We start from the raw sequence: 47,754 nt of genomic DNA, 5'->3' as shown, positions 1-47,754 counted from the left end.
CGCCAGCACGGTGGCGGGGTAGAAGTTCCCCGGGCGCTCCAGGGGCTTGCCGCCCAACAACAGCCGCGTGCCGGCCTTCACGCTCTCCTCCACCTGCGCGTGCAGGCCCTTGAGGATGCCCTCGGTGGCCAGGGGCCCCAGGTCCGTCTTCGGGTCCATGGGGTCGCCCACGGTGATGCGCTTCATGCGCTCCACGAAGCGGCGCTCGAAGTCCGCGGCGATGCTCTCCGCGACGATGAAGCGCTTGGCGGCGATGCAGGACTGGCCGTTGTTGATGAGCCGCGCCGTCACCGCCGTCTCCACCGCCTTCTCCAGGTCCGCGCTGGGCATGACGATGAACGGGTCGCTGCCGCCCAGCTCCAGCACCACCTTCTTGATGGCCTTGCCCGCCGCCGCGCCCACCGCCCGGCCCGCGCCCTCGCTGCCGGTGAGCGTCACCGCGCGCACGCGCCGGTCCTCGATGACGCGGTTCACCTCGGACGTCTCGATCATCAGCGCCTGGAAGGCGCCGCGCGGGAAGCCCGCCTGGAGGAACAATTCCTCCAGCGCCAGCGCGCACTGCGGGACGTTGTGCGCGTGCTTGAGCAGGCCCACGTTGCCCGCCATCAGCGCCGGGGCGGCGAAGCGCACCACCTGCCAGAAGGGGAAGTTCCACGGCATGATGGCCAGCACCGGGCCCAGCGGCTGGTAGCGCACGTAGGCGCGGTCCCCGCCGACCTCAATCGGCTGGTCGCGCAGCAGGCCCTCGGCCTTGGACACGTAGTAGCGGCAGGCGCTGGCGCACTTGCGGGCCTCGGCCTTGGCGGCCTCCAGCGGCTTGCCCATCTCCTCCGTCATGATGCGGCCGTAGCGGGGGGCCTCGGCCTCCAGCAGCTCCGCGGCGCGGCGCATCCAGGTGGCGCGCTCGGCGAAGGAGGTGTGGCGGTAGGTGCGGAACGTGTCCTCGGCGAGCTGGAGCTTCGCCTCCAGCTCCTCCGCGGTGTGCGTGGGGAAGGTGCGCAGCGTCTTGCCCGTGGTCGGGTCGATGGTGGCGATGGCCATGGAAGTCCTCCTGGAATCCCGTGATAGCAGCCGGACGGGGGGAGACAACGCCGCTCGTGAGCCGAGCGTCCAGCCGGACACGTCGTTTTCGTCCTTTCGTCCCCCCTCTTATAGGCGGGGAGAGGAAGGGAGATGTCCATGACCACCGCCACCGTCATCCAAGAGCGCCGCTTCAGTGCCGTCATCGCGGGGCTGCTGTCCTTCTTCTTCCCCGGCCTGGGGCAGCTCTACAAGGGGCAGCTGTTCCGGGCGGTGCTGTGGTTCCTCATGGTGGGCGCCGGGTACTGGTTCTTCGTCTTCCCGGGCATCATCCTGCACTTCTTCTGCGTCCTCGGCGCGGCGTTCGGCAGCGCGGGGAAGGACCGCATCCGCCTGCCCCGGTAGCGTGGGGCCCGCCCCGTGACGGAACCATGACGGAATGCGGGACGGGCGTCCGCCAACGCCCCTCCGCGTCCGTGTTCCCCTGACGCTGTCCCTTCCAACAAGGAGCAGCCGCGCATGGGAATGTCCGCCGGTGGTGGTCGGGGTGGCGTCAAGAGCGACATCAACGTCACCCCGCTCGTCGATGTGGTGCTCGTCCTCCTCATCATCTTCATGGTCGTCACGCCCATGATGCAGCAGGGGAAGGAGGTGGAGCTGCCCAAGGCGGCCCGGGTGGAGTCGGAGGAGCAGAAGGACCCGCTCATCCTCTCCGTGACGGCCGACCGCAAGGTGTTCGTGGCGAGCGACGCATACCCGGACGAGGCCGCGCTCCAGGCGCGGCTCCAGACGGAGCTGCGAAAGAATCCGGAGCGGCGGTTCCTGCTCAAGGCGGACCAGGCGCTCTCGTGCGGGGACGTGCGCAAGGTCATCAAGCTGGCGCGCGCGGCCGGGGTGGAGCGGGTGTCGTTCGGCGTGGAATCGCTCGAGGCTCGGTGAGCGGGGAAATGGCCATGCACACCGCCCGGAAGCACTTCGTGAAGGCCCCCGCCGTGCAGTCGGAAATCAACGTCACGCCGCTGGTGGACGTGGTGTTGGTGCTGCTCATCATCTTCATGGTCGTCACCCCGCTGCTGAACCGGCACATCGCCGTGCAGCTCCCGGCGACGTCCGACAGTCCCCCGTCGGAGCCCCCGCCGCCCCAGTGGGTGGTGGGCCTCACGCCGGAAGGACGGCTGACGCTGAATGACACGCCCGTGGAGGACGCGGACTACGTGCCGCGACTCCGGAAGGTCCTGGACGCTCGGCCCCGGGGACAGCGGCACGTGTTCTTCAAGGTGGACGACCGCGCGGGCTACGGCCGGTGGGTGATGGCCCTGGATGGGGCGAGGGCCGCGGGCGCGGAGGAGCTGGGCGTCCTCACCGAGTAGCCCCCCTGGGCAGCAGCCGACACTTCGTGCACTCCGGAGTCCCAGATGACGCCGGGGTGCATAGTGTCACGAACATGTGGCGCAGGCTCTGGGAGCGGATGACGAGGCTGGACGTCGCGGTGACGCGACTGTTGGGCATGTTGCTGTTGCTATTCATGTGCCTGCTGGGATTCATCGCCCTGTCCGACGAGGTGTCCGAGGGCGAGACGCAGGATTTCGACGAGCGCGCGCTGCGCATACTGCGCGACCCGAAGGACCCGTCCCAGGCGCGCGGCCCCTGGTGGCTGGCGGTGTCGGCGGAGGAGGTGACGGCGCTCGGCGGGGTGACGGTGTTGTTCCTCGTCACGCTGGCGGTGTGCGGATTCCTGCTGCTGGCGCGGCGTTACCGGACGCTGCTGCTGGTGCTGGCGGCCACGGGGGGCGGCGCGCTGTTGAACACGCTGCTCAAGCAGCTCTTCTCCCGGCCACGGCCCTCGGTGGTGCCGCACCTGACGGAGGTGATGACCCAGAGCTTCCCGAGCGGGCACGCGATGCTGTCGGCCACGGTGTACCTGACGCTCGGCGGGCTGATGGCGCAGCTCGCGCAGCGGCGGCGGCTCAAGGCGTACATCATCGGGGTGTCGCTGCTGTTGTGTCTGATGGTGGGGCTGACGCGGGTGTACCTGGGCGTGCACTACCCCACGGACGTGCTCGCGGGCTGGGTGGCCGGGCTGGCGTGGGCGCTGCTCACGGCGCTGGTGGCGCGGGGCCTGCACCGCCGCAGCCCGGCGCTGCGAGCGGAGGCACAGCGTCCGGTGGAGTGAGCGCGGCGGGCCCGGACCGGGGCCGGGCTTCGGTTGGGTGAGAAGCCCTGGCGGCCCGTTCGCCGCACGGTGGTGCCCGTTCACCGCATGCCCGTCGCCACCGGCTGAACACTCTCCCCCTGAGGTGCTCGCGTGGGGATGGTGCCTTCCGCAACCCCGTTGCTCCGGAAGGCTCCATGCCGCGCAAGTTGCTCGTGTCGTCGTTCCTGTTCCTGGGTCTGACGTTCGCCCCCGCCAGCTCCGCCGCGGGGGGAGGCGGCACCGTTACCCCCCTGGCCTCACGGCCCGAGGTCGTCCGAGCGAGGGCCGCGGCCACCCTGCCCAGGGACCGGCACAAGCAGGTGGACGCCCTCTTCGCGCCGTGGAGCGGCAAGAGCACGCCCGGCTGCGCCGTGGGCATCTCTCGCGACGGCGTGCTGGACTACGCGCGCGGCTACGGCATGTCGGACCTGGAGCACGACGTCCCCATCACGCCGCGGACCCTCTTCCACATCGCGTCCATCTCCAAGCAGTTCACCGCGTTCTCCATCGGGCTGCTGGCGCAAGAGGGCAAGCTGTCGCTGGATGACGACATCCGCGAATACCTGCCGGAGATGCCCGACTCCGGGAAGACCATCACCATCGCGCACCTGCTCCACCACACCAACGGCCTGCGCGAACAAGGCCAGTTGTTGAACCTGGCCGGCTGGCGCGGCGACGACCTGTACACCGAAGCGGACATCCTCTGGGCGCTGACGCGGCAACGCGGCGTGAACTTCGCTCCGGGCACTGAGATTGTGTACGGCAATGCCGCGTACACCCTGCTGGCGGTCATCGTGCGGCGCGTGTCCGGCAAGTCCCTGAAGGCGTTCGCCGACGAGCGCATCTTCAAGCCGCTCGGCATGAGCGACACCCGATTCCGTGACGACCACGCCGAGCTCGTTCCCCGGCGCGCATCGGCCTACGGCACCCGCGAAGGCGGCGGCTGGAAGCTCAGCATCCCCAATACCGACCATTACGGCTCCACCAGCCTGCTCACCACGGTCGGCGACCTGTTGAAGTGGAAGCAGAACCTGCTCGACGCGCGCGTCGGCGGGCAGGCGCTGGTCGCGTCGATGCTGACCTCCGGTAGGTTGAACGACGGCACCGTCACCGGCTATGGCGGCGGCCTGCATCTGGGTGATTACCGCGGCCTGCGCACGGTGAGCCACGACGGCATGGAGGGCGGCTACCGCACGGAAGCCGTCCTCTTCCCGGACCCGCGGCTGGCCATCGTCGCGTTGTGCAACGGCTCCACGATTTCGCCCACGGACCTCACGCGGAAGGTGGCCGAGGTGTATCTGGGCGAGCGCATGAAAGACGTGATGCCGCCCGCCGTCGCGCTGCCGGGGACGGAGCTGTCGGCGCTGGCCGGCAACTACTGGAGTCCCCTGACGGACGAAGTGGTGCGGCTGGAGGTCAAGGACGGAGCGCTGCGCCAGGTTGGCGTGCCCACGGCCTTCGTGCCCATTGGCAATGGCGCGTTCCGTCCGGGCGAGTCGATGCACGTGTGGCGCTTCTCGGAGCCGGCGGCCGATGCCCCGCGCGAGTTGAGCATCCAGGATGCCTGGCCGACGACGCGGCCCTTCATCCGTGTGACGTCGCCCATGCCCGCGGACTCGGCACTGGCATCCTTCGCCGGGCAGTACCGCAGCGACGAGGTGGACATGACCTACACGGTGCGCGTCGCGGACGGCAAGCTGGCGATACGCTGGCCACGGCGGGACGAGGTCGTGCTGGATGCCGTCGGCGGGGACCGCTTCGTCGGCTCACTCGGCACCGTCACCTTCACACGGGCGGCATCCGGTGGAATCGACGGGTTGACCATCAGCAATCGTCGCCTGCGGCGTCTGCGCGCGGAGAGGCTCGAGGGTGGCGTGCGGGTGAGGTGAGCCCGTCGCGGACTCAATCGGGAGAGAAGGAGACGTCGGAGACGCGGCCGTTCTCGAAGCGGACGATGCCCCAGTCGGAGTTCGCCCAGCCCTCGTTGGTGTGGCGGTAGACGATGCTGCCCGCCAGCGCGAGCTCGCCTCGTGGAGTCGAGGTGGAGGCATGCGTGGCGCCGCTCGCGGCATCGACGACGGTGCCGGTGGGTGACAGGGGATGGGCGGGCCAACCCGTGCCGTGGAGGTAGCGACCCATGATGGCCTCGACCTCGGCCTGGGTCATCCCGGGTTTCACGGAGTAGAGGTCGCGCAGGAAGGGCTTGCGCGAGTTCCACTCGGCGGCGCGGATGGCGCCGATTCCCACGACGAAGCCCAGGAGCAGCCCGACGCGCACCTTTCGCGGTGCCGCGCGGGTGCCGAAAAACCCCAGCAAGAGGCCCGTGCCCAGGACGCCGGCCAGCCAGGGCGTCGACAGCGAGGCGGCCATCAGCAGGTCGTACACCAGGAAGAAGTTGAGGAGCGCGACCAGCAACAGCGTGGCGTGAAGCGGGAGTTTCATGGGCGCCTCTCGTGCGGAGCAGACAATCTATGGACCTCGCCCGGGTCGAGGCGAGTCCCACCACGCTACGTCACCTGTCAGATACTCCTGAGTCTCCTGAACTTCTGCTGAGCTGCGCGAGACGTTCGGGAGTGACATGTGTTCTTCAGGGCTTGTGTGGCCGCCGCGTTGTGCTCATTCGGGTGTTCTGGCGTGTCAGAGCGGGCATCCGACTCCGAGGCCTACGGCTTCGAACCCGGGAGCAGGACGGTATGGGTGCGAGGTCCCTGGGCCGAGGTCGAACCTTCCCGGGATGTCGACGCGGTCATCGACCAGCTCTGTCCGGCAGTGCTGAAGCTGCCGCGAGCTCGGGAGCGCGACTATGGGCAGGAGTACTGCGGGCTCATCTACTCACTGGGTGATGGCATCTACCAGGCCAGTGAGGGCTCTCCCCTCGGAGAGACACAGTTGGTCGGCGCATCCAGGCGCAAGTCCTGCTTCTCCCCGCGCCGCGTCGTGGATGGGCGAGGGCGGGCCGTGCCCATCGCTGACTTCCACAGTCACCCCTGGGCTCCTTCGCCGATGTCCCCCAAGGACCTCAAGGCGAGCAACCAGCGATGGCTCGTGCGCATCCAGTTCGATACGTCATGCCGCATCCAGAAGCTGATTCCCTACGTGGGAGAGACGAGGCCGGGTGAAGTCTACGAGCGGGAGGGGCATCGCTGGCGGCTCGTAGGGCTCATCAGGCCCGAGGACAAGGAACTCGGCCGCATCACGACCGTGGATGGCGAAGGCGGCTAGGCAGCCCATCATTCGTCGCGCTGGTGGCAGGATGGTGGCATCCGACGCTGCCGTGGGATGGAGGTGCCATGGGACACAAGCTGTTGCTGTCGCTCTGTCTGCTGCTTCCGGGCTGCGCGCTGTTCCGTCCCCCCGTGCGGCCGGCCAAGGCCCCCGTGGAAGAGGCTTCACGGTACAGCTTCCCCATCGTCCTACCCACGGAAGGGCAGCATCTTCTTCCAGGTCCCATCGCCGCGGCTGTCGCGCTCGCCATGGAGGATTTCCTCCCACTGGGCACGAAGCCCCCTCGGAATGCGGCTCCCACGGAGGTCTGTGCCTTCCAGCGCGAGACCTACGACGTCACGGCGGTGCCCGGCAGCGAGGACGTTGTCTTCGTCCGCTTCGTCGCCAGGGCCGACGCCTGTCGCGAGCTGCAAGGACCCCCACTCTCGGACGTCCCCATCATCTACGCGGTGGATTCCCGCAGGTGGATCATCCTCTCCGTGCAGAAGTAGCGCGGGGCCGTCCGGCCCCGTGCAAAAAAGCCCCCGCGACGCCGCTGCCTGCGCGAAGCTTGCCTTCGCCGTGCACCATCTCCGCTCCGCTCCCGCGTCCCATCCGCTCCCCGTCAGGCCCCTCGTGAGGTGGCTCGCATGAGCCCGCTGCACTGGCTGACGCGGTGGCTACCGGAACTCGGCGGCGCCTCGGTCCCCATCTTCTACGACGAGTCCTACCGGCTGCCCCTCACCGGCATCGAGACCACCGTGGGCATCGAGCCACGCGGCGTGGACTTCACCACCTGGTACCTCCTCGAGAAGGGCATCGTGCGCCCCGAGGACGTGCACCGCCCGCTGCCGGTCAGCTACAAGGAAATGGCCCGCGTCCACGACGCCGCGTACCTCGAATCCCTCGGCCAGCCGGAGACGCTCGCGCGCATCTTCGCCACCGACCCGTCCGAGGTCCCCGTGGACACGCTCCTGTCCAACGTGCGCCTCGTCTGTGGCGGCACCATGGCCGCAGCCCGGCTCGCCCTGGCCCGCCGTGGCCCCGTGGTGAACATGGCCGGCGGCTTCCACCACGCCGCCCCCGGCCGAGGCGGCGGCTTCTGCGCCGTCAACGACATCGCCGTCGCCCTCGCCGCCCTCCACGCCGACGGCTTCGACGGACAGGCCGTGGTGCTCGACCTGGACGCCCACCCGCCCGACGGCACCGCGGAGTGTCTCGCCGGCCAGGAGAAGGCCTGGATTGGCTCGCTGTCCGGCAGCGACTGGGGCGCGCTCCCGCTCGAGGTCGACGAGACGCGCGTCCCCGAGGGCTCCAGCGACGCGGACTACCTCGCGCTGCTCAATGGCCTGCTGTCGCGCATGCCCCGGCCGGACGTGGCCTTCGTCATCGCCGGCGGCGACGTGCTGGCCGGGGACCGCTTCGGCCGCGTGGGACTCACGCTGGACGGCGCGAGGCGGAGGGACAGGGCCCTGGCGCACGCGCTGCGCGGGGTGCCCAGCGTGTGGCTGCCCGGCGGCGGCTACCACGCGGAGTCCTGGAAGATCTTCGCCGGCACCGTGCTGGTGCTCGCGGGCAAGGGCTCGCGGCGCATCACCGCGCGCTATGACCCGCTGAGCGCGCGCTACCAGCGCATCTCCCGGCTGCTCTCGCAGGAGAGCGGGTCGGACGACATCACGCTGACGCTGGAGGACCTGGAGGGCTCGCTGGGGCTGGGCGCCGCGATTCAGCCGAAGGTGCTGGGCTACTACACGGCGCAGTCGCTGGAGTACGCGCTGTTCCGCTACGGCCTGCTGGCACACGTGGAGCGGCTGGGCTACAGCCGGCTGCGCGTGGAGGTGGGCTCCACGGGCGCGGGAGACCGCCTCAAGGTGCTGGGCCGCGCCGCCGGGCAGGAGCACCTGCTGGTGGACTGCGTCGTCGAGCGGCGGCCCGTGCTCGGCGAGCCCTTCCTCTTCGTCAACTGGCTCAGCCTGCGCCACCCCCGCGCGCGCTTCAGCGAGCGGCGGCCGCAGCTCCCCGGACAGGACGTGCCGGGACTGGGCCTCGCCCGCGAGGCCACGGAGATGCTGCTGCTGATGGCGAAGCGGCTCGCGCTGTCCGGCGTGGCCTTCCGGCCCATGTGGTTCCACCTGGCCGCGCTGGCGCGCTTCCGCTTCCGCTTCGCCGACCCCGTGCGGCAGGGCCGCTTCGAGGCCATGGTGCGGGACTTCGCGGACCCATCGGTGCTGGAGACCACGCGCGCCGTGGTGGACGGCCGCGTGTTCCTCAACGGCGAGCCCTACCGCTGGGAGCCGGACGACATGGTGTCCCGCGTGGAGCCGACGGCGGCGGACATGGAGGTCATCGCCGCCGAGCGCGAGCGCTGCCACTTCACGCTGGAGGACGCGGCTCCGGGCGCGTCCTAGTTGCAGCAGTACCGGTGCGACGGGCACACGGTGCCGTCATCGCAGACCGGGACGCAAATGCCCTGCTCGTAGTCGCACACGAAGGGCGAGCTCCGGACGCAGGGGGAGGGGTCCTCCCAGCTGCACGCGATGATGTATGCCTGCTCGACCTGACCCAGGTGCTCGGCCTCCACGGGGGCCTCCACCCCGCCACAGCCCGCGAGTCCCAGCGCCAGCATCCCGGCAAGCCCCATGCTCCGAATCCACGTCTTCATCATGATGTGCACTCCAGCGGAGGACCCCGCCTGATTGAAGGAACTCCTGGAATAGCACGAAGTTTGAACCCAAAAGAAGCGGGGCTCCGGGGTCATCCGCTGGCCGTGTCCGTGAGCGGATAGAGCACCCGCAGGCCGTGCACCTGGGCGAACGGCGTGAGCCGGTGCGGCTCCGCGCGGGTGGCGCTCTTCAGGTGTTGCACCACCACGCCGCGCGCCCAGAGCGCATCGGCCACCAGCGAGCGGTGGCAGCGCCACCGCAGCGCCTCCGCGCACATCACCGCCACTGGCCCCTCGCGTGACAGCACCCGCAACTCCTCCAAGCCCTCCGCGAAGTCCTCCGTCAGCATGTAGTCCGCGTAGCCGCGGAAGCTGAGGTTGCGCCACGCCGCGTTGGGCGAGTCCTTCCGGGGACGCCGCAGCCCGCCAAGCCGAGCCAGATGCTGGTGGTGGATGCCCACCCGCGCCAGCGTCTTCGGAAAGGCATCCAGGTTGAACTGCGGGTTGGTGCGCGAGCGCGGCACCGTGCGGATGTCCGCCAGCACCCGGACACCGTGCGCCTCCAATATCGCCACCAGCTCGTCCGCCGAGCGCGTGGAGTGGCCCACCGCGCACACGCGGGCCTTGCCCCAGCCCCACGCGCGCTTTGGCGGCTCGCTCTGGACTGCCATGTCCCGTCCCGTCCTCCTTCACGGGAGGCTGGGGATGGCTCCCGGGACGCGCAAGCGGCAGCGCACGTTCACCCGCTGGCCTTGCCCGGCTCGCGCGTGGCGGGCTCCGGGCCCAGGGGAAGGCGCAGGCAGAAGACGGTGCCCCGGGGCCGGTTCTCCTCCACCCAGCACCACCCGCCATGGGCCTGCACCGCGCGGCGGCAGAAGACGAGCCCCAGCGCGTTGCTCGCCCGGGCCCGCGCGGCCGTGGGCGTGCCCTCCGGCACCACCGCGTCGAACACGTGCTCGCGCGACGCGGTCGGAATGCCCGGGCCCTCGTCGCGGACCTTCACTTCCAAGAGGTCCGGCTCCGGCTGCGCCACCTCCAGCATCACCCGCCCGCTGCCCAGCGCCGTGAAGCGGTACGAGTTGTCCAGCAGGTTGTCCAGTGCCCGCCGCAGCAGCTCCCGGTCCGCCACCATGAAGCGCCGCGACACCCGCACCGACGTGGTGAACTGCCGGTGGCTGCCCTGGATGCGCGCCGAGAACTCCCGCGCCACCTCCGTCACCAGCCCGTGCACGTCCAGCTCCGCCAGCCGGGGCACCATCGGCGAGTCCTCCCGTCCGGCGTCCATCAGGTTCGCCACCATCCGCTGCGCGCTCTCCGCCGACTCCTGGATGTCGCGCGCCGCCACCCGCACCTCGTCGGGCACCGGCGGCCGGCAGGTGATGAACGAGGCGTTCATCTGGATGCCGCTCAAGGGCACCTGCAAATCCTTCATCACCAGCTCCGCCAGCGCGTCCCGCTGCCGCAGCGCTCGCCCCAGTGCGTCCCGCTGCGAGCGCCCCTCCGCCTCGCGCCGCTCCAGGTCCTGCATCCGCAGGCGCAGCCGCAGCTGGGCCTCCACCTGCCGCCCCAGCCTGCGCAGTGAGTCGAGCTGCTCCGGCGTCAGCTCGCGCGGCACGTGGTCGATGACACACAGCGTGCCCAGCTTGTGGCCGCTCTCCGCGCGCAGCGGCGCGCCCGCGTAGAAGCGCACGTGCGGCGCGCCCGTGGCCAGCGGGTTGTCGTGGAAGCGCGCGTCCTGGAACGCGTCCGGCACCACCATCACGTCGTCGCCCAGAATCGTGTGCGAGCAGTACGCCACGTCGCGCGGCGTCTCCGGCGCCTCCAGCCCCACCCGCGACTTGAACCACTGCCGCTCCCGGTCCACCAGCGACACCAGGGCGATGGGCGTCTCGCACAGCCGCGAGGCCAGGGACGTCAGGTCGTCGAAGTCCTGCTCCGGCAGGGTGTCCAGCAAATCGTGTGCGGCCAGCGCGGCCAGCCGTGCCGCCTCGTCCGGGGGCAGTGGGGCGCTCTTCATCGGAGACTCTCCGTCGCGGGTGAAACCACCCTAACGACCCGCTCCAACCCTGGCACCGTCATTTCCTGGCGAATCGCACTGTCCAGGGTTTGTCTGTCTGCCATTGGAGACCCGGGTGCCCCCGGGGCCTTGCGCACCCCCGACCTTGGTCGTGTGCGCGGGCGTGGTAGTCAGGGGGCGTGGACCTGGACGCGCTTCGCCGCGAGCAGCACAAGCTCCGGCTCTCCTGGATGCCGTGGCTCTACTTCTCCCTCAAGCCCCGCCACCGCGAGTGGGCGGAGGCGTGGCAGCGGGAGGTGCAGGAGCGGCTGCGCCAATTGGAGACGGTGCAGATCGCCGAGGGGTGCTTCATCGCCCCGGAGGCGCGCATCTTCGCCGAGCCCGGCCGCACCGTCTCCATCGGGCCTGGCTGCAGCGTGGCCGCCGACGTCTTCCTCCATGGGCCCGTGGTGCTCGGCCCCCGGGTGAGCGTCAACGCGCGCGCCAGCCTGGACGGAGGGGCGGCCGGCATCCGCATCGGCGAGGGCAGCCGCATCGCCACCGGCGCCACCCTCTACGCCTTCGACCACGGGCTGGCGCCGGACCGGCCCGTGCGCGAGCAGCCCGTCACCTCACGCGGCATCACCCTGGGCGCGGACGTGTGGGTGGGCGCCAACGCCGGTATCACCGACGGTGTCACCGTGGGGGACCATGCCGTGGTGGCCATGGGGGCCGTCGTCACCCGGGACGTGCCCGCCTGGGCCATCGTCGGGGGCGTGCCTGCCCGTGTCATCGGCGACCGCCGGCTGCGCCCTCGGTCGGGTGCTCCCGGTGGGTGGGAGCCCGATGACGGAGCGTGAACCCCCTTCGCCTTCATTGACTTCCGGACATTCGGTGGCCGTAAACTTCGTACCTGACGTCGCCACCGGGAGGGGAACCAGGGTCTGGATGTGCTTCCCGGCAGCCTTCAGTGCTGTCAGGACTCCGGCCTCTCTCCGTGGGCGCAGGAGGCCGGATTTGGCGGACGAGCAGCGGGAAGCGGGGCGCGAGGACGCCCCTGGGACGGTTCCCGAGCCGTGTCCCGGTGATTGCGGGACGCATGCGACCCGGATGCCGCCGGCTTCCGTGCCCGGCGCGTCGGTGGAGGCGCAGCGCGCGCGCATCCTCGATGAGTTGCTGCAGGACGTGGCGTTCCAGCTCGACGCGCAGGGGCGCCTGTCCTTCCTCGGCAAGCCCTGGGAGCGCCTGACGGGCATGCTGGTGGCGTCCTGGCTCGACCGCCCGCTGGTGGACGTGTTCCACCCGGAGGACCGCGAGCGGGCCAGGAGGCTGCTGGACGCCGCCGCCTCCCAGCGCAGCCTGGCGCCGCGCGAGGAGCTGCGCATCGAGGCGGCGGAAGGCCGGGGCACCCGCTGGGTGGCGCTGTCCGCGCGCGCCCTGCCGGCCGCGCCCGGCGAGGTGGTGGGCACGCTGGTGGACGTCACCTCCCGGCGGCGCGCCGAGGAGGCCGTCACCACGCGCGAGCGCTACCTGGAGGTCATGGTGGAGGTGCAGCGGCGGATGATGCCGCACCAGCGCCCCATGGACCTGTACGGCGCCGTGGTGGAGCCGCTGGGCCACGTGGCCGACGCCAGCCGCGTCTACGTCTTCGAGATGCACCGCGCCCCGGACGGCACGCTGCTGGCCTCCCAGCGCGCGGAGTGGTGCGCCCCCGGCGTTCCTCCCAACCTGGAGGACCCGGAGATGCACGGCCTGCCGCTGATGGAGGCGCTCCATCCCGAGCAGTCCAGCCGGCTCATGCGGGGCCAGCCCGTGCAGGCCCTGCCGCGGGGCTTCCCGGACATGCTGGCCCCGGTGCTGGAGGCCCAGGGCGTCAAGTCCGTGCTGCTGCTGCCCCTGCACGTGCACGGGCAGCTCTTCGGCGTCATCGGCTTCGACAACTGCCGCGAGGCGCGCCCGTGGGGGCCCGTGGAGGTCAACCTCCTGTCCGGCGCCGCCGGCGCGCTGTCGCTGGCGCTGGAGCAGCGCACCGACAACGCCCTGCGCATGCGCACGGAGACCACGCTGCGGCGCACCGAGGCGGGCGTCCACCTGCTCATCGAGGCCTTCCCGGACCCCGTCATGGTGCACGTGGGCGACGGGGTGCTGCTGTCCGTCAACCCGGCCCTGGTGCAGTACCTGGGCTACCGCGACGCCGCGGAGCTGATGGGCCGGCACGTGCTGGAGCTGGTGCGGCCGGAGGACCGGGGGGCGGCGCAGCTGCACCTGGGGCAGGCCCTGGAGGGCCAGCGCTCCGCGCGCGCGGTGGAGATGCCGCTGGTGCGCCGCGACGGCGAGGTGGTGGTGGCGGACCTGGTGACGCTGGCCGTCGTCGTCGACGGGGCGCCCGCGCGGGTGACGGTGGCGCGCGACTTCACCGAGCGCAAGCGCACCCAGGCGCAGCTCATGCTCACCGACCGCATGGCCTCCATGGGCCTCCTGGCCGCCGGCATCGCCCACGAGCTGAACAACCCGCTCGCCTACGTGCTGTCCAACCTGGACTTCCTCCACGGCACGGTGGGCCCGCGCTCGCGGCCCCTGTCGCACGACGAACTCCTGGAGTGCCGTCAGGTGCTGGACGACGCCCGCGAGGGCGCCGAGCGCATGCGCCAGATTGTCCGCCAGCTGCGCGTCTTCTCCCGGGTGGATGACGGCAAGGAGGAGGCGGTGGACGTGCACCGGGTGCTGGACTCGGTGACGCAGATGGCGGCCAGCACGGTGCGCGCCCGCGCGAAGCTGGTGAAGGAGTACGGCGAGGTGCCTCCGGTGCAGGGCAACGAGGGCAAGCTGTTCCAGGTGTTCCTCAACCTCGTCATCAACGCCGCCCATGCGATTGACGAGGGCCAGTCCGAGTCGAACGAAATCCGCCTCACCACCTTCCTGGACGACGGCGGGCGGGTGATGGTGGTGGTGCGCGACACCGGGCACGGCATTCCCCCCGAGCACCTGCGCCGCATCTTCGACCCGTTCTTCACCACCAAGGCCTCCGGGGTGGGCACGGGCCTGGGCCTGTCCATCTGCGACACCATCGTCAACGGCATGGGCGGCCACATCTCCGTGGAGTCGTCGGTGGGAGCGGGCACCACCTTCCGTGTGGCGCTGAACGTGGCGCCGCCGCCTCCGCCGAAGGACGCGGCGCGCCGGCCGGGCGCGTGAGCGGCGCCTCCCGCGCACCCCCCGCGCGGGCGACTGTGGTCCTCATGACGGCGCATCGCTGAAGGCCCTGCCCGCGTCGGGGGGCGTTGGCATCTTCCGTCCCAGGAGGCGCCCTCCCCAGGCGCCTCGGAGACTGGTATGCGCACCCACACCGTCCGGCTCACCCTGGCGCTCGTCCTCGTGCTCGCTGGGGGCGCCCGGGCGGCCGGCCCCGCTTCCCCGCCCGCTCCTCCGGCCCTGGCGGCGACCCAGCCGCCCGACGCGTGCGCCGGCCAGCAGCGCTTCCTCATCGGCGCCGGTACCGGCGACATCACCGGCCCCGCCGCCGAGGTGGGGATGATGGGCTACGGCCAGCTCACGCAGCAGACGTCCGGCATCCACCAGCGCCTGCGCTCGCGCGCCTTCGTCATCGCCTCGCCGTGCAACGGCCGCCGCGTCGTCTTCGTCAGCGCGGACCTGGGCATGGTGTTCCAGGCCGTGAAGCAGCAGGTGGTGGAGAAGCTGCGCTCGCGCTACGGCGGCCTGTACTCGGACGACAACGTGCTCTTGAGCGCCACGCACACCCACGTGGGGCCGGGGGGCTTCTCGCACTACACCTTCTACAACCTGACGTCGCTGGGCTTCGTGCCGCAGAACTTCGACGCCATCGTCTCCGGCATCGTCACCTCCATCGACCGGGCCCACGCCAACCTGGGCGAGGGCACCCTGCGGCTGGCCGCGGGCGAGCTGCTGGGCGCCAGCCGCAACCGCTCGCCGGAGGCCTACCGCCTCAACCCGCCCGAGGAGCGCGCCCGCTACCCGTACGACGTGGATCCGCGGATGACGCTGGTGCGCCTCACCCGCGCGGACGGCACCGAGGTGGGCCTCATCAACTGGTTCGCCGTGCACGCCACGTCCATGGGCAACCACAACACCCTCATCAGCGGCGACAACAAGGGGCTGGCCTCGTACCTCTTCGAGAAGGCGCGCGGCCCCGGCTTCGTCGCCGCCTTCGCCAACGCCAACGAGGGCGACGTCACCCCCAACGTGCTCGGCGGCACGGACGGCGGCGGCGCGGACGACTTCGAGGACACGGAGATTTCCGCCCGCAGGCAGCACGACTTCGCCGCGCGGCTGTGGGCCCAGGCCGACACGCCGCTGACGGGCGGGGTGGACTTCCGGCAGATGTACCTGAAGATGGACGCGGTGGACGTGGCGCCCGCCTGGACGGACGGCACGCCGCGCCGCACGTGCCCCGCGGCCATCGGCATCTCCATGCTCGCGGGCGCGGAGGACGGGCCCGGCTTCGGCGTGGAGGGCGCCTCGTGCGCGGCCATCCACGACGTGTGGAGTCAGTTCACCTGCGCCGTCTTCACCACGCCCTGCCAGGCGGAGAAGCCCATCGTCCTGGAGATGGGCAGCATGACGCCCTACCCGTGGACGCCGGAGGTGCTGCCCCTGCAGCTCGTCACCGTGGGGCCGCTCGCGATGGTGGCGGTGCCCTTCGAGGTGACGACCATGGCCGGGCGCCGGCTGCGGCGCACGGTGCTGGAGCGGCTGGCCCCCCTGGGCGTGACGGAGGTGGTCATCGCCGGCCTGTCCAACGCGTACGCGGGCTACGTCACCACCCGCGAGGAGTACGCGCGTCAGGCCTACGAGGGCGCCTCCACGCACTTCGGCCCGTGGACGCTGGCCGCTCTCCAGCAGGGCTTCGACGCGCTGGCGGTGGCCCTGCGCGACGGACAGCCCGTGCCGCCCGGGCCCGTGCCGCGAGACCTGCGCTCCGTGCAGGCGAGCCTCCAGCCGGGCGTCGTCTTCGACGACAAGCTCCTGTGGGTGGACTTCGGTGAAGCCGTCACCGACGCGCGCGCCGCCTACACGCGCGGCGAGACGGTGAGCGTCACCTTCTGGGGCGGCCACCCGAAGAATGATTTGCACCTGGAGGGCACGTACCTGCGCGTGCAGCGGCAGGGGCCCGGCGGGACGTGGCTGGACGTGGCGTGGGATGGCGACTGGGAGACGCGCTACCGGTGGCGCCGGGTGAACTGCGTGCCCACGCTGGCCTGCTCGCACGTCACCGTGGAGTGGGACATCCCCCAGGACGCGGTGCCGGGCACCTACCGCGTGGTGCACGAGGGCGACTGGAAGTCCGGTTGGGACGGCCGCGTGCGCCCGTACTCGGGCCACTCGCGGTCCTTCACCGTGCGGTAGCGCGCTCGCACCCGGGGGCAGGCCACCGGCGGTCCGTCAACGCTCCCTGGCTCGCGCGGGACGGGCGGGCGGAAGCGGCCGGGTTGTCCGGGGCCGCGCGTGTCACGACCTTCGCGTCAGCAGAAGGAGGTCGTCATGATGCGTCGGATCGCGCTGTGCCTCACCTCGCTCGCGCTCGCCTCGCCCGTCTGGGCACAGGGGCAGCCGCAATCGCAGTCACCCTCGAAATCGCAACAACAGCAGCAGCAGCCGTCCTCTCCCGCCTCGGGAGGCTCGGGCGCGCCCATGGACCTGTCGAAGATGGGGCCGTGGACCCGCAAGCCGACGAACGAGGCGAGGACCCGGAAGGAGGTGGAGGCCTTCATCAAGGAGGAGGACGCCATCATGAAGCGGCGCGACTTCGAGGCGTCGCTCGCGCGCATCGACTTCCCCATGTTCATGGCCACCGACAACAGCCAGGGCATGCCCACGTCCGAGTCGTATGACCGCCAGCGCTACACTCAGATCATGAAGCCCTTCTTCGACCAGACGCCCACGGACATGCAGGTGAACCACAACCTGGACATCACCGTGCTGTCCGACTCGCTCGTCACCTACACCGACAACTACACGATGACGACGAAGGGCGAGAAGCGCGCCGGCCGCAACGCCGGGCTCCTGGTGAAGCGCGAGGGCCAGTGGAAGTGGAAGGCCTTCATCGAGCCCGGGTGGGGCGACCCGTCGCCCACCGGCGTGGGCGGCTCGGGCGTGCCCCAGGGCCAGGACACGCCGAAGCAGTAGGGCCCGCGCGGGGCCGGGCGTGGCCTACTTGCAGGTCCGCTGGGAGGTGCACTCCCGGCGGCACTGCTCGCACGCCTGGCCTCCCAGGCCGCACCGGGACTGCTCGTTGCCGGCGCGACAGACGTTGCCGTCGCAGCAGCCGTTGGGGCACGACTCGGGGGTGCAGCGGCACTGGCCGTCCATGCACACCTGGCCCGCGCCACACGCGTTGTTGTTGCCGCACCGGCACTGGCCGTTGGAGCACCGGTCCACGTTGCTTCCGGTGCAGGCCGGGCCATTGCCGCAAGTGCAGGTGCCCAGCGCCGAGCAGGCGTTGGCCCGCACCCCGTCACACACCGTGCAGTCCACCCCGCCCACGCCGCAGGACTGGAAGGTGCGCGGCACGCAGAAGCCCCCCCGGCAGCAGCCGTCCGGGCAGTCCATGCAGAAGGTGCCCGCGTCGCTCGACCCCGCGTCCGGCGTGCCGCCATCCGGCGTACCCGAGTCGGGCGTGCCGGCGTCGGGCGTGCCGGCGTCGGGCGGCTCCGAAGCGGGCTCGAGCCGCACGCGGATGTCCACCTCGTAGCCCTCGCGGACCGTCACCTCCGCCGTGCCGACCGCCGCGAGCTCGGGGCCACTCATGCCTTCCAGCACGAGCTTCACGCGCGCGCCTTCCTTCGCGTCGGGCAGCAGCACGCGGAACGTCTCGCCGCTCTGGAGGATGCGTCCGGCGGTCTCCGGCAGCAGCGAGGCCGGGATGCTGCTCGCCTTGTTCGCGCCTCCATCCGCGCCCGCGTCCCCGCCCTCGCTCCCGTCCGTCACCGTGCCGGACACCTTGAACTGGGTGAGCTGCAGCAGCGGATCGAACTCGGTCGTGACGTACAGCGCCGTCCCGGACGCCGTGGCCGCGTCCTGGCACGCGCTCGCCACCACCGCGAGCACCGCCGCCATGATCAGGACGATTCCCCTGGGCCGGACGTGCCTCCGACCCCTGCCAACACCCTCACGAGCCATGATGATCGCAGGCTAGCGGGTTCCGACTGCCCTGGAAGCCTAGCGCAGGAACGGAAAGCCCGCGCGCGTCGGGAAGGGAACGATGCGGGGCACGCGACGGAACAATCGTGAACGGAATGCAAATGCGTCCGCGGAACCCCAGCACCGCCGGGCAGGAGGATTGCTCACAGGTGGGCTTCGGAAGGTGGCGCGGGAGGCGCCGGGGTGCCGCGGCGGTGGGGCTGCACGCGGTGGATGAGGTCTCTGAGCCGGGCCGAGGGGTTGATGAACTGCACGCCCACCCCCGGCGACATGCTCCACGCGCGCGCCTGGACGGAGTCCACGTGGCGCACCACCTCGCCCACGCACTCCACCTCCTCGCCGGCCAGCAGCAGCGTGAACTCGAGCCGGGTGAAGAGGCGCGGGAAGGGCTCCGCGCAGCACATGAAGAGGCCGCCCTTGCTCAGCTCCGTGCAGCGCACCTCCACGTCGCTGGTGCCAGCGCGGCGGCGCACGCGGGCCGTCCAGGTGAGCGGCGGGGTGACGCTGACGGGCTCGGCGGGCGTCTCCGCCTCCGCCAGGGACAGCGAAGGCGAGGGCGAGGAGGTGTGCGAGGGCACGGGCGTGGACCCCCGCGGGGGCTCGTCCACGGAGTGCGCGGCCTGGGGCGGCGCCAGCGCCGCGAGCAGGGCCTCCTTGAAGTCGCGCGCGGTGGGGTAGCGGTCATCGCACCGGCGCGACAGGGCCCGCAGCAGCACGTCCGACAACGCCGGAGTCACCGCGGGGGCCAGCACGTGCGGCGGCACCGGGCCCACCGGCCCCAGCGACAGGGCCAGCTCCGCCATCTGCCCCCGCTCGAAGGGCAGCTGCCCGGTGAACATGTAATAGGCCGTCACCGCCAGGGCGTAGATGTCCGCGCGCCCGTCCACCGGCTGCCCGGCCCACTGCTCCGGGGCCATGTACGCGGGCGTGCCCAGGACGATGCCCGCCGCCGTCTCGTCCTCGGTGGGCGGGCGGCGCGCCTTGGCCACGCCGAAGTCCAGCACGCGCAGGGTGGGCGGCTCCGCCGCGTGCCGCACCACGAAGAGGTTGTCTGGCTTCAAATCCCGGTGCACCACGCCGCAGCGGTGCGCCGCATGCAGCGCGTCACAGGCCTGCGCGAGCAGCGGCACGAGCTGCGCGGGGGCGACGGGCCGATGCAGGCGTGACAGTGGCACGCCCTCCAGGTACTCCATGACGAAGTAGTGGATGCCGCCGGGCGCCTCGCTGATGTCGAAGATGTGGACGATGTGCGGGTGGCTCACCACGTTGACGGTGCGGGCCTCGGCGTAGAAGCGCGCTCGCAGGCTCTCGTCGTGGGCCAGGTGCGGGTGCAGCACCTTCACGGCCACGCGCGCGCCGATGCGCGTCTGCTCCCCCAGGTACACGGTGCCCATTCCCCCGGCGCCCAGCCGGCGCACCAGCTTGTAGTGCCCCAGCGTCTGGCCGGTGAGGTCCACTGGCGGCGGCTCGCCCTCCACGTCCTGGGTGGAGAGGCCCACCTGCGTCCAGTGCACGTTGTCGCAGAGTACGTCCTCGGCATGTTCGGACAGACAGAGCTCGCAGTGCATGGTCGTCTCAAGCAGACACCAGGAGGGGCCCCTCCTGGCTCAGGCGGGGGCTGTGCACCGTTTGTCTTTAGACCGCGTAAGTCTCCGGCAGCCGACGGTCGCCGGTACGAGACGCCAGTCCGCGCCGTTGCGATGACCGCTAGCGCACAGGCGCACCAGGTCGGCACCTGTAAGCGCGAACTTTCGAGCAGGACCGCGAGAAAGCGCTTCGTCCAGTGCCTCCGCCCATGCGGACGCTCGCTGAACTCGCCTGCCTTTCGCCAGCGGGCAGTCCGGGACGGCTCCGTCGACCAACGGACCGCGCTCTGCGGCGGTGGGGTGGGGCGTCAGGAGCGCCCCACCCGGCGCGGTGCGGGCTCAGGCGCGAGCGCGGGACTTCGCCTTCTCGGGGAAGGGGGCCGCGTCGATGCGCACGCCCACGTACGAGGGGAAGCGCGGCACGCCGTCGTCGGACAGCTCCTGGTAGCGGAAGGTGATGACGGTGCCGACGGCGGGCGGGGACTCGCGCTCGGCGTCGGACAGGCCGGTGCCCACGCTGAAGCGCTTGCCGTTGCGCAGCTCCACCTCCAGCGCGCCCAGGCGGCCCTTGTGCCGGCCGGCGCCGGGCACGTGGCCGACGACGCGCGCCTCGTCGTCCTTGAAGCTCTTCACCTTCAGCAGCGTGTGCGAGCGTCCCGCCTCGTAGCGCGAGCCGGGCTTGCGCAGCATGAGCCCTTCACCGCCCAGCGCCTCCACGCGCGCCAGCTCCTCGCGCAGGTGCGCGGTGCCCTTGCAGCGCTCGTGCTCGTGCCACTTCGCGTACGTGGGCTTCGCGTCCTCCATCCACTTGCGGCAGTGCTCCAGCCGGCCCTCGAAGGTCGCGTCCACGGAGGGCGCGTCGAAGGCGACGAAGAAGAGCTCCTTCCAGTCGTCGCTCCTGTCTTGACGGCGGACGATGCTCACCGTGCGCTGGAAGCGCTTGCGCCCGCCGAACAGCTCGCCGTCGAGCGGGAAGTCCGGCAGCCCCGCGGTGAACCACGCGGGCGCGAAGAACTCGTTGCCCAGGCGCGACCAGAAGCGCTTGCCGTCCCAGTACGCGCGCACGCCGTCGAGCTTCTCGCTCATCCACCAGTCGGTGAGGTCGACGTCGTTCTCCCACGGGTGCGCGAGCAGCAGCGGCGGGGCCTTGTCCTCGGCGGCCTCGGCGGTGTCCGAAGCGCTGGCCTTCTTCGCCTTGGGAGCGCTGGCGGGCGCGGCGCCGGAAGCGGGAGCGCCGATGCGGGCGTCCTCGGCGGCATCGCCGCGCACTTTGCGCAGGTGCTTGCAGGTGCGGCGCTCGATGGCGACCGACTGGTTGCGCCACGCGGGGCAGCTGCACGAGTACACGCCGCCGGTGTTCTTGAGGATGTAGGGCTTGGAGCCGGAGCCTTGAAGAGACAGCTGCTCGCCGTCCGCGATGTCCGCCATGAACTTCCCCCTCCGTGCCGCGTCACTCGCGGCGATGAAAGGAAGAGTACCGGTGGGGTCTGACATTCCCAGGACGTGACGGGGTGGGCATCTGGCATCCTAGGGTGTGGCGCGCGGGAGCGTGGCGCCGCAGGATGGCGGTGGTTCTCATCGCGTCTGGAGGGCGCACGGGATGGTCGTCATCGTCATGGGGGTTTCCGGAGCGGGGAAGACGACGGTGGGGTCCTCGCTGGCGGAGGCGCTGGGCTGGCGCTTCCTGGACGCGGACGACCTGCACCCGGTGCCCAACAAGGTGAAGATGGCGCAGGGCGTGCCGCTGACCGACGAGGACCGTTGGCCGTGGCTGTGGATGCTGTCGGGAGTGATTGGGGAGGCGCTGCGGCAGGGAGACGGCCTGGTGGTGGCGTGCTCGGCGCTGAAGGAGGCCTACCGCAAGGTGCTGGAGGTGGACGCCGCGCGCGTGCGCTTCGTGTACCTGGACGCGTCGCGAGAGCTGCTGGCGAGCCGGCTGTCGCAGCGCCACGGCCACTTCATGCCGCCGTCGCTGCTGGACAGCCAGCTCGCCACGCTGGAGGTGCCTGACAGCGCCCTCCGCGTGGATGTCACGCCACCGGTGAAGGAGGTGGTGGCGCGCATCCGGGAGGGGCTGGGGCTCTAGCGTCCCTACTCCCGCGGAGGCGGACGGCGGAGGTCGACGACGCCGGTGTCCACGGGCTCCTCACCCGCGGCCAGCTGGGCCGCCTTCAGCACGGCGCGCCCCTTCTCCGCGGGCTGCTGCAGGCCCACCCACGTGGTGAGCCGCTCCACGGCGAAGGCGCGCACGCTCTCCGGCAGCCGCGAGATGGACGCCCCGTGGTTCCCGCCCTGCACGTAGAAGCGGTACGCGTCATTGCGCTCGCGCACGTCGAAGGCGTTGGTGGACCACGGGTCCAGCTGGCCGTAGACGAACAGCATCCGCTCGCCGCGCGCCTTCACCCACGCCTCGATGAGGGGAATGGACCAGAAGTCGAACCCGTAGGGCTCGATGGGGAAGGGCACCATGGCGGCGGGCGCGTACTGCCGCGGGTAGCGCACGAGCCCGCGCAGGTGGCGCTCGTCGGAGCGGTAGCTGCCCAGCTGCGTGCCCGCCTGGAAGTAGTAGGGCGCGTAGTACTGGATGGACGGGTCGCTGAAGCCGAAGTAGCCGACGACGTCCGACAGCGTGGCCAGCACCTCTTCCGCCGGCGCGCCGGGCGCGGGGATGGAGGGGCACGTCGCGGGGTTGCTGTACTGCCAGAAGACGAAGGGCAGCTCGAGGACCATGAACTCGAACGCCTTGTCCGCGCCGAGGAAGTCGAGCGGCGCGCCCTGGGCCTCCGCATCCGCGGACACCTGGGGTACCAGCTCGTCGCGGCGCGACAGCGCATCACGCTGGAAGTCGCGGATGCGCTCGCGGCACGCGGCGTCGCCCACGGTGGCGAGGAAGTGCACGTAGCGCGGGTCCATCGGGCCGTGGCTGTTGGGCGCCACGTAGGCCACGGTGGCGTCCACGTCATTCGGGTAGAGGGCGCGGTGGTAGACGGACGTCATGCCGCCCTTGCTGGCGCCGGTGCTCACCCACTTCGCGCCATACAGCGGCTTGAAGGCGCTGACGATGCGGTGATGGTCCGCCGCGGCCTGCCACAGGTCGAGGTGCTCCCAGTTGGCGGCCTCGGGGATGGAGGGGCCGAAGAAGCGGTGCTCGACGAGCAGCTGGTTGCTCTGGAGAATCGCGGTGGGCTCCATCTGCCCGGCGCTGGTGCCGATGCCGTAGCCCGTGGAGGCCAGCACCATGGGCGCCGTCGTGGAGCGGTGCAGCAGCGTCACGCGCTGCTGGAAGCGCTGGCCCTGAGGGTTCCGGTGGTCCGCCGGCTGGTCGAACGTCAGGACGAAGAAGCGCGTGCCGGGGAAGCGCGACGGCGCCTCGCGCACCACCGTCAGCCCGGGGATGGACTGCAGCGCCACCAGGATGTCCGGCTCCGCGTCCTGGGCGGCCGCCGGCTGCGCCAGGGCCTCCACCGTGGTGGCCTCGGCCGGTGGCGCCTCGCCCTGCTCCGGTGGCAGCCCCTCGCCACACGCCTGGAGTCCCACTGCAATCGCGCACGTCAACGCGGTGAACGGACGTCGAAAGAGCTTCCTCATGTCTGGAGATCCCTGTCCGAATTACCGGAAAATTCCGGATACGTGCTGAACGTGGACCCCGGGGCTTTATTGCACCCGCAACAGGGTTACTTGCCGGCTGAAGTCATTTCTTCAGCCAGGTGAGACGAACCCTTGCCTCGTGACACGGGACCTGTTTCAGGACTCCAGCTCGCGAATCAGCGACTCCATCAAGGCCGGTGTCGTCCGGTGACGGAGATTGGGGGCAATCTGCCCACTCCACAGCGAGACGAGGTCCGTGCGTCCCGCCTGGATGGCGGCGGGCTTCAGCTGGGAGGCGAACCAGCTCTGGATGGGGAAGGGCGGCAGCTGTGCGACACGCCCCACCTCGTCGCTCCAGCGGTTGCGCAGGCCACGCGCCAGGCGGCCGGTGAAGGCGCGCGTCAGCGCGGTGTGCTCGGACTGGTCGCTGAAAAGGGCCGCGCGGTGGGCGGGGCTCGCACCGGACTCCTCGCAGGCGAGGAACGCGGTGCCGAGCTGCGCGGCCTGCGCGCCCAGCGTCAGCACCGCCTTGATGCCGCGCCCGTCGCCAATGCCTCCCGCGGAGATGACCGGTGCCTTCACGCGGTCCGCGACGAGCGGCGTGAGCGCGAGCGTCCCCATCAGCGAGTCTTCCGCCCGCGCGAGGAACGACGGCCGGTGTCCGCCCGCCTCGAAGCCGGTGGCCACGATGAGGTCCACGCCCGCGTCGTCCAGCGCTCGCGCCTCCGCGATGGAGGTGGCGGCGCCCGCGGTGACGATGCCCCGCTTGCGGCACTCGGCAAGGATGGTGGCCGAGGGCACGCCGAAGACGAAGCTGAACACCGGAGGCCGCGCCTCCAGCAGCGCGTCCACCTGCTCCTCGAACCGGTACGTGTAGCGCTGGGGGCGCTCGGGCTTCGGCACCCCCAGCTCGCGGTAGTACGGCTCGAAGAGGGCCCAGACCCGCTCAAACTCCTCCGGGCTCAGCTCCAGCCCGCCGGGGTCATGGTCCGACACCCACAGGTTCATCGCGAACGGGTTCGGCGTCAGCGACCGGATGTCCTTCGTCACCTGGAAGATTTCGTCCGGTGACAGGATGTGCGCGCCGAAGGAGCCGAGCCCGCCCAGGTTGGAGACCGTGGCCGCCAGCTTCGCGGTGGACAGTCCACCACCGAACGGCCCCTGCACGATGGGATACCGCACGCCCAGCCTGCGCACGGCCTCCGTCCCGCTGCTCCACCTGCCGCCCCGTGATTCGCTCATGGGGCAACGATAAGCGCCGCGGATCTTCCTCGCGGCGCTCATTTCAGAGGGGAGCTACTGCTTCCACTTCTTGCTGGTGCGATACACGTCCACCAGCGGGGAGACCAGCGTCACCCGGGGCCGCCAGGTGGTGCCGTCCTCGTCCTCCTGCAACGATTTCAGGGAAAGAATTTCCGACATACAGGCCAGGGGAGAGTGCTCCCACACCTTCCGCAGGTCCTCGGCCGTCACGTCGCCGATGAGCTCCCCGCGCGACTCGTCCACCACCGGCAGTCGGTCCAGGCCGTAGCGCTTCATCAGCGCCATCGCCCGCACCACCGTGTCATTCGGAAACAACGTCACCGCCTTCGCCACCAACGCCCTGCGCGCCTCGAACTGCTCCGCCATCGCCCACCTCACGCCCAGACTGCCCGGCCGGGCACATAGCAAAGCGCTCGCCAACGTTCCGGGCCTCAGGCGTCCTTGTCGTCCGAGGGGCGGGTCGGTTCCGCCATCACCCGCACCGTCTGCTTCAGCCGCTCCAGGCCGAGCCGCACCAGGGCGCCGCGCAGGTTGGGCTGGATGAGGAAGGACTTCTCGAACACCTCGCGGTCCAGCTTCATCAGCGTGCAGGGGGTGAGCGTCCGCACGGTGGCGGTGGCCAGCCGGCTGCGCAGCAGGGAGATTTCGCCGAACAGGGCGCCCTCCTTCAGCGTCGCGAGCGGCGAGTGCCGGCCGTCCTCGTGAGTGTGGAACACCTCACACTCGCCCCGCAGGAGCAGGTAGAGGGCGTCGCCCGGCTTGCCGCGGGTGAGGAGCGTCTCACCGGCGGGAACGGTGACGGGGACGAAGGCGGCGCCGAGCTGCGCCTGGAGCTCCGGCGACAGCGTGGCGAGCAGCGGGTTGCTGCGGATGGCATCCGCCATGAGCCGCTCGCGGGCGGCCTGCTCCAGCTTGGGGGACTCCACGCCGTAGTCCGTCCAGGCCTCGCGGCTGGCGGTGGGAGACAGCTCCAGGACGACGGCGTCCTCCACGGCCACCACGGTGGCCGTGCGCGCGGCGCCGGTGAGCAGCGCCAGCTCGCCGAAGAACTCGCCGGCTCCGAGCTGTCCCACCACCACGGGCTCGGCTCCCGGGGCCTGCTGGCGGGCCACGGCCACGCGGCCCTCCAGGACGACGAACATGGAGCGGCCGGGGTCTCCCTCCTTCACCACGACCTCGCCGGCCTGGAGGAAGCGGGTGACGACGGGCGGCTGCTCCGGCGCCTGGGCTCCGGCGGCGGGCGCGGATGGCGAGGCCGCCGCGTCTCCGGCGGCGGGCGACGAAGAAGAGGCGAACAGGGACCGGAGACGCTCCAGCAGGGACATGATGACTTCCGGGAGAAGAGGCGAGGCGGCCCCATCCTACAAGCGCCACGAGGGCGGCGAAGTGGGGCGCGAGGGCCTGGGTGTTACGTCGTGGAAGGAGGGGTGGACGGGGTGCCGCGGTCGGCTTCCTTCGAGCCGACGACGGTGAGGTTCATGCCGATCTGCACGGACACCGGCTTGCCGTCGACGGTGACGGTGATCTTGCTGTTGAGGTACCAGCCGAACGAGCCGGTGGAGAACGACTTCACCTCGGCGAGCTGCTCCTGGCCGTTGATGACGACCTTCAGGGGCTCGGCCTTCTCGAGGAACTGCGACAGGGACACGGGGCAGGGTGACTTGGCCATGGCCGCGCACCCTACCACCGCGCGTCACGGATGGGATTGTGACGCTGGCGCGCGTGTGGCGGACAAGGCACACGCGTCGTGCTTGACGTGCCCACGCGGCCCGTCCACCTTGGGCGTCTGCTCTCGACCTGCGTGAGGAGAACGCCACCGTGAAGAAGCTCGTCAACTCGCCCCGCGCCGTGGTGCGCGAGATGCTCGAAGGATTCGTCGCGCTCGCTCCGGGGCAGGCGCTGCTGGAGGAGGAGACGGTGGTGGTGCGCGCGGACACTCCGGCGGACGCCGGGCAGCGCAAGGTGGCCGTCATCTCCGGAGGCGGCAGCGGGCATGAGCCGGCGCACGCGGGCTACGTGGGCGCGGGAATGCTGGACGCGGCGGTGGCGGGGGACGTGTTCACCTCGCCGAGCACCGACGCGGTGCTGGCCGCCATCCGCGCGGTGGCGGGGCCGGCGGGCGCGCTCCTGGTGGTGAAGAACTACACGGGGGACCGGCTGAACTTCGGGCTCGCCGCGGAGCTGGCGCGCGCGGAGGGCATTCCGGTGGAGACGGTGGTGGTGGCGGACGACGTGGCCCTGCACGACACGGTGGAGCCCGCGCGGCGGCGGGGCATCGCGGGCACGGTGCTGGTGCACAAGGTGGCGGGGGCACTGGCCGCGTCGGGCGCGCCGCTGGCGGAGGTGGCGCGGCAGGCGGCCGCGGCGGCGGCGGCGCTGGGCACCATGGGTGTGGCGCTGGGGCCGTGCACGGTGCCGGCGGCGGGGCGGCCGGGCTTCACGCTGGGCGAGGACGAGCTGGAGCTGGGCCTGGGCATCCACGGCGAGCAGGGCGTGCGGCGCGTGCCGATGCAGCCGGCGGACGCGCTGGTGGACACGCTGCTGACCACGATTGTGGAGGACCGGCGCATCAACTCGGGAGACCGGGTGGTGCTGCTGGTGAACGGGCTCGGGGGCACGCCGCCCATGGAGCTGGCCATCGTCACGCGGCGGGCGCTGGCGGTGCTGCGCGGGGCGGGCGTGCGCGTGGAGCGGGCGTGGAGCGGGACGTTCCTGTCCGCGCTGGAGATGCCGGGTTGCTCGCTGTCGCTACTGAAGGTGGATGACGCGCGGCTGGCGTGGCTCGACGCGGCGACCACCGCGCCGGCGTGGCCGGGCGCGGGCCGGGTGGCCGAGCAGCGGGCTCCGCGCACCGTGTCGGTCGCGCAGGCGAAGCCGGTGGAGGCGGGTGAGGCGCGGCCGGGGATGGACCACTTCAAGAAGGCGGTTCTGGCGGTGGCCACCGCGCTGGATGTGGCGGAGTCGCGGCTGACGGCGCTGGACAGCGCGGCGGGGGACGGAGACCTGGGCATCAGCCTCGTGCGTGGCGCCGAGGCGATTCGCGCGCTGCCGGAGTCCTCGTGGACGAGCCCGTCGCGCGCGCTGACGGCGATGGGCGGGGCGCTGCGCCGGGCGATTGGTGGCAGCTCGGGGCCGTTCTACGCCACGGCGCTGCTGCGCGCGGCGCGCCGGCTGTCGGAGGGGAAGACGGATGCCGCCGCGTGGGCGGAGGCGTTCAGCCTCGCGGTGGACGCGGTGTCCGAGCTGGGCGGCGCGCGTCCTGGCGACCGGACGATGCTGGACGCGCTGAAGCCGGCGGCGGATGCGTTCGCCGGGGCCGTGAAGGCGGGACAGTCTCCGGCTGACGCCTGGGCCGCGTGTGTCCGCGAGGCGGAGCAGGGCGCGGATGCGACCTCGCGCATGCAGCCGCGCCTGGGCCGTGCGAGCTACCTGGGAGAGCGCGCGCTCGGAGTACCGGATGCCGGCGCCGCGGCGGTGGTCGTCTGGCTGAAGGCGCTCACGCCGTACATCCAGTAACGCGGCTCCCCCAGGACGCGGAGGAGTCCTGCCGCGCGGAGCCACCTCGATTCGCATGAACAGGAAGGGGGGCGTAGGCCAGCCCTCGGTGCGCCCCCGCTTGGAATGGAACGTCCATTCCGTGTGAGCCGGTCGCCTCAGCGAGCTGCCACCCTCCGGAACGGAATGGCCATTCCGCGTGGGGGCTGCCCGGCCTCGGCTCGGTGCGCTCCACCTGGAATGGAACCTCCATTCCGTGTAGCCGGTCGCCTCAGCGAGCTGCCACCCTCCGGAACGGAATGGCCATTCCGCGTGGAGGCTGCCCGGCCTCGGCTCGGTGCGCTCCACCTGGAATGGAACCTCCATTCCGTGTGGGCCCGTCAGGTCCTCGCCGGTCGGCCCCGCCGCGTCATGGCTCAGTCCGGCTTCAGCTCCACGGCGCGCAGTTTGAGTTCGCTCACGGCGAAATCGATGAAAGCGCGCACGCGTGGCGTCTCCCGCATGTCCGCGTGCACGCCGAGCTTGATGGGCAGCACCAGCCCGGCCTTCAGCGTGTCGATGCGCCGGAGCGTCGGCCGGCGGTCACCGAGGACGCGAGGCAGGGCGGCCATCACCTCGCCGGATTCGGCGGCCGCGAGCTGTGACCAGATGCTGTTGGTGTGCAGGACCCCTCTTGCCTCGGGCGCGAGGCCACGCAGCCACCGGACCAACGGTGACCGGGGGGACCGCTCCTGCAACGCGACGATGGGCTGACCGGCACAGCCCGAGGCGAAGTCCGGAGGACCGAACCGCTCCAGGTACGCGGGCGAGGCATAGAGGCCATAGGACACCTCGGCCACCTTGCGCTCGATGAGGCCCTCTTCGTCGAACGATCCGGGGCGGAAGGCGAGGTCGGCCTCGCGGCGTGACAGGTTGAAGCGGCGGTCGTCGTTGATGAGCGTCAGCGTGACCAACGGGTGCCGCGCGCCAAACCTCGTCAGGATGGGCGCCAGCACGAAGTCCCCGAACCAGTCGAGGCTCGTCACCGTGATGCTCCCCTGGAGGCCGGTGTCGCGCGCCGCGATGCGACGCTCCACCGTGAGGGCGCCTTCGTCCATGCGCTCCAGCCCTTCTAGCAGGCCGGCGCAGAGCGGCGTCGGCGTGAGCCCACGGGCGTCGCGCTCGAACAGCTTCACGCCGATTCGGCGCTCGAAGGCCTCCAGCCGCCGGCCCACCGTGGGCTGCGTCGTCCCGAGTGCCCGAGCCGCCGCGCTCAGCGAGCCCTGCCGCGCCACGGCGAGCGCGATTCTCAAGTCGTCCCAATCCACTGTTGCTCGACCTCGTCGTTGAACCGCCGGGCGGCCCATACGGTTTCGCATGGGGGCTCCACGAAATCATGGGGTGCCGGGCAAGGGCTGGCCCGTTACATCCGGCGCGGTCGCGATACACCACAGGAGCACCGCCAATGCACTCAGTCCTCGCCACCCTGCTGGTGGCCGCCAGTCTGGGACTCGCCCCCGCCAGTCCCGAAGCCACCCCGACGCAGTCCCTCCCGGCACGCCTGGATTCGGTCATCGACCGCGCGCTCGCGGAGAAGCGCATCGTCGGCACCGTCGTCCTCGTCGCCCGGGATGGAAAGGTCATCTACCGGCGCGCCGCCGGCTTCGCGGACCGCGAGGCGAAGCGGCCCATGCGAGAGGACACGCTGTTCCGCCTGGCCTCCCTGTCCAAGACGCCCGTCTCCGCCGCCGCGCTGGCGCTCATCGAGCAGAAGAAGCTCGGCCTGGAAGACCCCGTCACGAAGTGGATTCCGACCTTCCGGCCCAAGCTGCCGGATGGCAGCGAGCCCGTCATCACCGTACGCCAGCTCCTGACGCACACCGCGGGCCTGACCTACGACTTCCTGGAGCCGAAGGACGGCCCGTATCACCGAGCCCGGGTCTCCACTGGCCTGGACCAGCCGGGCCTGTCGATGCAGGAGAACCTCCGCCGCCTCGGCTCGGTGCCGCTGACGTACGCACCGGGGAGGCGCTGGGGGTATTCGATGGCCACCGATGTGCTTGGCGAGGTCGTCGCCCGCGCGGGTGGGGCGCCGCTCCCGAAGGTGGTCGAGCGGCTCGTCACCCGGCCGTTGGGGCTGTCGGAGACGGGCTTCACGGTGAAGGACGCCGCCCGGCTCGCGACGCCCTACGCGGATGGCAAGCCGGAGCCGGTGCGCATGGGTGAGAGCCACTTCATCCCCAACGAGCCCGGGGGTACGACCTTCGCGCCCGGCCGCGTCTTCGACACGCGCTCCTTCCCGTCGGGCGGAGCGGGCATGGTGGGCACGGCGGGTGACTTCCTGAAGTTCCTGGAGGCACTCCGGACCGGCGGCGCGCCGGTGCTGTCGACGTCCATGGTGGAGCAGATGATGCGTGACCAGGTCGGCCCGCAGGCGGAGAGCATGGGCCCGGGCTGGGGCTTCGGCTTCGGCGCGGGTGTGCTCGTGGACCCGGCGAAGGCGAAGAGCCCGCAGTCGCCCGGGACGTTCGAGTGGATGGGCGCCTACGGCCATCACTGGTTCGTGGACCCGAAGCAGCGGCTCACGGTGGTGGCGCTCACCAACACCACGTTCGAGGGCATGTGGGGCGCCTTCCCCTACGCGATTCGCGACGCGGTCTACGCCGCGGACCGGTGAGGGTACAGTGGGCGGGTCATCCCGGGAGAGGACTCGCATTCATGAAGGACGGCCGGAAGTGGGGGGCGGTGATGCTGGGCGTGGCGCTGGCGGGAGGCGGATTCGCGGCGGAGGCTTCCGAGCCCGCGCCTCCCGACTGTGACTTCCGGTTGGAGTGCCAGCTCGGGACGCACGCGTTCTCGGTGAGCTTCGACTCCGCCTCGGGCGAGTGCCCCGAGGACGACATGCGCGTCTTCGTGGAGACGCCGACTGGGGCGAAGAGCGAGCTGCCGATGGAGCCGGACTGGTACGGCTCCATCTCGAACCTGGCGAATGGGGAGTCCATCTGCCGGGTCGCCGGCACGACGACTCCGAACAGTGGAGTCTCCGCCTTCGCGGTGGACGCGCGGCGGGCGCTGGTGTTCTTCATGAAGGACGACCGGCCCGGCTACGAGCACGTGGGCGTGGCGCTCATCGACGCGGCGACGGGGAAGGTGCTCGACGTGAAGCAGAGCCTCGGGCAGACGAAGGACAACCCCGTGGCCGTCCTGAAGACGCCGCGCGGGTACAAGCTTCGCGTGGTTCGCGAGTACCTGCGCGAGGTCCGGTGCGATTGCTCCGCCGCCTTCGCCGATGACTGGATGGCCGTCGAGGTCGTCGACGGCAAGATTCGCGCGCGGTGGATGAAGTAGGGCGGTGGCCGGAGCGGAACGCCCGGCGCGCCGTACCGCCTTCAGCGTCGGGGTCTGGTGCTGGCCGAGCGGGGAGGCCACGAGGGCGGCGCGCCGATGAGCCGCGCTGCTGCCCTCGGCGTCTCGGACATCAGTTCAGGGGCCGGGAGTCCGCGGGCGGCAGCCACCCGGCGCGGCGCATCGCCTCGAGCGTGACGTCGGCCAGCTTCTGGTAGCCCGCCGGGCTCGGGTGGAAGCCGTCGGAGGAAATCCACTCGGCGTGCTCGGCCAGCTCGCGGGAGGCGGGCAGCAGGTCCACCACGAGGACGCGCGGACCGAAGGCGCGGGCCGTGGTGGCGATGGCGTCGTTCCACGCACGGACCTGCTCGCGCAGCCTCGCGCGCATCTCGGCCGTGGCATGGGAGCCAGCGAGCGTGGCGAGGTCCGGAACGTTGAGCAGCGCCACCCGTGCATCCGTCTCGCGCAGCAGCCGCTCCAGCGTGGCGTGGAGCGACTGCTGGTAGGTCGCCAGCGGCACGGGGCGGAGGGCGTCGTTCACCGACAGCCACATCGTCACCAGCGTGGGCTTGAAGGCGATGGCGCGGGGCAGTTCGACGCCCGTCGCATCTCCCAGGGTGATGCCACTGCGGGCGAAGCGGTCATACACGGTGTCACCGGGCAGCGCCGCGTTGATGCGCGCGGTCCAGTTCTCACGCGAGGGCGTACGGCTGCCCACGCCCACCGTGTCGGAGGCACCGAGGGCGGCGTAGCGGATGGGAGTGCTCAGGACGTCGGCGGAGCGCGGCGCCTCGATGGTCGTGGGCGCCTGGAAGACGGCCTGATTGCGAGCAGCAAGGGCAGCCGTGCCCAGCCCGAGCGCCATGACCAGGGTCAACAGGATGAAGAGCGGCATGTACTTGGGACAGAGCAACCCGTGGGTTGCGGCAGGTGAATCAGCGTCTTCTGGGATACGCGCCGCGCGACCGCGTTTCATGGGCGGGCCGTGGAACGAACGTTCCTTCCACGGAGGCCCGGCCGGGGGCCTGGCCCCCTGCCTGGAGCAGGCGACGGGCGCGGTCTACCGGAACGCGGGCCACATGAACGAGGGGGCCTCCGCCCATCGCTCCGAGAGCCGCTCCTCCAGTGACGCAAGCGTGCGCGCCAGCGAGGGCACGGGGTTGAACAACTCCAGCACGGCCCGGCAGCGCGCCAGGTGGCGCAGCAGCGCGGCGCGCTCGGAGAAGCCCGGGGCCCACTCCCTGTCCCGCTCCAAGGTCTTCGGGGGAATCCACTGGAACAGGTTCACCGTGCGCGCGGCGACCACGGTGGCGCGGGCGCGGGCCCATGCCGACTCCACCTGCGCCGCGGCGCAGCCCTCGGCGAGCGCGAGGCGGTACGTCACCTCCGCGCGGGAGATGAGCTCGTCGGGCAGGGGCACCACCAGCAGCCACATCAGCGCGTCGTACAGCGCGTGCCGCATCCCGCAGTACTCGAAGTCGAGCAGCCGCGGCCCGCCAAAGGTGAACAGCGTGTTCGCCGGCGCCATGTCCCCATGGGTGAAGGCGAGGAACGGGCCCGGGTCGGCCAGCTCGCGCGCGAGCACCTCCAGGTCCTCGTGTGTGCCCGGAGCCTCCGTCGCGCCGGCCGCGCGCACCCAGCGGCTCAGCCGGTCCTCGTGGTCCAGCAGGTAGCGCGCGTTGTCGATGCGCACGCGGCTGGGGCGCGGGCTCAGCCCATGCCGGAGGAAGTCGAAGTCCGCCTGCACGCCCAGGGTGCGCGCATGCATCAGTCCGGTGAGGCGCGCCACCGCGAGCAGTGCGCTGGTGGCGGCGCGCACGTCCGTGTCGTTGAAGAGCTCCCCCAGGCTGGGGCCGGTACCCAGGTCTTCCAGGACGAGCAGGCGGGATTCCACATCCCCGGCGATGAGCCCCGGCGCCACGGCGAGGCTGACGCGGCCGAGCAGCTCCAGCCCGGCCCACTCGTCCAGCCCGAGCACCGGGTCGTCCCGGAAGTGCTTCAGCACGACCGAGGGCACATCCCCGCCGCGCACCCGGGCGCGCAGGACATCGCAGCGGGAAGAGGAGCGAAGGACCTGGGGCTCGGACAGCAGCACGGGCCGTCCCCACGCGGAGGAGAGGGCTCGCGCGCCGTCCGCGAGGAGCAGCGCCAGGTCCGGGGTGCTCAGGAGAGCCGCTCCACGGTGGCGCCCGCGCGCTCCAGCAGTTCGCGGTACCACGCGAAGGCGCGAGCGGTGCGGTCCCCCAGGCCCTTGGCGCCCCACAGCACGGTGAGCGTGCGCCGCGTCTCCGCGTTCGTCTTCGTGCGCTGCGCGTCCTTCACGGCGTTGGCGCAGGGGCCCTCCGCGTCGAAGAGGCACAGCAGCCCTTCCAGGTCGATGCTCTGCCCGGACGCGTTGAAGACGTACTGCGAGCCCGCCGGGGCGATGCCGATGCGGAAGGGCGCCTTCGCGCGGTCCAGGTCCACCACGCTGATGGGCAGGCCGCTGTGCAGGGACACGGCGTTGCAGGCATCCACGGCGGTGTTGATGGAGCCGAGCGAGCCGTCGCCCGACGCGCGCACGAGGTACTCGGAGGCGGGCTTGCCGCGTCCGGTGGGCTTGTAGCCGCCGTGGCGGAGCATGTCGCGCACGGTGCCGCGCACGGCATCGTCGCTGGACAGGGGCGCCGAGGCGCCGGGCTTGAGCAGGGCCACCAGCCAGTCCGGCGAGGGCAGCGAGCCCAGCGGCGCGGGAAACACGGTGGTGAAGGCCAGGGCGTCCAGGGACGGATGCGGGTCGACGGTCAGCACGTCGGTCACTCTACGACACGCGGCGCGGCCCGGGGACCCGCCGCCCCTGGGAATGTGGAGAGTCCATCGAAGCCCGGGCCTGGTACGCGCCTCGGGCATGTCACCGGGAGCCCGTCCGGCCGCCTGCCCCCGGAAAGGGAATTCCTCGCCCGGGGGTTCGGAACACTCTTCACGGGGCGCCTCCCATGGCATAAGGGCGCCGCAACCGCATCCGGGCTCCCTCGAACGCACATGATTCGTCTCGACAACATCGGCAAGCAGAACGGCCAGCAGATTCTCTTCATCGAGGCCTCCGCGGCGCTCCACAAGGGGGAGAAGGTCGGCCTCGTGGGTCCCAACGGCGCCGGCAAGACGACGCTGTTCCGGATGATTACGGGCCAGGAGCAGCCGGACGAGGGCCAGGTCGCCGTCGACCGTGGCGTCACCATCGGCTACTTCAGCCAGGACGTGGGCGAGATGAAGGGCCGCAGCGCCGCCTCCGAGGTGATGGACGGCGCCGGCCCCGTCAGCACCGTGGCCGCCGAGCTGAAGGCGCTCGAGGCCGCCATGGGCGATCCGGACCAGTCGGACAACATGGAGAAGCTCGTCGAGCGCTACGGCGTGGTGCAGGGGCGCTTCGAGGAGCTGGGCGGCTACGCCCTGGAGGGCCGCGCGCGGGAAATCCTCGCGGGCCTGGGCTTCAGCCAGGAGATGATGGACGGCGACGTGGGCGCGCTGTCCGGCGGTTGGAAGATGCGCGTGGCGCTGGCCCGCATCCTCCTGATGCGCCCGGACGCGATGCTGCTCGACGAGCCCAGCAACCACCTGGACCTGGAGAGCCTCATCTGGCTGGAGGAGTTCCTCAAGGGCTACGAGGGCGCGCTGCTGATGACCTCGCACGACCGCGAGTTCATGAACCGCATCGTGAACAAGGTCATCGAAATCGACGCCGGCTCGCTGAACACGTACACGGGCAACTACGACTTCTACGAGCAGCAGCGGGCGATGAACGAGAAGCAGCAGCAGGCGCAGTTCGAGCGCCAGCAGGCCATGCTCGCCAAGGAGCTGAAGTTCATCGAGCGGTTCAAGGCCCGCGCCTCGCACGCCGCGCAGGTGCAGAGCCGCGTGAAGAAGCTGGAGAAGATTGAGCGCGTGGAGCCGCCCAAGCGCCGCCAGACGGTGATGTTCGAGTTCCAGCCGGCGCCGCGCTCGGGCGAGGACGTGGTCAGCCTGAAGAACGTGTGCAAGGCGTACGGCAAGCGGACCATCTACGACGGGCTGGACTTCCTGGTGCGCCGCACGGAGCGCTGGTGTGTCATGGGCGTCAACGGCGCGGGCAAGTCCACGCTGCTGAAGCTGGTGACGGGCTCCACGCAGCCGGACGAGGGCACGGTGGCGCTCGGCGGCAGCGTGAAGATGGGCTACTTCGCGCAGCACGCCATGGACCTCTTGGACGGCGAGCGGACGGTGTTCCAGTCGCTGGAGGACGCGTTCCCCCGCGCCGGGCAGGGCTCGCTGCGCGCGCTGGCCGGCTGCTTCGGCTTCTCCGGCGACGAGGTGGAGAAGAAGTGCCGCGTGCTGTCCGGTGGCGAGAAGGCCCGACTGGTCATGGCGAAGATGCTCTATGACCCGCCGAACTTCCTCGTGCTGGACGAGCCCACCAACCACCTGGACATGGCGACGAAGGAGATGCTCATCACCGCGCTGTCCCGGTACGAGGGCACGATGCTGTTCGTCTCGCACGACCGGCACTTCCTCGGTGCGCTGTCCAACCGCGTGCTGGAGCTGACGCCCGAGGGCATCCACCAGTACGGCGGCGGCTACACGGAGTACGTGGCGCGCACGGGCCACGAGGCCCCCGGCCTGCGGAACTGAGCCGGGTGTTCGTAGTTCCTCCGAGGCCCGCGAGCCTCGGAGGTCGCTGTCGAGGGAGCGGCCAGGACCGCGCTTCGGCGCGAGACCACGGGTGAAGGGCGCGGTAGGAAGAGGCCCATGACAGAACTGGCGTCCCTGGCCCGTCTCGACGGCATCGCGCAAGCGGAGCTGTGTGCCCGGGGAGAGGTATCGGCGGAGGAGTTGTTCGAAGCGTGCCTGGCGCGCATCGACGCGCTGAACCCGCTGCTGCGGGCGGCCGTCACCGTCGCGCGCGAGCGTCCCGAGCCCGCCAGCAGGGGCCTATTCTCCGGCGTGCCGTTCCTGGTGAAGGACGCCATGGCATGGCCGGGGCTGCGCTGGTCCATGGGCTCGCGGCTGTATGCGGGCAACGTCGCCCAGCGGCAGACGCCCTATGGGCGGCGGCTCGAGGAGTCGGGACTCGTGTGCGTCGGGAAGAGCGCGACGTCGGAGTTCGGCCTGCTCTGCGGCACCGAGACGCTGCTCGAAGGCGTGACGCACAACCCCTGGAATCTCTCCTGCTCCGCCGGAGGCTCGTCCGGCGGCAGTGCGGCGGCCGTGGCCGCGGGACTCGTTCCGCTCGCGCACGCCAATGACGGCGGCGGCTCCATCCGCGTCCCCGCGTCGGCGTGCGGGGTCTTCGGCTTCAAGCCCAGCCGAGGGCGCACGGTGCCGGCGAGCTTCGGCACCTCGGACTTCGGGGACATGACGAGCGACCACTGCATCAGCCGCTCGGTGCGCGACAGCGCGCTGTTCCTGTCGCTGACGGAGGACCGCTCGGGCGGGACGCCCATCGGCTTCGTGCGCGAACCGATTGCACGCCGGCTGCGGATCGCGACGTGGACGCGCACGATGATGGGCGGGGAGCCGGAGCCCGCGGTGCGCCGCGCTCACGAGGAAACGGTGACGCTGCTCCGGGACCTGGGCCACGAGGTAGAGGACGTCGCGCCACCCGGGTTCGACAGCCTCGCGCTGGGCGAGGCGTTCTTCCTCGTCGCGGGTGCGGCTGTCGCCGGCATCGTCGACACGGTGGACCGGACGCGCGACGAGCCCGTGCAGCGCGATGAGCTGGAGCCGTTCACCTGGGTGCTGGTGGAGGACTTCCTCGCGCGGGGACCCGACGCGCTGCCTCAGGCTCGCACCACCTTCGCGCGAGCGGTGCGCGCCTATCAGGAGGCGACGCGCGGCTACGACGTGGTGCTCACGCCGACAGTGGCCTCCGAGCGGTGGAGCATCGGGCACCTGTCGCCGGTGCTCGGACGCGAGGAACTGGTCCGCCGCACGGCGCGCATCAACGGCTACGCGCCGCTTTGCAATATCGCGGGCAGCCCGGCGATGTCCGTGCCGCTGCACTTCCCGGATGGCGGTGTTCCCATCGGCACGCACTTCGCGGCCGCGCCAGGCTCGGATGCGCTGCTCCTGGGGCTCGCGTACCAGCTCGAACAGGCGCGCCCGTGGAAGGACCGCTGGCCGCCCTATTCGGTTCCCGCTCTCTTCTGATTCCAAGACGCGAATGGGCCCTGCGGCGGAGCCATCTCGGCTCTGCTGTGGCGGGCAGCGGTGGCTGCTGCGTGTTCGGAATGCCCGAAGTCAGAGGGAGCACGCCATGTCAGGCCCTGCCCGGAACGGAAGCTCCATTCCGCACGGCCCTGCCGGGGTCTCCGGCTTTCCTGGCCTACCGAGTCCCTCGGCCGCCTCGTGGAACGGAAGCTCCATTCCGCACCGGGCCGCCGGGACCTCCGGCTTCCCTGGCTTACCGAGCCCCTTGGCTCCAACGCGGAACGGAAGCTCCATTCCGCACGGGGCCGCTGGGACCTCCGGCTCCCCTGGTCTACCGAGCCGCTCGGTCGCCGCGCGGAACGGAAGCTCCATTCCGCACGGCCTTGCCGGAACCTCTCCGGTCCGCGGCCAGAGGACGCGATATCCGGTCGCCGGAAGCGGGTTCCTGGGGCCTCGCCCGGTGCGGGACGCGAGGGCAGGGTGCCCGGGCGTCGATCTTTCGCGTGGTACGGACTCCAGCCCGAGATGAGGGCTACCGGGGCTGGCGCGGCGGCATCGCTCCTCGGAGTGCCCGCATCTCGGTAAGCAACTCCGTGGCGGCCTCCAGCGCGGCGGTGGATGTTCCGGCGGGCTCGACGGGTTCCTCCGGAGCGTGCTCCCCCAGGCCCGTATCGCGGTGCAGCCGCACGCGGGCGAGGATGACGTCGCGAATCTCCGCGGCGTTGTCCACCCCGCGGAAGTACGCCTCGTGCAGGTGCTCGCGGTGGGCCTCCCCGCCCTTCGAGCCGCCGGAGCCGCCGCCTCCCGCCGTCTCCACCTTCACGTCCGCGATGCCGAAGAGGCGCTGAATCGGGTTCTGCTGGATGGACACCTGCTGGATGTTGGCGAAGGTCATCGTCTTCTCCTGGAGGGAGACGAGGCCCTCGCGTACGCGCAGGCTCCGGTCGGACAGGATGTACCAGCGGAACGCGTAGTCGAGCCGTGTGACGAGGAATCCCACGGGCAGCTGCACCAGGAAGCCCAGCAATGCGAGCCCTTCCAGCACCCACGCGATTGCATGGGACAGCGGGTAGTCCACGTGGAAGATGAATTCCCGCAAGAACAGCGCGCCCGCCACCAGGCCCGCCGCCACGCCGAGCTGCTGCACGCCCCAGCGGAGCAGCTGGTAGCGCCGGAAGGCCGGCGCCGAGCGGAAGACGCGGCCCTCGTGTCCCGAGGGAAGCCGGGGCGCGGGGGGAACCTTCAACAGGCGCAACAGCCAGGCGTGCGGGACGTCAGTCATCCTTCTTCTCCGGAGCTGGAGCCGAAACGCCCGCATCCAGGCCGAGCCGCAGCGCACGCACCTCCGCGGCGACCTCGCGCAGCGTGGCCGCGAGCGCGTCCTCTCCACCAGAAAGAGGTGTCCGCGCGGCGGCGGGTCGGTCCCGGCTCCCCCGCATCTTCGAGTAGAGGAAGTCCCTCATCGCCTCGAAGGCCTGGATGCCCTCGATGGTGATTTCCGCCTGCGCGTTGCCGCTCGCCGTCTGCACCTGCACCTTCGCCAGCCCGAGCCAGCGCTCGACGACGTTGCTGGACAGGTGGATGTCCTGGATGCGCGCGTAGGTGAGGGACACCTCGCGGCGGAAGAGGATGCCCCAGCGGACGGTGATGCCCTCCGCGTCCAGCTCGTAGCGCAGCGTCTGGAACCGGAAGAAGAGGACGAGCAGCACGATGGGGAAGCCAGGCCCCGCCATCAGTGACGTGAGGACGTAGTAGGTGAGCAGGTTGCGATGCGGGCGCAGCACGGTGGGCAGCCGCGATAGGAATGCCACCTCCGTGGTGGGCGAGGGCAGGCGCGTGTCGGTCATGTCCGGCTCACCGTGAGGACTCCCGCGAAAAGGGTCCGCTCGGGCTGTACGGCCCCGAACGGGAAGCATTTCATATTCCGTTCTGGTGGCGCGGTGTCGCGCCGCGAAATGCAACCGTGAAACCGAAGCGGGAAGATGCGCGGTCGCCGGCAACAGGGCTGGCGACTCGGTCTCAGGGAGCTCGACATGATTCAGTCGCGATTTGTCTCGGTGCGGGGTGCGTTCGTGCTGCTGGGCATGCTGTTCACCGCCGCGTGCGGGGGTCCCCTGGAGGAGGAGGGCGGCACGGCGACTCCGGAGGAGCCAGCGGTGTCCGAGGAGGTGGCCCGCCCGGAAGTCACGGGGCTCGCGTACACCTGTGGGGAGACCCAGGGCACGTGCCCGACGGGCTCCAGGTGCTGCTACCCGTGCGGAGTCCCGGACTGCCAATGGCAGTGCATGGCGGGGACCCGCTGCCCCATCATTCCGTAGGCGCCGGGAAGTCCCGCGCCCGCCGGCCTGTCCCGGCGGGTGTCTCGGGCCTACTCGAACAGCCGGCTCGCCAGCCGCGCCAGCTTCTGCGCCTTGCCCGTGTACGGCGGGAAGAACAGGTGCGCCAGCGACGTGCGCCCCTGGCGCAGCACCGCGCGCTCGTGGCTGAACGTCCGGAAGCCCGTCTCACCGTGGTACGCGCCCAGGCCGCTCTGCCCCACGCCGCCGAAGGGCAGGTGTGGGTTCGCGTTGTGCAGCACCACCGTGTTGATGCACGTGCCGCCCGCGCTCGTCTCGCGCAGCACCCGCTCCACCGTCGCCTCGTCCTGGCTGAACACGTAGAGCGCCAGCGGCTTGCCCTCCGCGCGCACGTGTCCCACCACCTCGTCGAGTGACTCGTAGCGGAGCACCGGGAGCACCGGACCGAAAATCTCCTCCTCCATGATGGGCGACTCCGGCGTCACGTCCGCGAGCACCGTGGGCGCGATGTAGCGCGTCTCCGCGTCCACCCCGCCGCCCACCACCACCCGCGCTCCCTCCGTCACCGCGCGGTCCATCAACCCGCGCACCCGCTTGAAGGCCGCGTCATCCACCAGCCGGCAGAAGTCCAGGCTCGCGCGCCGCGCCTCCTCGGACCGGCCATAGAAGCGCTCCAGCGCCTCCCGCATCGCCGCGAGCAGCGCCTCCTCCTTCGACGCGTGCACCCAGACATGGTCCGGGGCGATGCACGTCTGCCCCGCGTTGAGGAACTTGCCCCACACCACGCGCTCGGCCGTGGTCGTCACGTCCGCCGTCGCGTCCACGATGACCGGCGACTTGCCGCCCAATTCCAGCGTCACGCTCGTGAGGTGCTTCGCCGCGGCCTCCATCACCCGCCGCCCCACGCGCGGGCCGCCGGTGAAGAAGATGTGGTCGAACGGCAGCCGCAAGAGCGCGTCGCCCACCTCGGGGCCGCCCTCCACCAGCGCCACCTCGTCGTCGGGGAACGCGTCGCGAATCAGCTCCGCGAGGAAGCGCGCCGTGTTCGGCGTCTTCTCGCTCGGCTTGCACAGCACGGTGTTGCCCGCGGCCACCGCCGCCACCAGCGGCGACACCAGCAGGTTGAAGGGGTAGTTCCACGGCGCCATGACGAGCACCACGCCCCGGGGCTCGTAGCGCACGTGGCTGGAGGTGCCGGCGAGCATCAGCGGCGTCGTCACCTTCCGGGGCTTCATCCAGGCCTTCAGGTGCTTGCGGATGTACGCCAGCTCCTGCAGCACCGGCATCACCTCGGTGGCCTCCACCTCGGCGCGCGGCTTGCGGAAGTCCTGGTGGATGGCGTCCGCCAGCGCCTCGCGCCGCGCGAGGATGAGCTGCTGGAGCTTCTCCAGCCGGGCCAGCCGCTCCTTCGCGTCGCGCCGCGCCACGTCCCAGCGGCGCGCCTGGAGGCGGTCGAACGCCTCCTGTACGCCCGCTGGAATCAGCTCCTCGACCCGCTTCACGACGTGCATGGACCGGCTCCTCCCGACGGTGCGCCCTCACCCTACGAGAACACCGCCCGAACCGGCCGTCTTGCCTACTCCAACAGCCGGGTGGCGCGGGAGGCCCATTCCTGGGCCTTTCCGCGATACGGCGGGAAGAACACCGCAGCCAGCGACTTCATCCACTGAACCGTCACCGCCCGCTCGTGGCTGAAGGTCCGGAAGCCGTAGACGCCGTGGTAGTTGCCCAGGCCACTCATGCCCACCCCGCCGAACGGCAGGTTGGGGTTGGCCACGTGGATGATGACGTTGTTCACCACGGCCCCGCCGGAGGTCGTGTGCTCGAACACCTCGCGCACCGCCGCCTTGTCCTGGCTGAAGACGTAGAGCGCCAGCGGCTTCTCGCCCGCCTGGATGTGCGCGTAGACGTCCTCGCGCTTCTGGTACGTCATCACCGGCAGCACCGGGCCGAAGATTTCGCCCTCCATGATGGGCATCTTCGCCGTCACGCCGGACAGCACGGTGGGCGCGATGTAGCGCGAGGGCTCGTCCCCCTGCCCGCCCGTCTCCAGCGTCGCCCCCGCGGCCACCGTGCGGTCGACCAGGTCCTTCACCCGCCGCCAGGCCACCGGGTCCACCATCCGCGTGAGGTCCGGGCTCGCCTGCCGCTCCGTGTCCGTCTCACCGTAGAAGCGGGCGATGACGCCCTTCAGCGCGTCCAGGAAGGCGCGCTCCTTGGACGCGTGGACGAAGACGTAGTCCGGCGCCACGCACGTCTGGCCGCCGTTGATGAACTTGCCCCAGGCGAGCTGCTCGGCGGCGGCGGTGATGTCCGCCGTCTCGTCGATGATGACGGGCGACTTGCCGCCCAGCTCCAGCGTCACGCTGGCCAGGTGGCGCGCCGCGGCCTCCATCACCTTGCGGCCGATGCGTGGGTTGCCGGTGAAGAAGATGTGGTCGAAGGGCAGCTCCAGGAGCGCCTCCGCCACCTCCGCGCCGCCCTCGAACAGGGCCACCTCGTTCTCCGGGAACACGTCCTTCACCAGCCGCGCGAGGAAGCGCGAGGTGTTCGGCGTCTTCTCGCTGGGCTTGCAGATGACGGTGTTGCCCGCGGCGATGGCGGCGACGAGCGGCGCCATGAGGAGCTGGAAGGGGTAGTTCCACGGCGACAGCACGAGCACCACGCCGCGCGCCTCGTAGCGCACGTGGCTGGACGAGCCCGCCAGCAGCATGGGCGTGCCCACGCGCGTGGGCTTCATCCACGACTTGAGGTGCTTCACCGTGTGGTTCAGCTCCTCCAGCGTGGGGTGCACCTCCGTCAGCTCCACCTCCATGGCGGGCTTGCGGAAGTCCTTGTGGATGGCGTCCGCCAGCTCCGCGCGCCGGGCGAGGATGGCCTCGCGCAGCCGCTTCAGCCGGGCGATGCGCTCGGCGGCGGTGGTGCGCGACATCGTCCAGCGGTTCGCCTTCTGGGCCTCGAACGCGGCGCGGATGCGCGCGACGTCGGCCGTGGGCTGCTTGGGAGAGGAAACGGCTTCAAGCATGGGAGCGCTCCGGATACAGGGTGGGAACAGGGGTGTGGGACGAGAAGAAGCTTCAGCGGGCCTCGAGGCCGCGCAAAAGGATGACGAGGGTGGCGGTCAGCTCGGCGGTGAAGTCCACCTTCAGCGGGGCCATGTGCGGCAGCGCCAGCACCTCGCGCGTCACCGGCGCCACGTCCGCCATCTGCCGCAGGCCCGTCACCAGCACGTGCAGGTGCACGAGGAAGCGGGGGCCCTCGCCGGGCCTCAGGAAGGGGAGCCGCGCTTCCACCGTGGCGCCCAGGCGCAGCTGCGCCTCCAGCAGCCGCTCCTTGAAGCGCCGCACCTGCTCCACCGTGACGTTCTGCTCCAGCACCGTCTGCAGGAGCGTCAACAGACGCGTCAGCGACTCCTCGCCCTCCAGCGACTCCGCCACCGTGCGCGCCATCCGGGGGCCCGTCCACTCACCGGCGTCCTGCGCCAGGAGCCCCTCCAGCTTCGCGAACCACGCGAAGAGCAGGTCCTCCAGCAGGGTGAGGAACAGCGCCTCCTTGGTGGGGAAGTAGAGGAACACCGTCCCCTTCGCCAGCGCCGCCCGCTCCGCCACGTCCGCCATCTTCACGTCGCCGTACGAGGTGGACTCGTAGAGCTTCAGTGCCTCGTCGAGGATGAAGCGCCGCCGCGCCTCCTTGTCCTCGTCCTTCCGCGCCCGCTGGGGCAGGGCCCGCTTCGCCGCCGTGTTGCTGACCATGAGTCAGGTGTAGGAGGCTGCCAGCCGGCCGTCAAGTGACTTTCGGTCATTTGATGGATTCCAAAGGGGGAGGGTGGCGGCTGGCTGCCTGTATGGAGGTGTGGGAAGCTGGCGCCATGCGTCCCATCGAAGCGGAGCTCCTGTCGGGCAGCGAGCTGTACCGGGAGGTGGTGCTGGAGAAGCTGCTCCACGCGCGCGAGTCGGTGTGGATGGCCACGGCCAACGTGAAGGCGATGTACGTGGAGCAGAAGGGCCGCTTCGTCCCGCTGGTGGAGGTGCTGGACGGGCTGGCGGCACGAGGCGTGGCGCTGCGGCTGCTTCACGCGGAGCTGCCGAGCCGCCCCTTCCGCGCCGCGTTCGACGCGCGGGCGCGGCTGGTCGCCGGAGGGCTGGGGCTGAAGGTGTGCCCGCGCGTGCACTTCAAGGCGGTGGTGGTGGACGGGGCGTGGGCCTACCTGGGCAGCGCCAACCTCACCGGCGCGGGGCTGGGCGCGAAGGGTGACACGGCGCGCAATTTCGAGCTGGGCTTCGTCACCGAGGACTTCGACGTCATCGACCGGGTGACGGCCCTGTACGAGGCGGTGTGGAGCGGGGCCGAGTGCCGGACGTGCAGGCTGCGCGCGGTCTGTCCGGACCCCATCTTGCCCCCGAGTGCGAAGGTGTCGCAGAAACGGGGGACCCGAGGCGCCGAGCGGTTGGGCAAGGCCCGCCGCCTGCGACGCCACACCTCAGAGACTCGTTGAAGACGAAGGCGCGTCGCCCGCGCGTCTCCAGGAGCCCGTCTTGCGCCCGGACGTTTCCTCCCCGCCGCCGTCCACCGAGCTCGAGGGCCACCTGCGGCTGCGGCGGCGCAACTACCTGCTGTGCGCGGTGGGCGTGCTGCTGTCCGGTGTCACGCACCCGCTGATGCTCGGGAGCGTGATTCCCGAGGTGCTCGTCACCCACTTCGCCTGGAGCCTCTCCCTCGTGGTGATGGGCGTGGTGGTGGGCGCCCGGTGGATGCGTGCGTACGCGGCCAGTTCGTTCGCGGCCGTCCTGGCGCTCGTCGGGCTCCTGGTGGACATCCGCTTCTCCGGCGGCGTGCACAGCCCGTTCTTCCCGGGGCTCTACGCGGTGCCGCTCATCATCGCCGTCTTCACGCCCGGGCTCCGGCTGCCCACGCTGGTGGCCTGCGTGCTGACGCTCCTGTCCGTGCTGCTGACGTGTTGGTGGTCCGGCGCGCCCGCCCAGGTGGCGCTGTCGCAGGCGTGCTCCTTCGCCTTCGTGGCGTGGATCTCCGTCTACGGGGGCCGCACCTACCGCCGCCTGCGCGACGCGGAGCGCGAGGCGGACCGCGAGCGCGTGGAGGCGCTCCAGCGGCTGACGGAGAGCGAGCGGCTGCGCGCCCAGTCCGAGCGAAACCGCGCGGAGATGGAGCGGCTGGCGGTGGTGGGCAAGCTGGCCGCGGGCGTGGCCCACGAGGTGAACAACCCGCTGGCCTACGTGAAGTCCAACCTGGGCTTCCTGCAGGAGGAGCTGCGCGAGGCGGCGCCGGACGTGGAGGAGCTGCGGCGCGTGCTGGACGAGACGCAGCAGGGCGTGCTGCGCATCCAGCAGATTGTCACGGACCTGCGCCGCTTCTCGCGCGACACCACCGTGGAGGCCGAGGAGTCCTGCACGGTGGAGGAGGCGATGGGCGAGGCCCAGCGGCTGGCGTCGGTGCGGCTGCGCAGCCTGGGCGAGGTGGTGGCCGAGGTGGCCCCGGCGCTGCCCCGGGTGCGCGTCAGCCAGCGCCACCTCGTGCAGGTGCTGGTGAACCTGCTGCTCAACGCGGCGGACGCGCTGGAGACGGCCGCGCCCCAGCGCCCGGCGCGCATCGTCCTGCGCGCGCGCGCCATGCCCGAGGGCGTGCGGCTGGACGTGGAGGACAACGGCCCGGGCATTCCCGAGGCCGTGCTGCCGCGCCTCTTCGAGCCCTTCTTCACCACCAAGCCACCCGGCAAGGGCACCGGACTGGGATTGGCGCTGTGCCGCGAGTACCTGGCGCGCGCCGGGGGCACGCTGGCCGCGGAGAATGTCCCGGAGGGTGGGGCGCGCTTCATCCTCCGGCTGCCGGGACTGTCGGCTCGCAGCGCGGCGTGACGCCCACCCCATCCAGGTTCCGGCTCTACTTCCCCAGCGCGGAGGCCGTCGTGCGGGGCCACCTCGTGGAGGTGGGCTCGGCCTCGGCGGCGCCGGAAGCCGTGCCCACGCCTACCGTGGTGTATCGGTATCCGTGACGGCCGCCGCCGCGGCGCCGTCCTGGGAGGACGCCTCCACCCGGGAAGCCGCGGCGCGGGCGGGCACCGCCGCGTCTTCCTCCTCGGCGCGAGCGTGGCCGTTCTCCCCGGCCTCGGGCTCCAAGGGCGTCTTGCCCAGCTGCCTGTCACGCCACGCGCTGGGGGACTCGCCCATCATCTTCCGGAAGAGGCTGCTGAAGTGCTGGAGCGAGGCGCAGCCCACCTCCACCGCCACGGCGGTGAGCTTCATGTCCGTCTCCATCAGCAGCGACTGCGCCATGCGCACCTGCACGGCGTTCAGCTCCGCCTGGAACGACGTGCCCGCCTCCTTCAGCCGCCGCTGCAGCGTCCGCTCGGACATGCCCATCTCCCGGGCCACGTCCGACAGGTTCACCTCCGGCAGCTTGCCCTTCATCACCTGGTGCAGCTCGCGCAGCAACGGGGACTGGCCGGTGGCCTCCGCCACCAAATCATTCAGCTTCGACAGCAGCGGCCCCGCGACGGTGTCCGGCTGGCCCAGCCACTCCAGCGCCTGCGCCGGGTCCGAGAAGGCGCGGCTGGGGTAGGCCCCGGACAGGAGCGTGTAGAAGCCGCCCACCACCGCGCCGACGACGCCCTCCGGACGCAGCAGGGCCTGCTTCAGCACGGAGGTGCTGAAGTCCTTCTCCCGCGGCTGCATGTACTTCACCAGCACCGCGAAGGCGGACGGGTCCGCGGCCTCCAGGCGGCGTGCGTCCACCAGCGAGGCATGGGGCTTGGCGGGCGCCAGCTCCACGTCCAGCACCTGCACGAGCCGGCGCACCTGGGCCTCACCGGGGCGGCCCCAGAGGATGAAGCCGCACAGGTCCGCCGAGGCGTACCAATGGAGGAAGCCCTCCCCGACTAGGTAACGGCCGAGGGGGTCCCTGACGTAATCGTCGACTCCGGCTGCCGATCGCACGGCTCGGCAGAATAGCGCTTCACCACGCGAGCCACCCAGTAGGGATTGATGGGTGCAAGTGGGGTGATGAGGGCAGGACGTACCAGGGACGACGCGGCGAGCTCCCGGGTGACCTCCGGCAGCTCGTACCAGGGGAGCTGGGGCTTCAGGTGGTGCGCCTGGTGGTAGCCGGCGTTGAAGAAGAAGAGGTTGTACAGGCGCGAGGTGGACGTATTGCCCAGCGCGTCACGCTGGGTGGAGTCCGTCTCGAAGTGGGCCGCCACGTTGAGCCAGAGGATGCACACCTGCCCCACCAGCAGCACCGCCCACCACGTCAGCCCCAGCGCCGGACGCCAGAGGACGAGCGCCAGCAGCGTGCCGTCCACGAAGAGGAAGTCGAGCACCAGCTCCCGCCGCTGGTTGCGCTTGGATGCCTGGCGCCACACCTGGGGCACCGCCTCGAAGGGCCAGAACCAGGGCGACAGCGCCGAGCGCAGGCAATAGCGGATGGCCCCCTCGCGCGGGCGCCGCTGGCCCCAGTCCCCCGGGCCGTCGTTGTACCGGTGATGGTTGAAGTGGTGGATGTAGTAGCCCCGGTAGGGGAAGCCACAGGCCATGCCCAGCGTCCGCGACACCACCCAATGCGCCACCCGGGGGCGGGCAATGGAGACGTGCATGTGGTTGTGCAGGACGGCGTAGTTCCAGAACAGCACCGCCCAGCCCAGCACCGCCATCCCCACGCGCCCCGCCAGCCCCAGGGTGTCCCAGCTCAGGATGAAGGTGGGGAACCACACCCACCACAAGGCATGCACCGCGAGCTGCGGCAGGTCGAAGGAGGGCGGCGGGGGGCGGGCG

Annotated in this window: 45 protein-coding genes; 21 read left to right on the top strand and 24 right to left on the bottom strand. The window is 71.1% G+C overall.

Annotation, left to right across the window (positions count from 1 at the left end):
* Positions 1 to 1,041, bottom strand: a 1,041-nt coding sequence (locus HG543_RS14490) for an aldehyde dehydrogenase family protein (RefSeq protein WP_169345341.1), incomplete at its 3' end; no start/stop codon positions are given.
* Between the two features lie 132 nt (positions 1,042 to 1,173).
* Between HG543_RS14490 and HG543_RS14485 the strand changes: the two genes are divergently transcribed.
* The 5 genes from HG543_RS14485 (at position 1,174) to HG543_RS14465 (ending at position 5,103) form a co-directional block, all read left to right on the top strand.
* Entirely contained in the window at positions 1,174 to 1,425 is a 252-nt protein-coding gene (locus HG543_RS14485) for a hypothetical protein (RefSeq protein WP_246357019.1), read from the top strand.
* Between the two features lie 114 nt (positions 1,426 to 1,539).
* A complete protein-coding gene (locus HG543_RS14480) occupies positions 1,540 to 1,959 on the top strand; it encodes a biopolymer transporter ExbD (RefSeq protein ID WP_169345340.1) in 420 nt (139 codons plus the stop codon).
* A gap of 14 nt (positions 1,960 to 1,973) precedes the next feature.
* On the top strand, positions 1,974 to 2,390 hold the full coding sequence (locus HG543_RS14475; protein ID WP_246357018.1) for an ExbD/TolR family protein: 417 nt from the start codon (positions 1,974 to 1,976) through the stop codon (positions 2,388 to 2,390).
* A gap of 74 nt (positions 2,391 to 2,464) precedes the next feature.
* Positions 2,465 to 3,193 (top strand): phosphatase PAP2 family protein, encoded by a 729-nt coding sequence (locus tag HG543_RS14470; protein WP_171817746.1) that lies wholly within the window; start codon positions 2,465 to 2,467, stop codon positions 3,191 to 3,193.
* Positions 3,194 to 3,369: 176 nt separating this feature from the next.
* On the top strand, positions 3,370 to 5,103 hold the full coding sequence (locus HG543_RS14465; RefSeq protein ID WP_169345338.1) for a serine hydrolase domain-containing protein: 1,734 nt from the start codon (positions 3,370 to 3,372) through the stop codon (positions 5,101 to 5,103).
* A gap of 13 nt (positions 5,104 to 5,116) precedes the next feature.
* Here the strand turns inward: HG543_RS14465 and HG543_RS14460 are convergent, their stop codons facing one another.
* Entirely contained in the window at positions 5,117 to 5,656 is a 540-nt protein-coding gene (locus HG543_RS14460; RefSeq protein WP_169345337.1) for a hypothetical protein, read from the bottom strand.
* 255 nt (positions 5,657 to 5,911) lie between these two features.
* Between HG543_RS14460 and HG543_RS14455 the strand changes: the two genes are divergently transcribed.
* From HG543_RS14455 to HG543_RS14445, 3 genes are all read left to right on the top strand, one after another.
* The gene (locus HG543_RS14455) at positions 5,912 to 6,436 is read left to right on the top strand and encodes a hypothetical protein (RefSeq protein WP_343073352.1); all 525 of its coding nucleotides are present in this window, start codon (positions 5,912 to 5,914) and stop codon (positions 6,434 to 6,436) included.
* Between the two features lie 68 nt (positions 6,437 to 6,504).
* Positions 6,505 to 6,930 (top strand): hypothetical protein, encoded by a 426-nt coding sequence (locus HG543_RS14450; RefSeq protein ID WP_169345335.1) that lies wholly within the window; start codon positions 6,505 to 6,507, stop codon positions 6,928 to 6,930.
* Positions 6,931 to 7,068: 138 nt separating this feature from the next.
* On the top strand, positions 7,069 to 8,826 hold the full coding sequence (locus HG543_RS14445) for a histone deacetylase family protein (RefSeq protein WP_169345334.1): 1,758 nt from the start codon (positions 7,069 to 7,071) through the stop codon (positions 8,824 to 8,826).
* Here HG543_RS14445 and HG543_RS14440 read toward each other — a convergent pair.
* The 3 genes from HG543_RS14440 to HG543_RS14430 form a co-directional block, all read right to left on the bottom strand.
* The gene (locus HG543_RS14440; protein WP_169345333.1) at positions 8,823 to 9,083 is read right to left on the bottom strand and encodes a hypothetical protein; all 261 of its coding nucleotides are present in this window, start codon (positions 9,081 to 9,083) and stop codon (positions 8,823 to 8,825) included. The genes HG543_RS14445 and HG543_RS14440 overlap by 4 nt on opposite strands.
* Before the next feature lie 89 nt (positions 9,084 to 9,172).
* Positions 9,173 to 9,751 carry a DUF488 domain-containing protein gene (locus HG543_RS14435; RefSeq protein WP_171817747.1) on the bottom strand — a complete coding sequence of 193 codons (579 nt, stop codon included), beginning with the start codon at positions 9,749 to 9,751 and terminating at the stop codon, positions 9,173 to 9,175.
* Positions 9,752 to 9,819: 68 nt separating this feature from the next.
* Positions 9,820 to 11,097: a GAF domain-containing sensor histidine kinase gene (locus tag HG543_RS14430; protein ID WP_169345332.1), complete on the bottom strand. Its 1,278-nt coding sequence runs from the start codon at positions 11,095 to 11,097 to the stop codon at positions 9,820 to 9,822.
* A gap of 179 nt (positions 11,098 to 11,276) precedes the next feature.
* On the opposite strand from HG543_RS14430, the gene HG543_RS14425 reads away from it, so the two are divergent.
* The 4 genes from HG543_RS14425 to HG543_RS14410 all read left to right on the top strand — a co-directional run bounded on the left by HG543_RS14425 (position 11,277) and on the right by HG543_RS14410 (position 17,241).
* Positions 11,277 to 11,936, top strand: a complete 660-nt coding sequence (locus HG543_RS14425; protein WP_169345331.1) for a DapH/DapD/GlmU-related protein — start codon at positions 11,277 to 11,279, stop codon at positions 11,934 to 11,936.
* Positions 11,937 to 12,186: 250 nt separating this feature from the next.
* Positions 12,187 to 14,271 (top strand): ATP-binding protein, encoded by a 2,085-nt coding sequence (locus HG543_RS14420; RefSeq protein ID WP_246357017.1) that lies wholly within the window; start codon positions 12,187 to 12,189, stop codon positions 14,269 to 14,271.
* A gap of 138 nt (positions 14,272 to 14,409) precedes the next feature.
* A complete protein-coding gene (locus HG543_RS14415; RefSeq protein ID WP_169345329.1) occupies positions 14,410 to 16,461 on the top strand; it encodes a neutral/alkaline ceramidase in 2,052 nt (683 codons plus the stop codon).
* 135 nt (positions 16,462 to 16,596) lie between these two features.
* Entirely contained in the window at positions 16,597 to 17,241 is a 645-nt protein-coding gene (locus tag HG543_RS14410) for a nuclear transport factor 2 family protein (RefSeq protein WP_169345328.1), read from the top strand.
* A 24-nt stretch (positions 17,242 to 17,265) separates the two neighbouring features.
* Here HG543_RS14410 and HG543_RS14405 read toward each other — a convergent pair whose 3' ends face one another.
* From HG543_RS14405 to HG543_RS14395, 3 genes are all read right to left on the bottom strand, one after another.
* Positions 17,266 to 18,171 carry a hypothetical protein gene (locus HG543_RS14405; RefSeq protein WP_169345327.1) on the bottom strand — a complete coding sequence of 302 codons (906 nt, stop codon included), beginning with the start codon at positions 18,169 to 18,171 and terminating at the stop codon, positions 17,266 to 17,268.
* 227 nt (positions 18,172 to 18,398) lie between these two features.
* The gene (locus HG543_RS14400) at positions 18,399 to 19,823 is read right to left on the bottom strand and encodes a serine/threonine-protein kinase (protein ID WP_169345326.1); all 1,425 of its coding nucleotides are present in this window, start codon (positions 19,821 to 19,823) and stop codon (positions 18,399 to 18,401) included.
* Positions 19,824 to 20,180: 357 nt separating this feature from the next.
* Complete coding sequence (locus HG543_RS14395) at positions 20,181 to 21,269, bottom strand: DNA ligase (protein ID WP_169345325.1); 1,089 nt, start codon at positions 21,267 to 21,269, stop codon at positions 20,181 to 20,183.
* 172 nt (positions 21,270 to 21,441) lie between these two features.
* Between HG543_RS14395 and HG543_RS14390 the strand changes: the two genes are divergently transcribed.
* On the top strand, positions 21,442 to 21,927 hold the full coding sequence (locus HG543_RS14390; protein ID WP_169345324.1) for a gluconokinase: 486 nt from the start codon (positions 21,442 to 21,444) through the stop codon (positions 21,925 to 21,927).
* Between the two features lie 5 nt (positions 21,928 to 21,932).
* On the opposite strand, the gene HG543_RS14385 is transcribed toward HG543_RS14390, so the two are convergent.
* From HG543_RS14385 to HG543_RS14365, 5 genes are all read right to left on the bottom strand, one after another.
* Positions 21,933 to 23,429 carry a S28 family serine protease gene (locus tag HG543_RS14385; RefSeq protein WP_169345323.1) on the bottom strand — a complete coding sequence of 499 codons (1,497 nt, stop codon included), beginning with the start codon at positions 23,427 to 23,429 and terminating at the stop codon, positions 21,933 to 21,935.
* Positions 23,430 to 23,585: 156 nt separating this feature from the next.
* Positions 23,586 to 24,671 carry an NAD(P)H-dependent flavin oxidoreductase gene (locus HG543_RS14380; RefSeq protein WP_169345322.1) on the bottom strand — a complete coding sequence of 362 codons (1,086 nt, stop codon included), beginning with the start codon at positions 24,669 to 24,671 and terminating at the stop codon, positions 23,586 to 23,588.
* A gap of 54 nt (positions 24,672 to 24,725) precedes the next feature.
* The gene (locus HG543_RS14375) at positions 24,726 to 25,058 is read right to left on the bottom strand and encodes a CBS domain-containing protein (RefSeq protein ID WP_169345321.1); all 333 of its coding nucleotides are present in this window, start codon (positions 25,056 to 25,058) and stop codon (positions 24,726 to 24,728) included.
* Between the two features lie 65 nt (positions 25,059 to 25,123).
* Complete coding sequence (locus HG543_RS14370; protein ID WP_169345320.1) at positions 25,124 to 26,017, bottom strand: cyclic nucleotide-binding domain-containing protein; 894 nt, start codon at positions 26,015 to 26,017, stop codon at positions 25,124 to 25,126.
* 83 nt (positions 26,018 to 26,100) lie between these two features.
* Positions 26,101 to 26,361, bottom strand: coding sequence for a hypothetical protein (locus tag HG543_RS14365; RefSeq protein WP_169345319.1), 261 nt, complete (start codon positions 26,359 to 26,361; stop codon positions 26,101 to 26,103).
* Positions 26,362 to 26,510: 149 nt separating this feature from the next.
* Here HG543_RS14365 and HG543_RS14360 point away from each other — a divergent pair, with 149 nt between their 5' ends.
* Positions 26,511 to 28,208, top strand: a complete 1,698-nt coding sequence (locus tag HG543_RS14360) for a dihydroxyacetone kinase family protein (RefSeq protein ID WP_169345318.1) — start codon at positions 26,511 to 26,513, stop codon at positions 28,206 to 28,208.
* Between the two features lie 395 nt (positions 28,209 to 28,603).
* Here the strand turns inward: HG543_RS14360 and HG543_RS14355 are convergent, their stop codons facing one another.
* Complete coding sequence (locus tag HG543_RS14355; RefSeq protein WP_169345317.1) at positions 28,604 to 29,479, bottom strand: LysR family transcriptional regulator; 876 nt, start codon at positions 29,477 to 29,479, stop codon at positions 28,604 to 28,606.
* Between the two features lie 152 nt (positions 29,480 to 29,631).
* Between HG543_RS14355 and HG543_RS14350 the strand changes: the two genes are divergently transcribed.
* Positions 29,632 to 30,843, top strand: coding sequence for a serine hydrolase domain-containing protein (locus HG543_RS14350; RefSeq protein WP_169345316.1), 1,212 nt, complete (start codon positions 29,632 to 29,634; stop codon positions 30,841 to 30,843).
* A gap of 41 nt (positions 30,844 to 30,884) precedes the next feature.
* Positions 30,885 to 31,514 carry a hypothetical protein gene (locus tag HG543_RS14345; RefSeq protein ID WP_169345315.1) on the top strand — a complete coding sequence of 210 codons (630 nt, stop codon included), beginning with the start codon at positions 30,885 to 30,887 and terminating at the stop codon, positions 31,512 to 31,514.
* A gap of 130 nt (positions 31,515 to 31,644) precedes the next feature.
* On the opposite strand, the gene HG543_RS14340 is transcribed toward HG543_RS14345, so the two are convergent.
* The 3 genes from HG543_RS14340 to HG543_RS14330 form a co-directional block, all read right to left on the bottom strand.
* Complete coding sequence (locus HG543_RS14340) at positions 31,645 to 32,406, bottom strand: SGNH/GDSL hydrolase family protein (protein ID WP_169345314.1); 762 nt, start codon at positions 32,404 to 32,406, stop codon at positions 31,645 to 31,647.
* A 165-nt stretch (positions 32,407 to 32,571) separates the two neighbouring features.
* A complete protein-coding gene (locus HG543_RS14335) occupies positions 32,572 to 33,606 on the bottom strand; it encodes a phosphotransferase (RefSeq protein ID WP_169345313.1) in 1,035 nt (344 codons plus the stop codon).
* A 68-nt stretch (positions 33,607 to 33,674) separates the two neighbouring features.
* Entirely contained in the window at positions 33,675 to 34,301 is a 627-nt protein-coding gene (locus tag HG543_RS14330) for a phenylalanine--tRNA ligase beta subunit-related protein (RefSeq protein WP_169345312.1), read from the bottom strand.
* 231 nt (positions 34,302 to 34,532) lie between these two features.
* On the opposite strand from HG543_RS14330, the gene HG543_RS14325 reads away from it, so the two are divergent.
* Both HG543_RS14325 and HG543_RS14320 read left to right on the top strand, forming a co-directional pair.
* Positions 34,533 to 36,155: an ABC-F family ATP-binding cassette domain-containing protein gene (locus tag HG543_RS14325; RefSeq protein ID WP_169345311.1), complete on the top strand. Its 1,623-nt coding sequence runs from the start codon at positions 34,533 to 34,535 to the stop codon at positions 36,153 to 36,155.
* Positions 36,156 to 36,272: 117 nt separating this feature from the next.
* Positions 36,273 to 37,673 carry an amidase gene (locus HG543_RS14320; protein WP_169345310.1) on the top strand — a complete coding sequence of 467 codons (1,401 nt, stop codon included), beginning with the start codon at positions 36,273 to 36,275 and terminating at the stop codon, positions 37,671 to 37,673.
* Between the two features lie 532 nt (positions 37,674 to 38,205).
* Here HG543_RS14320 and HG543_RS14315 read toward each other — a convergent pair.
* Together HG543_RS14315 and HG543_RS14310 are read right to left on the bottom strand one after the other, a co-directional pair.
* Positions 38,206 to 38,955 (bottom strand): PH domain-containing protein, encoded by a 750-nt coding sequence (locus tag HG543_RS14315; protein WP_169345309.1) that lies wholly within the window; start codon positions 38,953 to 38,955, stop codon positions 38,206 to 38,208.
* Positions 38,948 to 39,520 carry a PH domain-containing protein gene (locus HG543_RS14310; RefSeq protein WP_169345308.1) on the bottom strand — a complete coding sequence of 191 codons (573 nt, stop codon included), beginning with the start codon at positions 39,518 to 39,520 and terminating at the stop codon, positions 38,948 to 38,950. Before HG543_RS14310 ends, HG543_RS14315 begins: the two co-directional genes overlap by 8 nt.
* A gap of 186 nt (positions 39,521 to 39,706) precedes the next feature.
* Here HG543_RS14310 and HG543_RS14305 point away from each other — a divergent pair, with 186 nt between their 5' ends.
* Positions 39,707 to 39,991 (top strand): hypothetical protein, encoded by a 285-nt coding sequence (locus HG543_RS14305; RefSeq protein ID WP_169345307.1) that lies wholly within the window; start codon positions 39,707 to 39,709, stop codon positions 39,989 to 39,991.
* 50 nt (positions 39,992 to 40,041) lie between these two features.
* Here the strand turns inward: HG543_RS14305 and HG543_RS14300 are convergent, their stop codons facing one another.
* From HG543_RS14300 to HG543_RS14290, 3 genes are all read right to left on the bottom strand, one after another.
* Positions 40,042 to 41,481, bottom strand: coding sequence for an aldehyde dehydrogenase family protein (locus HG543_RS14300; RefSeq protein ID WP_169345306.1), 1,440 nt, complete (start codon positions 41,479 to 41,481; stop codon positions 40,042 to 40,044).
* A 65-nt stretch (positions 41,482 to 41,546) separates the two neighbouring features.
* Positions 41,547 to 42,995: an aldehyde dehydrogenase family protein gene (locus tag HG543_RS14295; protein ID WP_169345305.1), complete on the bottom strand. Its 1,449-nt coding sequence runs from the start codon at positions 42,993 to 42,995 to the stop codon at positions 41,547 to 41,549.
* Between the two features lie 52 nt (positions 42,996 to 43,047).
* Positions 43,048 to 43,722, bottom strand: coding sequence for a TetR/AcrR family transcriptional regulator (locus HG543_RS14290; RefSeq protein WP_169345304.1), 675 nt, complete (start codon positions 43,720 to 43,722; stop codon positions 43,048 to 43,050).
* Positions 43,723 to 43,838: 116 nt separating this feature from the next.
* On the opposite strand from HG543_RS14290, the gene HG543_RS14285 reads away from it, so the two are divergent.
* Entirely contained in the window at positions 43,839 to 44,465 is a 627-nt protein-coding gene (locus HG543_RS14285; protein ID WP_169345303.1) for a phospholipase D-like domain-containing protein, read from the top strand.
* A gap of 40 nt (positions 44,466 to 44,505) precedes the next feature.
* Complete coding sequence (locus HG543_RS14280; protein ID WP_246357016.1) at positions 44,506 to 45,843, top strand: sensor histidine kinase; 1,338 nt, start codon at positions 44,506 to 44,508, stop codon at positions 45,841 to 45,843.
* A 111-nt stretch (positions 45,844 to 45,954) separates the two neighbouring features.
* Here the strand turns inward: HG543_RS14280 and HG543_RS14275 are convergent, their stop codons facing one another.
* Positions 45,955 to 46,782, bottom strand: a complete 828-nt coding sequence (locus tag HG543_RS14275; protein ID WP_169345342.1) for a helix-turn-helix domain-containing protein — start codon at positions 46,780 to 46,782, stop codon at positions 45,955 to 45,957.
* An 80-nt stretch (positions 46,783 to 46,862) separates the two neighbouring features.
* On the bottom strand, positions 46,863 to 47,754 hold an 892-nt coding region (locus HG543_RS14270; RefSeq protein ID WP_169345302.1), incomplete at its 5' end, for a fatty acid desaturase family protein.

The organism is Pyxidicoccus fallax (genome assembly GCF_012933655.1).
GTDB classification, from domain to species: Bacteria; Myxococcota; Myxococcia; order Myxococcales; family Myxococcaceae; genus Myxococcus; species Myxococcus fallax.
The sequence above is the reverse complement of the archived record's forward strand: the minus strand, read 5'-3'. Positions and strand labels throughout refer to the sequence as shown.

Bases quoted from the DNA above. Each gene is read 5' to 3' on its own strand.
- HG543_RS14485 (WP_246357019.1), top strand. From the start codon at position 1,174: ATGTCCATGACCACCGCCACCGTCATCCAAGAGCGCCGCTTCAGTGCC.
- HG543_RS14480 (WP_169345340.1), top strand. From the start codon at position 1,540: ATGGGAATGTCCGCCGGTGGTGGTCGGGGTGGCGTCAAGAGCGACATC.
- HG543_RS14475 (WP_246357018.1), top strand. From the start codon at position 1,974: ATGCACACCGCCCGGAAGCACTTCGTGAAGGCCCCCGCCGTGCAGTCG.
- HG543_RS14470 (WP_171817746.1), top strand. From the start codon at position 2,465: ATGTGGCGCAGGCTCTGGGAGCGGATGACGAGGCTGGACGTCGCGGTG.
- HG543_RS14465 (WP_169345338.1), top strand. From the start codon at position 3,370: ATGCCGCGCAAGTTGCTCGTGTCGTCGTTCCTGTTCCTGGGTCTGACG.
- HG543_RS14460 (WP_169345337.1), bottom strand. From the start codon at position 5,656: ATGAAACTCCCGCTTCACGCCACGCTGTTGCTGGTCGCGCTCCTCAAC.
- HG543_RS14450 (WP_169345335.1), top strand. From the start codon at position 6,505: ATGGGACACAAGCTGTTGCTGTCGCTCTGTCTGCTGCTTCCGGGCTGC.
- HG543_RS14445 (WP_169345334.1), top strand. From the start codon at position 7,069: ATGAGCCCGCTGCACTGGCTGACGCGGTGGCTACCGGAACTCGGCGGC.
- HG543_RS14440 (WP_169345333.1), bottom strand. From the start codon at position 9,083: ATGATGAAGACGTGGATTCGGAGCATGGGGCTTGCCGGGATGCTGGCG.
- HG543_RS14435 (WP_171817747.1), bottom strand. From the start codon at position 9,751: ATGGCAGTCCAGAGCGAGCCGCCAAAGCGCGCGTGGGGCTGGGGCAAG.
- HG543_RS14430 (WP_169345332.1), bottom strand. From the start codon at position 11,097: ATGAAGAGCGCCCCACTGCCCCCGGACGAGGCGGCACGGCTGGCCGCG.
- HG543_RS14420 (WP_246357017.1), top strand. From the start codon at position 12,187: ATGCCGCCGGCTTCCGTGCCCGGCGCGTCGGTGGAGGCGCAGCGCGCG.
- HG543_RS14415 (WP_169345329.1), top strand. From the start codon at position 14,410: ATGCGCACCCACACCGTCCGGCTCACCCTGGCGCTCGTCCTCGTGCTC.
- HG543_RS14410 (WP_169345328.1), top strand. From the start codon at position 16,597: ATGATGCGTCGGATCGCGCTGTGCCTCACCTCGCTCGCGCTCGCCTCG.
- HG543_RS14405 (WP_169345327.1), bottom strand. From the start codon at position 18,171: ATGGCGGCGGTGCTCGCGGTGGTGGCGAGCGCGTGCCAGGACGCGGCC.
- HG543_RS14400 (WP_169345326.1), bottom strand. From the start codon at position 19,823: ATGCACTGCGAGCTCTGTCTGTCCGAACATGCCGAGGACGTACTCTGC.
- HG543_RS14395 (WP_169345325.1), bottom strand. From the start codon at position 21,269: ATGGCGGACATCGCGGACGGCGAGCAGCTGTCTCTTCAAGGCTCCGGC.
- HG543_RS14390 (WP_169345324.1), top strand. From the start codon at position 21,442: ATGGTCGTCATCGTCATGGGGGTTTCCGGAGCGGGGAAGACGACGGTG.
- HG543_RS14385 (WP_169345323.1), bottom strand. From the start codon at position 23,429: ATGAGGAAGCTCTTTCGACGTCCGTTCACCGCGTTGACGTGCGCGATT.
- HG543_RS14380 (WP_169345322.1), bottom strand. From the start codon at position 24,671: ATGAGCGAATCACGGGGCGGCAGGTGGAGCAGCGGGACGGAGGCCGTG.
- HG543_RS14375 (WP_169345321.1), bottom strand. From the start codon at position 25,058: ATGGCGGAGCAGTTCGAGGCGCGCAGGGCGTTGGTGGCGAAGGCGGTG.
- HG543_RS14370 (WP_169345320.1), bottom strand. From the start codon at position 26,017: ATGTCCCTGCTGGAGCGTCTCCGGTCCCTGTTCGCCTCTTCTTCGTCG.
- HG543_RS14365 (WP_169345319.1), bottom strand. From the start codon at position 26,361: ATGGCCAAGTCACCCTGCCCCGTGTCCCTGTCGCAGTTCCTCGAGAAG.
- HG543_RS14350 (WP_169345316.1), top strand. From the start codon at position 29,632: ATGCACTCAGTCCTCGCCACCCTGCTGGTGGCCGCCAGTCTGGGACTC.
- HG543_RS14345 (WP_169345315.1), top strand. From the start codon at position 30,885: ATGAAGGACGGCCGGAAGTGGGGGGCGGTGATGCTGGGCGTGGCGCTG.
- HG543_RS14340 (WP_169345314.1), bottom strand. From the start codon at position 32,406: ATGCCGCTCTTCATCCTGTTGACCCTGGTCATGGCGCTCGGGCTGGGC.
- HG543_RS14325 (WP_169345311.1), top strand. From the start codon at position 34,533: ATGATTCGTCTCGACAACATCGGCAAGCAGAACGGCCAGCAGATTCTC.
- HG543_RS14320 (WP_169345310.1), top strand. From the start codon at position 36,273: ATGACAGAACTGGCGTCCCTGGCCCGTCTCGACGGCATCGCGCAAGCG.
- HG543_RS14315 (WP_169345309.1), bottom strand. From the start codon at position 38,955: ATGACTGACGTCCCGCACGCCTGGCTGTTGCGCCTGTTGAAGGTTCCC.
- HG543_RS14310 (WP_169345308.1), bottom strand. From the start codon at position 39,520: ATGACCGACACGCGCCTGCCCTCGCCCACCACGGAGGTGGCATTCCTA.
- HG543_RS14305 (WP_169345307.1), top strand. From the start codon at position 39,707: ATGATTCAGTCGCGATTTGTCTCGGTGCGGGGTGCGTTCGTGCTGCTG.
- HG543_RS14300 (WP_169345306.1), bottom strand. From the start codon at position 41,481: ATGCACGTCGTGAAGCGGGTCGAGGAGCTGATTCCAGCGGGCGTACAG.
- HG543_RS14295 (WP_169345305.1), bottom strand. From the start codon at position 42,995: ATGCTTGAAGCCGTTTCCTCTCCCAAGCAGCCCACGGCCGACGTCGCG.
- HG543_RS14290 (WP_169345304.1), bottom strand. From the start codon at position 43,722: ATGGTCAGCAACACGGCGGCGAAGCGGGCCCTGCCCCAGCGGGCGCGG.
- HG543_RS14285 (WP_169345303.1), top strand. From the start codon at position 43,839: ATGCGTCCCATCGAAGCGGAGCTCCTGTCGGGCAGCGAGCTGTACCGG.